At 36.6% G+C, this 57,671-nt stretch carries 48 protein-coding genes (1 of these 48 running past the window's edge); 27 read left to right on the top strand and 21 right to left on the bottom strand.

Annotated features, from left to right (window positions below; translation table 11 throughout):
- Both BM084_RS10305 and BM084_RS10300 read right to left on the bottom strand, forming a co-directional pair.
- Positions 1-3,187 carry the 5' portion of a BamA/TamA family outer membrane protein gene (locus BM084_RS10305; protein ID WP_232228883.1) on the bottom strand. It extends 437 nt beyond the left edge of the window, so only the first 3,187 of its 3,624 coding nucleotides appear in the window; the start codon lies at positions 3,185-3,187; its stop codon lies off the left edge, out of view.
- Between the two features lie 89 nt (positions 3,188-3,276).
- On the bottom strand, positions 3,277-3,726 hold the full coding sequence (locus BM084_RS10300; protein WP_093304617.1) for a nucleoside deaminase: 450 nt from the start codon (positions 3,724-3,726) through the stop codon (positions 3,277-3,279).
- 97 nt (positions 3,727-3,823) lie between these two features.
- Here BM084_RS10300 and dxs point away from each other — a divergent pair, with 97 nt between their 5' ends.
- Together dxs and BM084_RS10290 are read left to right on the top strand one after the other, a co-directional pair.
- Complete coding sequence (gene dxs, locus BM084_RS10295) at positions 3,824-5,602, top strand: 1-deoxy-D-xylulose-5-phosphate synthase (RefSeq protein ID WP_075325242.1); 1,779 nt, start codon at positions 3,824-3,826, stop codon at positions 5,600-5,602.
- 31 nt (positions 5,603-5,633) lie between these two features.
- Positions 5,634-6,656 carry a DUF3078 domain-containing protein gene (locus BM084_RS10290; protein ID WP_075325241.1) on the top strand — a complete coding sequence of 341 codons (1,023 nt, stop codon included), beginning with the start codon at positions 5,634-5,636 and terminating at the stop codon, positions 6,654-6,656.
- Positions 6,657-6,685: 29 nt separating this feature from the next.
- On the opposite strand, the gene BM084_RS10285 is transcribed toward BM084_RS10290, so the two are convergent.
- From BM084_RS10285 to BM084_RS10255, 7 genes are all read right to left on the bottom strand, one after another.
- Positions 6,686-8,032, bottom strand: coding sequence for a deoxyguanosinetriphosphate triphosphohydrolase (locus tag BM084_RS10285; protein ID WP_075325240.1), 1,347 nt, complete (start codon positions 8,030-8,032; stop codon positions 6,686-6,688).
- A 223-nt stretch (positions 8,033-8,255) separates the two neighbouring features.
- Entirely contained in the window at positions 8,256-9,188 is a 933-nt protein-coding gene (locus tag BM084_RS10280) for a ribonucleotide-diphosphate reductase subunit beta (protein WP_075325239.1), read from the bottom strand.
- Positions 9,189-9,443: 255 nt separating this feature from the next.
- Positions 9,444-10,175, bottom strand: coding sequence for a hypothetical protein (locus BM084_RS10275; protein ID WP_075325238.1), 732 nt, complete (start codon positions 10,173-10,175; stop codon positions 9,444-9,446).
- Positions 10,176-10,178: 3 nt separating this feature from the next.
- Positions 10,179-10,535 (bottom strand): DUF4870 domain-containing protein, encoded by a 357-nt coding sequence (locus BM084_RS10270; protein ID WP_093304615.1) that lies wholly within the window; start codon positions 10,533-10,535, stop codon positions 10,179-10,181.
- Between the two features lie 11 nt (positions 10,536-10,546).
- Positions 10,547-11,368 (bottom strand): DUF4412 domain-containing protein, encoded by an 822-nt coding sequence (locus BM084_RS10265; protein WP_093304613.1) that lies wholly within the window; start codon positions 11,366-11,368, stop codon positions 10,547-10,549.
- Positions 11,369-11,670: 302 nt separating this feature from the next.
- Complete coding sequence (locus tag BM084_RS10260) at positions 11,671-12,234, bottom strand: DUF3109 family protein (protein ID WP_075325235.1); 564 nt, start codon at positions 12,232-12,234, stop codon at positions 11,671-11,673.
- 152 nt (positions 12,235-12,386) lie between these two features.
- The gene (locus BM084_RS10255) at positions 12,387-13,043 is read right to left on the bottom strand and encodes a hypothetical protein (RefSeq protein WP_093304611.1); all 657 of its coding nucleotides are present in this window, start codon (positions 13,041-13,043) and stop codon (positions 12,387-12,389) included.
- A 320-nt stretch (positions 13,044-13,363) separates the two neighbouring features.
- Here BM084_RS10255 and BM084_RS10250 point away from each other — a divergent pair, with 320 nt between their 5' ends.
- From BM084_RS10250 to BM084_RS10240, 3 genes are read left to right on the top strand one after another with little or no spacing between them, the layout of a single operon-like run.
- Complete coding sequence (locus tag BM084_RS10250; RefSeq protein ID WP_075325233.1) at positions 13,364-13,945, top strand: MarC family protein; 582 nt, start codon at positions 13,364-13,366, stop codon at positions 13,943-13,945.
- Positions 13,942-14,139: a hypothetical protein gene (locus BM084_RS10245; RefSeq protein WP_075325232.1), complete on the top strand. Its 198-nt coding sequence runs from the start codon at positions 13,942-13,944 to the stop codon at positions 14,137-14,139. The genes BM084_RS10250 and BM084_RS10245 overlap by 4 nt, the downstream gene beginning before the upstream one ends.
- A gap of 1 nt (position 14,140) precedes the next feature.
- On the top strand, positions 14,141-14,746 hold the full coding sequence (locus tag BM084_RS10240) for an FAD-dependent oxidoreductase (protein ID WP_075325231.1): 606 nt from the start codon (positions 14,141-14,143) through the stop codon (positions 14,744-14,746).
- Here BM084_RS10240 and BM084_RS10235 read toward each other — a convergent pair.
- The 4 genes from BM084_RS10235 to BM084_RS10220 all read right to left on the bottom strand — a co-directional run bounded on the left by BM084_RS10235 (position 14,741) and on the right by BM084_RS10220 (position 17,722).
- Positions 14,741-15,043, bottom strand: coding sequence for a hypothetical protein (locus tag BM084_RS10235; RefSeq protein ID WP_075325230.1), 303 nt, complete (start codon positions 15,041-15,043; stop codon positions 14,741-14,743). The two genes, BM084_RS10240 and BM084_RS10235, sit on opposite strands and share 6 nt — an antisense overlap.
- A gap of 12 nt (positions 15,044-15,055) precedes the next feature.
- Positions 15,056-16,642, bottom strand: a complete 1,587-nt coding sequence (locus BM084_RS10230) for a S41 family peptidase (RefSeq protein ID WP_093304609.1) — start codon at positions 16,640-16,642, stop codon at positions 15,056-15,058.
- The gene (locus BM084_RS10225; protein ID WP_075325228.1) at positions 16,639-17,070 is read right to left on the bottom strand and encodes a deoxycytidylate deaminase; all 432 of its coding nucleotides are present in this window, start codon (positions 17,068-17,070) and stop codon (positions 16,639-16,641) included. Before BM084_RS10225 ends, BM084_RS10230 begins: the two co-directional genes overlap by 4 nt.
- 64 nt (positions 17,071-17,134) lie before the next feature.
- Positions 17,135-17,722, bottom strand: a complete 588-nt coding sequence (locus tag BM084_RS10220) for a HupE/UreJ family protein (protein ID WP_075325227.1) — start codon at positions 17,720-17,722, stop codon at positions 17,135-17,137.
- A gap of 322 nt (positions 17,723-18,044) precedes the next feature.
- Here BM084_RS10220 and BM084_RS10215 point away from each other — a divergent pair, with 322 nt between their 5' ends.
- Genes BM084_RS10215 through pncA form a run of 4 tightly spaced genes read left to right on the top strand, consistent with a single transcriptional unit; the run spans position 18,045 to position 21,218 of the window.
- On the top strand, positions 18,045-18,608 hold the full coding sequence (locus BM084_RS10215; protein WP_083634126.1) for a PAS domain-containing protein: 564 nt from the start codon (positions 18,045-18,047) through the stop codon (positions 18,606-18,608).
- A gap of 52 nt (positions 18,609-18,660) precedes the next feature.
- The gene (locus BM084_RS10210) at positions 18,661-19,188 is read left to right on the top strand and encodes a macro domain-containing protein (protein ID WP_075325226.1); all 528 of its coding nucleotides are present in this window, start codon (positions 18,661-18,663) and stop codon (positions 19,186-19,188) included.
- 12 nt (positions 19,189-19,200) lie between these two features.
- The gene (locus BM084_RS10205; RefSeq protein ID WP_075325225.1) at positions 19,201-20,604 is read left to right on the top strand and encodes a nicotinate phosphoribosyltransferase; all 1,404 of its coding nucleotides are present in this window, start codon (positions 19,201-19,203) and stop codon (positions 20,602-20,604) included.
- Positions 20,605-20,606: 2 nt separating this feature from the next.
- Positions 20,607-21,218, top strand: a complete 612-nt coding sequence (gene pncA, locus BM084_RS10200; protein ID WP_075325224.1) for a bifunctional nicotinamidase/pyrazinamidase — start codon at positions 20,607-20,609, stop codon at positions 21,216-21,218.
- Here pncA and BM084_RS10195 read toward each other — a convergent pair.
- Complete coding sequence (locus BM084_RS10195; RefSeq protein ID WP_075325223.1) at positions 21,205-21,984, bottom strand: THC0290_0291 family protein; 780 nt, start codon at positions 21,982-21,984, stop codon at positions 21,205-21,207. The genes pncA and BM084_RS10195 overlap by 14 nt on opposite strands.
- A gap of 203 nt (positions 21,985-22,187) precedes the next feature.
- Between BM084_RS10195 and gdhA the strand changes: the two genes are divergently transcribed.
- From gdhA to BM084_RS10165, 6 genes are all read left to right on the top strand, one after another.
- Complete coding sequence (gdhA, locus tag BM084_RS10190; RefSeq protein ID WP_075325222.1) at positions 22,188-23,531, top strand: NADP-specific glutamate dehydrogenase; 1,344 nt, start codon at positions 22,188-22,190, stop codon at positions 23,529-23,531.
- Positions 23,532-23,614: 83 nt separating this feature from the next.
- On the top strand, positions 23,615-24,334 hold the full coding sequence (gene recO / locus BM084_RS10185) for a DNA repair protein RecO (protein ID WP_093304607.1): 720 nt from the start codon (positions 23,615-23,617) through the stop codon (positions 24,332-24,334).
- Entirely contained in the window at positions 24,335-26,740 is a 2,406-nt protein-coding gene (locus tag BM084_RS10180; RefSeq protein WP_093304605.1) for a TonB-dependent receptor, read from the top strand. It begins immediately after the preceding gene.
- Positions 26,741-26,885: 145 nt separating this feature from the next.
- Positions 26,886-30,287, top strand: a complete 3,402-nt coding sequence (gene ileS, locus BM084_RS10175) for an isoleucine--tRNA ligase (protein WP_093304603.1) — start codon at positions 26,886-26,888, stop codon at positions 30,285-30,287.
- Positions 30,288-30,292: 5 nt separating this feature from the next.
- Positions 30,293-30,676, top strand: a complete 384-nt coding sequence (locus tag BM084_RS10170) for a TraR/DksA family transcriptional regulator (protein ID WP_075325218.1) — start codon at positions 30,293-30,295, stop codon at positions 30,674-30,676.
- A gap of 166 nt (positions 30,677-30,842) precedes the next feature.
- Positions 30,843-31,466, top strand: coding sequence for a lipoprotein signal peptidase (locus BM084_RS10165; RefSeq protein WP_075325217.1), 624 nt, complete (start codon positions 30,843-30,845; stop codon positions 31,464-31,466).
- On the opposite strand, the gene BM084_RS10160 is transcribed toward BM084_RS10165, so the two are convergent.
- The 6 genes from BM084_RS10160 to BM084_RS10135 are packed head-to-tail and all read right to left on the bottom strand — an operon-like array spanning position 31,467 to position 36,245.
- Positions 31,467-31,889, bottom strand: coding sequence for a response regulator (locus tag BM084_RS10160; RefSeq protein ID WP_075325216.1), 423 nt, complete (start codon positions 31,887-31,889; stop codon positions 31,467-31,469).
- 18 nt (positions 31,890-31,907) lie between these two features.
- Positions 31,908-33,356 (bottom strand): PAS domain-containing sensor histidine kinase, encoded by a 1,449-nt coding sequence (locus BM084_RS10155; protein WP_093304601.1) that lies wholly within the window; start codon positions 33,354-33,356, stop codon positions 31,908-31,910.
- 48 nt (positions 33,357-33,404) lie between these two features.
- On the bottom strand, positions 33,405-33,974 hold the full coding sequence (locus BM084_RS10150; protein ID WP_093304599.1) for a 5-formyltetrahydrofolate cyclo-ligase: 570 nt from the start codon (positions 33,972-33,974) through the stop codon (positions 33,405-33,407).
- Positions 33,967-34,947, bottom strand: coding sequence for a succinylglutamate desuccinylase/aspartoacylase family protein (locus BM084_RS10145; RefSeq protein WP_075325213.1), 981 nt, complete (start codon positions 34,945-34,947; stop codon positions 33,967-33,969). Before BM084_RS10145 ends, BM084_RS10150 begins: the two co-directional genes overlap by 8 nt.
- 3 nt (positions 34,948-34,950) lie before the next feature.
- Complete coding sequence (gene rimK, locus BM084_RS10140) at positions 34,951-35,823, bottom strand: 30S ribosomal protein S6--L-glutamate ligase (protein WP_075325212.1); 873 nt, start codon at positions 35,821-35,823, stop codon at positions 34,951-34,953.
- Entirely contained in the window at positions 35,820-36,245 is a 426-nt protein-coding gene (locus BM084_RS10135; RefSeq protein WP_075325211.1) for an ATP-dependent zinc protease family protein, read from the bottom strand. The genes rimK and BM084_RS10135 overlap by 4 nt, the downstream gene beginning before the upstream one ends.
- Positions 36,246-36,423: 178 nt before the next feature.
- On the opposite strand from BM084_RS10135, the gene uvrC reads away from it, so the two are divergent.
- The 12 genes from uvrC (at position 36,424) to BM084_RS10075 (ending at position 57,310) form a co-directional block, all read left to right on the top strand.
- Positions 36,424-38,220 carry an excinuclease ABC subunit UvrC gene (uvrC, locus tag BM084_RS10130; protein WP_093304597.1) on the top strand — a complete coding sequence of 599 codons (1,797 nt, stop codon included), beginning with the start codon at positions 36,424-36,426 and terminating at the stop codon, positions 38,218-38,220.
- Positions 38,221-38,249: 29 nt separating this feature from the next.
- Positions 38,250-40,478, top strand: a complete 2,229-nt coding sequence (locus tag BM084_RS10125; RefSeq protein ID WP_075325209.1) for a patatin-like phospholipase family protein — start codon at positions 38,250-38,252, stop codon at positions 40,476-40,478.
- 220 nt (positions 40,479-40,698) lie between these two features.
- Positions 40,699-41,865 (top strand): homogentisate 1,2-dioxygenase, encoded by a 1,167-nt coding sequence (locus BM084_RS10120; protein ID WP_093304595.1) that lies wholly within the window; start codon positions 40,699-40,701, stop codon positions 41,863-41,865.
- Between the two features lie 39 nt (positions 41,866-41,904).
- Complete coding sequence (gene hppD / locus BM084_RS10115) at positions 41,905-43,047, top strand: 4-hydroxyphenylpyruvate dioxygenase (RefSeq protein WP_093304593.1); 1,143 nt, start codon at positions 41,905-41,907, stop codon at positions 43,045-43,047.
- 299 nt (positions 43,048-43,346) lie between these two features.
- Positions 43,347-44,126 carry a DUF3108 domain-containing protein gene (locus BM084_RS10110; protein WP_093304591.1) on the top strand — a complete coding sequence of 260 codons (780 nt, stop codon included), beginning with the start codon at positions 43,347-43,349 and terminating at the stop codon, positions 44,124-44,126.
- A gap of 3 nt (positions 44,127-44,129) precedes the next feature.
- Positions 44,130-45,098 carry a tryptophan 2,3-dioxygenase family protein gene (locus BM084_RS10105; RefSeq protein WP_075325205.1) on the top strand — a complete coding sequence of 323 codons (969 nt, stop codon included), beginning with the start codon at positions 44,130-44,132 and terminating at the stop codon, positions 45,096-45,098.
- A 4-nt stretch (positions 45,099-45,102) separates the two neighbouring features.
- Positions 45,103-46,347 (top strand): M23 family metallopeptidase, encoded by a 1,245-nt coding sequence (locus BM084_RS10100; protein WP_177195691.1) that lies wholly within the window; start codon positions 45,103-45,105, stop codon positions 46,345-46,347.
- Positions 46,348-46,461: 114 nt separating this feature from the next.
- The gene (pgi, locus tag BM084_RS10095; RefSeq protein WP_093304587.1) at positions 46,462-48,093 is read left to right on the top strand and encodes a glucose-6-phosphate isomerase; all 1,632 of its coding nucleotides are present in this window, start codon (positions 46,462-46,464) and stop codon (positions 48,091-48,093) included.
- Between the two features lie 189 nt (positions 48,094-48,282).
- Positions 48,283-50,829, top strand: a complete 2,547-nt coding sequence (locus tag BM084_RS10090; RefSeq protein WP_075325202.1) for a TonB-dependent receptor — start codon at positions 48,283-48,285, stop codon at positions 50,827-50,829.
- A 10-nt stretch (positions 50,830-50,839) separates the two neighbouring features.
- Positions 50,840-52,552, top strand: coding sequence for a hypothetical protein (locus BM084_RS10085; RefSeq protein ID WP_093304585.1), 1,713 nt, complete (start codon positions 50,840-50,842; stop codon positions 52,550-52,552).
- 102 nt (positions 52,553-52,654) lie between these two features.
- Positions 52,655-54,292, top strand: coding sequence for an Ig-like domain-containing protein (locus BM084_RS10080; RefSeq protein WP_075325200.1), 1,638 nt, complete (start codon positions 52,655-52,657; stop codon positions 54,290-54,292).
- A gap of 270 nt (positions 54,293-54,562) precedes the next feature.
- The gene (locus BM084_RS10075) at positions 54,563-57,310 is read left to right on the top strand and encodes a TonB-dependent receptor (RefSeq protein WP_093304583.1); all 2,748 of its coding nucleotides are present in this window, start codon (positions 54,563-54,565) and stop codon (positions 57,308-57,310) included.
- Positions 57,311-57,454: 144 nt separating this feature from the next.
- Here the strand turns inward: BM084_RS10075 and BM084_RS19615 are convergent.
- On the bottom strand, positions 57,455-57,671 hold a 217-nt coding region (locus BM084_RS19615), incomplete at its 5' end, for a transposase (RefSeq protein ID WP_143083646.1).

Below are 57,671 nucleotides of genomic sequence, written 5' to 3'. Positions count from 1 at the left end.
CAAATTCGTTGTTGTGACCGTCAATATTGGTTTTATAACCTGTGGTGATATCAGCTTCAAATCCGCGGGATGGATATGCAGGGTTATCCCGATTTTCATAATGATAATTTAATTCCCCTCCGGCATAAAGTTGTTGGTCAAAAAGATCATTTTCTTCAGGAAAGGCATCTGCTATAAATCGTTCTTCATCATAAGATACTTCTCTAGATTGTAGCATTGGCTTTGCATAAAAGCTTCCACCTGAATTTCCACGCCAAATTAGGGAAGGGGCAATTTCCCATTGCTCAATACGAACCCGGTTGTAATCTCTTCCAAAGGTATCACGTTGATTTTCGGAATTTATACCTTCTCCAAAATAATTCACAGCAAAATTAGGACTGGTATAACTAGCTAATATTCCCAGGTTCCAGTTGTAGAAAATATGTGCAAATTCTCCCTGATATCCTACTTCAAAACCGTTAGTGGCAAAATAATAAGCAGCATCAAAAGTATGTTGTGTATTAAATGGATTATTGGTGAGCCCGTATGTGGTGTAAGTATCTTTAATGCCTAAAGAAAGCCCTTCGTCGCCATTATAATCTACTTGCGGCATAATTTTATTTTCACTTCTTTTTCGTTTATCGGGGTTAAAAGTGTTTATCTCGTAATCGTCTACCAACCATTTTCTGGAAGCAGAATTGATGATTGTGTTTTCTTTGCTTTTATGATCGAATAATTTGATTTTTCTTGTATTCTGAAAATCGTAGATATCGTTTTCTTCTCCACCAACTACTTTTATTTCTACAGGATTATTTCCTTTTCCTAAAGTTTTAAAGGTATCGTCACCATCAAATCCATAGATCCAAATTTCATCGGTAGTTTCTGAATTATAAGTGTTTCTAAAGACTTCTTTTCCGTCTTCATTAATCATTATAATCTCGGTAAGACCATGGTCTTTTCTTTCAATACTAAAAGTATCATCTTCTTCGGTTCCTGTGAGGATTTGAAACTCCTGCAAATAATTATAATAGCGTTTGGCGATATCTTCTAAATTATCTCTTCTCGCTTTTAGGCTACTTTTAATATTTTCAATAGTTTCATCCTGAGCTTCTTCTGGTAAAGCTTTAAAAGCAGTCTCAATTTCATTATCGCTAAGTCGGGATTGAATAAACTCTACCTGTTCTTCCCAGTCTTCCCAGGTTAAGGTTTTTAATAAACGCTGGTCTAAAGGGTAACCCGATAAATTAAACCATTTTACATTATCTACATTCGCATCGTAAGTTTCCATTTTTCTAACCAGTGGCAATCCTAATTTTACCAGATCTGGAATAAAGCCATCATAATTTGGAAAGGCAAAATCACGGTCACGGGGTATGGGTTGGTAGAGTTTCGTGCTATCTTTCTGGGTGTGTAATGCCCATCGCCATTGATCGAAGTGTCTGTCCCAGTCGCCAATTAACATATCTACCAGCCTGTTTTTAATAAATTCTTTCTCATCTGTCCTGATGTTTTTAGATTTTCTCATTTCCTCAAGAAGATCGCGAGTACTTATAATATCTTCGGGCGAACCAAATCTTTCAAATTCTTTATTTTCATCTCCTACGTGGGCTTCAAACATATAAAGTTCATCGCCATATTCATCATTATTAAGTCCTAAGGCTTTTTGCTTTGGCACATAATATATCTGAGGTTTACCCGCGTAAATATCGAGTAGATCATTAATGTGTTTTAAAGAGTAACGGGCATAGGGGTGTGCACTGGTAAAAAGATCCATCGCATAGCGTTGGGCCACGGTATTTTCAATATAATCTTTAATATAATGGTCTTTAATAGTGGTGGCCTGTAAAAACCGGGTAGCGCTTTTTCTTAATGCACGAATAGTAAATTCATTTTTATCATCGGCAATAAACCTAAGGGAGCGGGATTGCATACCACCGCCTTCTTTTAAAGGTTGCAGGTTCCCTTCCAGGGTGTCCAGGAACAGCACGGGCGCTTTTATTTCTTTACTATACACTTCTCTATAAAAATCACCAATTAGGCTTTTATAGAGGCCAGATTTATCGGTTTCTTCTTCGGTATATATAGAAGCATTTACGGAGTCACCAATTTGTTCTTTAGTTTTAAAATCAATCTCGCTCCAATTTGGTTCGTCGCTTTTAAGCGTTTTGCTAAAAATGGGCTGATCTGAATTTTCAATGCTGAAAAATTCAATAAGCGTTTCATTATTTTTATAAGCTTTTATTCTAGCATAACCGCTTTTGTTGCTTCCAAAATGCTCGTTTTCTTTTCTAATACTAAGTTTTTGGGATTTTCCCGTGCTTCCGCTTATTATTTGCGGAATGCCGTCATCTTCTAAATATTGAAGATTTCTGTCCAGGCCTGAAAGAAAAATTACATTATCAAACTGGCTGGCAAGGGTCTCCAGGCGGCCTCTTAAATAACTTTGTTCTTTGCTTTGATAATCCTGTACTGAAAAACCTCCAATTTTTTCAAAGAAGGATCTTTTTGAATTACTCATTACCGGATGCTGTAGAGACACCAAAATGGTCTTACCGTGGGCATCTTTTATATCATCTTTAAATTCAGCAAAAAAGCGTTCTCTTGTTTTTATATCGCATTTAGAATTCATATTGGGATGGTCGTCCCAATCTTCTAAATACCACTGGGTATCTACGGTAATAAGAATTAGATCATCGGTAATATCTTCCTGTTCAATTGGGCAACCATCATCTGGCCAAACTTCTATGTTAGATTGGTTATCCTGAAGAAAAGACTCCAGATCATCTATTCTATTTTGTCCACCTTTGGTCCATTCATTACGGCCTGGAGTAAATATCACTTTACCGTTAAATTCCTGAACCGCATCTAATAGATTCTTTTTTAAAAATTCCTGTTGGTTCTCTCGTTCCCCTTCTTTTTCATATCCTTTCTGTGGAAGAAAATTTCCAGGAATTAATAAGGAAGCATTATCATCATTTTTTGAAGCCTCTACAATAGTATTTAGAATTTTTAGACCATCACCTGTAAGATCATTTCCAATATTACCGGCAACATAAAAAGTATGTTCCAGGGTTTTAGGCTCTTCGGCACCTGGAGAAACCTGTGCGGTAGTCGAGATAACTGAAGCTATAAATAAAAAGACGAATTTATAAATGGTATTAATATTCCCCATAGATGCGTTAACAATTTTAATTTGAACAAGCTTCAAATTTTTGGAAAAAAAGCCACTTAACAATAGCTTTTAACGCATTATAACACTTGTCTTTAGCAAGTCTTTAACTTTGGTTAAGCAGGGAATTAATTCAAATTTCGTTTCTCAATAAAAAAACGCTTTAATAATGCCGAAGCTTCATCTGCAAGAATACCAGATTTTACCTGGGTTTTAGGATGCAGCTTTACCCCGGTTTTTCGGTAGCCACGTTGTTCATCTTCCGCAGCGAAAATAAGTTTTGAAATTTGGCTCCAATATAGAGCACCAGCGCACATTTGGCAGGGTTCCAGGCTTACGTACATAGTGCAATCTTTTAAATATTTTCCGCCCAAAAAACTTGCAGCAGCGGTTATTGCCTGCATTTCGGCATGCGCGGTAACATCGTTGAGGGTTTCGGTTAAATTATGTCCGCGAGCTATAATCTGGTTATTTATTACAACTACAACCCCAACAGGAATTTCGCCCCTTTCAAAAGCTTTTTGGGCTTCTTCCAGGGCTTTTTTCATAAAATATTCATCGTTAAAAGGCTGCAACATTTAAATAATCTTTTCTGCGGAAAGATAAAAATTATAAAATTAGCTTCTGAAGAAATCCTTGTAAGAAATAACTTTTCATAGCTTAACTTTGCGTACTATGAATCTTAATATTTTAGAAGATATAAACTCACCTGAAGACCTGAGGAAGCTCCCGGCTGAAAAGTTACGGGAAGTTTCAGCAGCGCTCAGGAAATTTATAATAGATATAGTGGCAACTAAAGAAGGCCACCTTGGTGCCAGCCTTGGAGTGGTAGAATTAACGCTTGCCCTGCATTATGTGTTTAATACTCCTAAAGATTTATTGGTTTGGGATGTTGGTCACCAGGCTTACGGGCATAAAATTTTAACGGGTAGACGTGAGATTTTTCATACTAACAGACGATTAAACGGTATTAGCGGATTTCCAAAGCGGGAAGAAAGCGAATATGATACTTTTGGGGTTGGGCATTCTTCTACCGCGATCTCTGCTGCCCTGGGAATGGCTATAGCTTCAAACCTTAAAGGTGAATTTAAAAAACACCATATCGCTGTTGTGGGAGATGCTTCTATTGCTAGCGGGATGGCTTTTGAAGGTTTAAATCATGCGGGAGTAACAAAAGCAAATTTACTGGTGGTGCTCAACGATAACGCTATTGGAATAGACCCCAGCGTTGGAGCTTTAAAACAATACTTAACAAAAGCGCGGGTAGGTTACAAACCTAAACAAAGTAATATTATTGAAGCGCTTAATTTTAAATATTTTGGGCCGGTAGATGGCCACGATATTGCTGGATTGCTTGAAGTTTTTAAACAAATGAAACAAATTGAAGGTCCCAAATTCCTTCACGTAATTACTACTAAGGGTAAAGGTTTAAAAAAGGCTGAAGAAGACCAGGTAAAATATCACGCACCCGGGAAATTTAGACCAGATACCGGGGAGCTTTTGCCATACGATACGGCAGGGCTTCCTTTAAAATACCAGGATGTTTTTGGTCTCACCTTGGTAGAATTAGCAAAAAAGAACGATAAAATTATAGGAATTACTCCTGCCATGCCTACAGGAAGTTCTTTAAAATTCATGATGCAGGCTTTTCCAGAAAGGGCCTTTGATGTTGGCATAGCCGAACAACACGCAGTAACACTCTCTGCAGGGATGGCTACCCAGGGTTTTAAAGTTTTTTGCGCTATTTACTCTACTTTTTTACAGCGCGCCTACGACCAGGTTATTCACGATGTGGCCATTCAGAAACTGCCGGTAGTTTTTTGCCTGGATAGGGCAGGACTGGTTGGGGAGGATGGGGCAACACATCACGGCGTTTTTGATATCGCTTATCTAAGATGTATTCCAAATATTATAATTGCCGCGCCCAGCGATGAAACAGAGCTTAGAAACCTGCTTTACACCGCCCAGCTAGATTTAAAACTTCCAATGGCCATAAGATACCCAAGAGGTAGGGGCGTTAAAACAAACTGGGAAACTCCTTTTGAGGAAATAACAATTGGAAAAGCCAAGAGCCTGAAAGAAGGTGATAAAATTGCGGTTTTAAGTATTGGAAATATGGCACAGAATGCAGCCAAAGCCATAGAAAGTATTAAAACAGAAAAAATTGGGCATGTTGATATGCGCTTTGTAAAACCGCTAGATGAAGAATTATTGCACGTTCTTTTTAGGAAATACGAAGCCTTTATTACTATTGAAGATGGAACTGTGGTGGGCGGCTTTGGTAGTGCTATTTTAGAATTTGCAGCAAAACACGATTATAAAGCTAAAATTAGGAATTTAGGTTTGCCAGATAATTTTATTGAGCAAGGAAATATAAATGAATTACAAGAAATTGCGAAAATTAGCGTTGAATATATTAGGGAAGAAGTAGTGTCTCTTCTTCAAAATCTTTAATTTTGCCATTCCGAAAAATCTAAATTAACTAATGAAAACCAAAGTCTTATGTCTTGTAGCATGCTTCGTTTACTTAACCACCACCGCCAACAATTCAATTTCAGATTATTATTTTGACATTTATAACGATACTATAAAACCTTCAGATTCTATTAAAGTGGTACAGGATACTACGAAAGTAGATTCTGTTATAGTAACGTTTTGGACAGAAAAGAATGAAGTTGGGGTAAATTTAAACGAGGTTGCTTTTATTAACTGGAATGCCGGTGGAAATAATTCAATTTCGGCTCTGGTTCACGGTAATGTAGAGCGCAATTATAAAAAAGATGATCTTAATTGGCGAAACCGGGCTACAGTGCGCTATGGTATAAACTCCCAGGAGGGCCAGAAACTTCGAAAAACAGAAGATGAGTTACGTTTAAATTCATCTTTTGGTTATAGAAAAGATTCGGTTTCCAATTGGTTCTATTCGGCAAAATTCAACTTTAATACGCAGTTTACCAATGGATATAAATATCCTGATACCGATAGTCCTATTTCGAAATTTATGGCTCCGGGTTATTTATTTCTGGGTATTGGTACAGAGTATTCAGATCCGGTAGAAGATCTTAAAGTATATATTTCACCGGTAACGCAAAAATCTACTTTTGTTCTTGACCAAAGATTGGCTAACGAAGGGATGTTTGGTGTTACGGGGGCAGTGAGAGATACGTTGGGCAATATTGTTGAAAAAGGAGAAAATGTAAGAACTGAATTTGGTTTTTTGGTTACCAGTGATTTTTCTAAAGAAGTTTTTGAAAATGTTGAACTGGATAATCAATTAAGCCTGTATTCAGATTATCTCAATAAATTTGGGAATATTGATGTGGAGTGGCAGTTAAACGTGAATTTAAAAGTAAACGATTTTATAAAAGCCAATGTGGGTTCCCATTTACGCTACGATGACGATGTAAAATTTAAAGAAGATATTAATGGCGATGGGGAGCTTGAAACTACCGGGCCCAGGGTGCAGTTTAAGCAAATGCTGGGCGTAGGCCTCGTCTACGAATTTTAAAGATGCCGGCTGTCTAAGCCGGCATTTTCTTATAATTTAATTCCTTTATATTTTTCAAAAGAAGCTACGGTAAACCCATCAGTCAACGAAGCGGTATGCGAACAAATTTCTAATAAACGCCTATAAACCGAATTCTCCTCCTGGAGATAAGCTAAATTTGGAACCGATTTTAAAACCAGTTTATTAAAATTAGAATATTCTTCGGCTTTCAACGGAAGTAAGGCTTCGGTATAAGTATCTAAAAGGTGCGAAAGCATTTTATACCCTGCAATTTCTTTACTTATTACCTCTTCACTCTGGTAGATTTTTTCAATACTAATTTTAATAATATCGTCTATTTGCGCTTCGTATTTACTCTTATCTAACAATCCCTGATGAAAACTTCCTGAAAGAATTGCATCTTCATTTTTTAAGAAGGTTTCTACCGCTTCGGTAATTAAGGTATTTATAGCCAGGGCTCTTAGGTAACTTAACCTATCTGCAGTATTTGTAAGGCTATTGTATTTGCCGGTATTTATATTGTCTTTTACTAGTTTTATAAGATATTCCAACGCATAATCTTCATCAATTAGACCAAGGTTTATCCCGTCTTCAAAATCTATAATGGTATAGCAAATATCATCGGCTGCTTCCACCAGGAACGCGAGAGGATGGCGGTAGTAACTTATATCGCCGTCTTTTCCTGTTTTAATTAAGCCTAATTCGCTTGCAACCTCTTCAAAAATCTCTTTTTCTGTCTGGAAAAACCCAAACTTCTTGTCGGCTATATTTTGTGAGGGTTTATGAGGTAAAGATTCTTTAGGATATTTTATAAAAGCTCCCAAAGTAGCGTAAGAAAGTCGGAGACCACCAGAGATTCCCGGTTTATTTTGTGTAAGGATTTTAAAACCGTTGGCGTTCCCTTCAAATTTTATAAGATCCTGGTATTCTTTTGGAGAAAGTTCATCTTTAAAACGTTTTCCATGACCGTGGCTAAAATATTCCCCAATAGCTTTTTCTCCTGAATGCCCAAAAGGGGGATTCCCAATATCGTGAGCCAGGGCAGCAGCGGCCACAATGGCACCAAAATCGTTCATTTTGTAAGCATGGGTTTTTTCCAGTTGAGGATGTTTCTCCAGAATTTTTTGCCCTGCCAGTCTACCTAAAGATCGCCCAACTACCGAAACTTCTAAACTATGCGTAAGCCGGGTATGTACAAAATCGGTTTTGGAAAGCGGAATTACCTGGGTTTTATCCTGCAAACTTCTAAAAGCCGAAGAAAAAATAATTCGGTCGTAATCTACCTCAAAACCAAGACGGGTTTCGTTTTGCTCTTTTCTTAAGCGTTTATTGGTATCTCCAAAACGTTTTAAGGAAAGAAGTTGCTCCCAGTTCATCATAATTTAGTGCTGTTTAGAATTGAATTTATAATCCAGGTTCAAAAATAGAAAAAGCTTATGAATATTGGCCGGTTGAGCGTGATTTGCTGAAAGGTATTAGCCTGAATCATTTAATTGAACTTGTGCATTTGAAATTTGGAAAGAAAAATAAACCGGGGGGCGGTAGTTTAAAAAAACTGAAACAGCGTCATATTGGGGAGCATGGCGCCAGTTCCAGTTTTTACAAATCAGTTTTTTTACTGATTTTATTAAACTCTTTATCTGTTTTGTTAATTTGAGAGTAATCTTGTGCTCTCTTATTTACTAAATTTTCTTTAGCAATGTTTTCCTCTTTTAAGTTTCTATTCAGTATTAAATCGGTAAACAATCTTTTGCTTTCGTACTCAAGATATTCGGTTAAAGATTTAATTTTGAGGTCAATTAAATCTAAAGGAAGAAAGTCAGCAATAAATTCTTTTTCTATAGCTACAGCTTCACCAATAATTTGCTGTATTTTTTTGTCTGAAATTTCTTCTAAAAGGTGATCTCTAAAAAGTTGAACTGCAAAATCCCTGTGTAAGGCTTTATCGCGGTAAATAAGCTCATAGGTAAAGCAAAGCCCAGGTATTAAACCGCAATTTTTTATCCAGAAAATAGTAGCAAAACTACTATAAGAAAAAATACTTTTTGCAGTAGCTAGAGCTACTAATTTTTCGGCAAAAGAGTTGCTATTAGTCCATTTTTTTATCCATTCTTCCCTGGCTGATGTAGCAGGTATTTTTTGAATGTCTTTAAAAACATTTTCTTGTTGAGTTGTATTAAAAAAGGAATTTAAACACATACTATAGGCTTCGGTATGTGTATTTTCCATAACCAGTTGTAAATCCAGAAAGGATCTAGCCTCAGGAAGATTAATCTTGTTGCTAATTTTTTTGGTTAAACTGCTCAGGTTTCTTTCTGCAGAAAGAATTAAACCAAGAACTTTATTAAGAAACAGGCGTTTCTCTCCATTTAATTCTTCCCAGGATAATAAATCTTTTTGAATATCTATTTGTCCCGCAGTCCAAAAATTAGCTTCAATAGCTTTATAGGCATCCCAAATATCGTTGTGTTTCACAGGAAATATTACAAATCTGTCTTTGTTATCCCGTAGCAAGGGCTCCTGTTTACTCATTTAAGTGGGGGTGTTACCGTTTATTTATTGGATTGGCAACAAATATTAAAAAAAATTCTTATTCCGCTAATATGCTTTGTTTAATATTTTTATAAAGTTTTCAACACAAAAAACTAATAATTAGTAGTTTGTATAGCCTGATATGGCTAATATCGTAAGAAATATGATTTATATATGTTGAAAAGTACGAAATAAAACAAACGTTAAAACCCCCTAATAGATTACTATTGAGGGCGTAAATTTACAATCTTACTTTTATGAAGAAAAATACCAGTTAATTTCTGAAGGGGTATTTTCAACTTGTTGTATCTCTGTAGTTTTAGGATAAATTTTTCCTGAAGAATCTTCAAAAACTTCAGTAATATGGTATTCAATAAGATTCCATCCTTTTTTTAGCTCTAAAGAATAATTTTCTGAAGCTTTAAAACTTTCATTTTGAGCCTGGGTGAAAGTTGTATTAATGCAGGTGCCTTTTACAGTAGCCGGTTCGTCAAGATAAGTCCATTCTATGTACTTCCCGGTACCGCTATTTTCTTCACCGTAAGTAAAGAAATAATCGGCAATAGCTTTTTTGGAGGCGGGCATAAGTAAACCCAAAATTTCTTTCTCTCCTTTAAACACCACAAGCTGTTTTGGTAAACTGCTTAAGTTGGTTTCTCCATTATTATATGATAAACCTCCAGATAGGCAAGAGAAAGTTCCGGAAACGGTTTTTAAAGATGCCTGCCAACCTTCAGGAGATTTTTCCTGTTCTTTCTCCATTTGTGCTTTCATTTTCTGAAGAAAATTTGGTTGCAATTCAATAGTTAGATTTCCATTGTTGTCTATACCACCAAATTCCTGGACACTACCTGAAATAAAATCCAGCACTCCGATTTTGGCACTACCATATTCCCAGTTTTCTACTTTAGTTTCAATTAGATTTTGAGAAAGCGCATTAAAACTAAACAGAAAACAGACTATTAAGTTTATAATTAAAGTTTTCATTTTTTAAATATTAGCAAACCATTTCTCAAACTGATGCCCAAGCATAGGTACCGGTTTTGTTTTATGATTAATAGCATTTATAAGCCCCATTATCCATAAATACAACAGGAATATTGAACCGAGAAAACTTAGAATCCATCCCAATATTGGGATCATTCCAATAATAAAAAGCCCTAAACTAAGTATTACCAATCCCAGGGATTGTTTAATATGAAATGCTGCAAATTCGTCTTTTTTATCGTTATTTAAAACAAAGGCTACCACGAGCCCAATAATGGTTAAATAGGCAATAATAGCTATGGTTTTAGGGTCAAAAGTATTTTTCGCTTCGTTAGATTGGTGTGTGTTTGAATTCTCCATAATCTTATATATTATTTAGATGCGCCCAGGGCAGCATAATTTTCTTTATTTATTGAAAAAGACTTTTTCTCAAGGCTGGTGCAGCGCATAGTGGTGTTGTGATCTGGATTATTTTTATCCAGCATTTGCATTTCCATCATTAAGGCATCGCCGTCTTCCAGCCAGTCTGCATTCCATCCTTTTGGAATATTGCTTTTTTCGTCACTATACATGTTGGCAAAACTAATAGGAGCTTCCCGGGTGAGGTAGAAGGTAAACTTGTGTTCTTTTGTTTCGGTTTCATAGCCCTGGCATTCATAACCCAGAATATTTTTTGTGCCAATTTTCTTTAATTCTGAATTTTCGTAAGGATTAGTTTCTTCTTCAGTATTGTCAAGGTTTATTTTACTGGCGGTAATAAAGTTAGTGTCATCTGAAGAGAGATACATAACGGTAAGTTTCCTATCCATATCCAGCACCATAAACATACCTTCGGCTTGCGGCACCCGCATTCCAAAATAGGGTGCATCTTCTTTAAGAAGATAGGTCATATCTACATTGCCATCTTTAGTTTCCATATTTAACTGGTACTCCCAGTTAAAATCGTAAGATTGCGGAACTTCACTAACATCTACCCGGTTAGCACCCATTGGGATAGGGCTATTTTTAAGATCGGTTTCCCACATTTTGTTGAGAGACTTGTTAGCTTCATTTGCAGCTTTATTAGAAATATTTTCAGTCACTGCATGTTCAACTTTTTTTTCTACTTTTTCTTTTAATTTCTTTAAAAATTGGGCCTCTGTAGTAGAAACACATAATAAAAGAGAGCACCCTAATAGAATAAGTTTTTTCATAATATAAATTTTAGGTTATCAATAAATTGTAACTAAACTACCTTGAACCATGCCCAAGGCATTCATTCAAACCATTGTTTAATTTTCGAGGCAGGCCTCGGAGCATTTAAATCCCGATTATCGAGTAAATGCTTAGGGTTAGGGGCGTAAATTTAAAAATGTAGGGGAATAAATAAATACCGGTTTAGAGGGTGAGCACCGGATAAATTAGGGGTGAAATTCAAAAAATGAATATACGAAATCTTTTAGAATATTTAAAATAATATTCTGCCAATCAAATGGATAAGAAATAATTCCAGTATTTAAAGGTCTTTAGCGGCTGCTTCGAGTTGATTGTACCAATCTTCGCCAAATTTTCTAATAAGTGCGTCTTTGGTGAATTTATAAACCGGTACCTGAAGTTCGGCACCCAAACTGCAGGCATCATCACAAATTTGCCATTTATGATAATTTACCGCAGAAAATTCTGAGTATTCCTGTATCCTAATTGGGTATAAGTGGCAGGAAATAGGTTTTTTAAAATCAATATCCCCCTGGTTGTAGGCTTCTTCAATTCCGCAGAGTGCAATACCGTTATCATCAAAAGTAACGTAGGCACAATCGGCGCCATCTATTAACGGAGTTTCAATTTCGTCAAGATCGGTAGTGATGTAGGTACCTTGTTTTTCTATGGCATCTATCCCTTTTTGTCTCAAATAAGGTTTTACTTTGGGATAAATTTCGTCTAGAATTTGACGTTCTTCTGGTGTTACCGGTGCCCCGGCATCGCCGTCTACACAGCAAGCACCTTTGCAAGCCGAAAGGTTACACACAAAATCTTTGGTTAAGATCTCTTCTGAAACTATGGTTTTTCCTATTTGAAACATAGCCGCAAATATAAATTTAACTTGTTTGATTTAGAAAGTTTTACCTAAAATTTCTATTATGATTTTTTCAACCTGAAATTTTCAGCGATAATTTCAAAAAATAGATAATCAAAATTAAAAAATTCGGTTTTATGAATGAAAAGTCAAAATTTTTAGAAGGCAAAACCTATCCCTATGTTGGCCATGAGCCCAGAAAATAGTAAGTTATAGGGTTTCACTTCAGAATCAAATTCAAAATTTATAGTTTCCCTGCTGCCATCGTTATACACCTTTATGGCTTCTACATGGTCTGGTAAAGAGGAGAAAGAGTAACCCACTTTAGGTCTAAAATAGGATAAACCACCTAGTTTTGCTCCCAACTTAATATTCAATGAACCGTGAGAAGCATCTAAAATATCCCTGGAATCTTCATAGTGAACAGTTCCTTTAATATTAATATTGCCATAGCTTAAGCCTCCATATAAACCTCTCCCGGGTTTAAAAAAATAATAATTTAATCCGCCTTCTATATAGGTGTAATTAAGTTCGTCGTTATTAGATGCGTCCACTTGCTCTTCTCCAACGAGCCAATCAGACTTTATATTAGAATAATCTACACTAACCGCCAATTTTTGATTAAGAAGTGGCGATACATATTCAAGGTTTCCACCTATAATAATGGGAAAGCCAATTTTGGCGCCAATTCTTATTGGTCTAAGCTTTTTTTCTTTTGCTGAATTTTCATTTATAGAAATAGCTTCCTGTGCGTGGAGATTTGCAAAACCGAACAAAACTGCACATACAATTAGAATATTTAAACTTCTTTTCATCTTTAAAATTCGTGGATTTAAAAATTCACATAAAATATCTAGAAGAATATCTTCTTATTTCTTAAAAAAAGTACTTGAATTAAGAAAATGGGGTGTGGGGAAGGATAAAAGTATTTTAATTTGAATATGCTTCAAATACCTGATTATGGGTATTTTTTGGCAAATGTTATCTAAAATATTTAGCGCTTTAAGTTGAAATTAATCTTCGTTGAAATCACTATAAAAGAACACCTCAATTTTAATAAAAATTTTACCTGTTAATTCCTTGATGCTGTGTTTTTAAAAATTAATTTTGCGCAAAATTTTTCAAAAAGTGAGTTATGTGGAAATTACTCGATGCAAAACAAATTTTTACCGCCGGAATGATTCTTTTTGCGGTAATTGATATTATTGGAAGTATCCCTATTATTATAGACCTGAGAAGAAAAGTAGGTCATATTCAAAGTGAAAAAGCTTCGGTGGTCGCAGGTATTATTATGATTGTTTTCCTGTTTGTGGGAAAGGAGATTTTGAATTTAATTGGGATAGATGTAAACTCATTTGCCGTGGCAGGGGCGTTTATCTTGTTCTTCCTGGCTCTGGAAATGATTTTAGGAATTACACTTTATAAGGACGATGAACCCGAAACCGCTTCTGTAGTTCCGCTTGCGTTTCCCTTAATTGCCGGTGCAGGTACACTTACTACCCTGGTTTCACTTCAGGCAGAATATGAAACGGTAAATATCATTGTAGCTATACTTATCAATATTATCTTTGTATACGTGGTACTAAAATCTTCTACCAAAATGGAGAAAGTTTTAGGTAGCCAGGGAATTAGTGTAATTAGAAAAGTATTCGGCGTAATTTTGCTGGCTATTGCCGTAAAATTATTCGCCACAAACATTCAGAGTTTATTTTCATGAAGTTATTTATTTATACCGTAATTTTTTTAGCTGTAGTCATAATTGGTTACAGCGCAACTGTTTTAAATTTTGATGATCTTTTAAAAGGCGATAGCGCAACCGCTGTACTGGTTATTGTTGGAAGCCTTTGCGTAATTATTCTTATGGGGATTTTATTAACCTCCAGAAGTATTGCGAAAAAGCATAATTCTTAATATGAAATTTGATGTTCTTATTATTGGCGGTGGCGCGGCAGGAATGTCTTGCGCACTTATCTTAGGATCTGCACTGCAGAATAATATTATTACCAATAAAAAGGTAGGCTTGCTTACTCACCAAAAAGCTTCGCATTTAAATTCGGCGCTCTTAAATAATATTTTGGGAGTTGTGCCGGGAACTTCAGGACAACAAATTCTAAAAGATGGAATTCTACATTTGGAAGAACAATATCCTGAAATTGAACAATTAGCGAAAGAAAAAGTAAAAGAGATTATTCCTATAGCTGAAGGTTTCAGTGTAATTACCAACAAAAATACATACGAAGCCGAAAATGTAGTGCTGGCAACAGGTTACACCAGTCCTTTTAGAATTAAAGGTTTGGAAGAGGAAGTTATTCCGCATAAAAAAGCTAAAGTTTCTAAAGACCGTATTCAGTTAAAAAATGAAGATCATTTAGTGAAACCGGGATTGTATGTAGCCGGTAGTCTCGCTGGTTGGCGCAGTCAATTTTCTATAGCCTGTGGTAGTGGTGCAAGTGTAGCTACAGATATTTTAAGTTTCTGGAAAGGAGAGCATACGAAAGTACACGATAAGCTTTTATAGCATAAAATAGCCGGTAACCATCAAAGGAATAGAAAGTAGCATTAGAATTAAACAGGTACGGTGCAATCTTCTATAAAGAAGGGCAAGCCTTAATTTCTCTTTGAATTCTTTATCCTGAGTTTTTTTAATCTGATTTTTAATAGAAGTAACCGAAACATTTGCAGAAGTAACCAAAATATCCTTTTGTAAAAAGAGTAATGCGCTATTATCTAAAAGCCGGAAACTCACCGCAATTATGAAGAAAAATAGCGGGGAAACGGTTAAAAAAATTATAAAGTTTTCATGATTCGCACTCACGCATGCAAGCTATTAATTTTTTTGCGATAATTCAAGAATTTTCTCAATGGCAGGATCATTTTCATTAATTAGTTTTTCAAAAGCCGTGGTGCCGTAGAGCTGTTGGGCAATTACCGCTTTTAGATATTGCTTTAATAAAGTGGTATGGTTATTTACATTAAGCCTAATATTTCCATTTCCAACAAATCTTACAAAATCCTGCACCATTTCGTTAGAGATTGTAACTTTTTCATCAAACTCTTCCCGCTTTACATTATTGTAAAAAGTACGGTTTTCTTCGAGGACATTAAATATAAACCGACTCATATACCCGCCGTGTAAAAGAAGCTTTATATTGTTTCTTTCATTATCACTGTCTTGCGGAATAAACACATCGGGAATTATCCCTCCGCCGCCATAAACCACTTTTCCTTTAGGTGTTTCGTACCTAAGTGAATCATCTACATTTATGCTGTCGGCGCTATTGAGCTCCCCATTTTTATAGCGTCGCATATAATCTTTAAAATAGCTCTCATTACCGTTATCATATGGCTTTTGTATAGAACGGCCCGTTGGGGTGTAATATCGTGCAATGGTTAATCTTACCGCGCTACCATCGCCCAAATCCATTTCACGTTGCACAAGGCCTTTACCGTAAGATCTACGACCTACAATGGTACCGCGGTCGTTATCCTGTAGTGCGCCGGCCACGACTTCACTTGCCGAAGCTGAATTTTCATTAATAAGAACAAAAAGATCTCCATTCTCTAAAAGACCTTTTCTTCGGGAAAAAGTTTCTTCAACCGAGCCGCTTTTATTTTTGGTGTAAAGAATTAATTTATCGTCTTCCAGGAATTCGTCTACAATCTTAATCGCTTCTGAAAGATAACCGCCAGGATTGTCTCTAAGGTCCAAGGCTATTTGATTAGCGCCTTCTTTCTTGAGCTTTTTCAAGGCGTTTTGAAATTCTTTATAGGTAGTTTCAGAAAACCTGTTCACTTTAATATAACCTAAATCTGGCGATAACATATAAGCGGCATCTACACTTTTTAGCGGTACACGGCCCCGCTTCACTTTAAAGGTGAGTAAATCCTTGATTCCTTTTCTTTTAACTTTAAGTGTTACGCGAGAATCTTCTTCTCCTTTTAGGTGTTTTGTAAGCGAATCGTTAGTAATATCTTTATTAAAAAGGGGAGTGCCATCGGCATATAAAATACGGTCGCCACCGCGAATTCCTATTTTTTCACTGGGGCCGCCTTCCAAAGCCTGTATTACCACTACGGTATCGTTAACGTTATAAAAACTAACCCCAATGCCTACAAAATCGCCCTGCATATTTTCTACTACGCCGGCATATTCTTCTTTTGGAATATATACCGAATGCGGATCAAGATTTTCAAGAATTCTATTAACCGTAATATCTACAATACTATCGGTATTTACATCGTCTACATACTCATAGTCAATGTAGTCTATAAGTCGGTTGAGTTTTTGTTTTTTGGGATTTGAAGAAAAAAGGGCATCAGAAGAAGAAAAATCCAGTTTTCCGCCCAGCAAAACGCCGGCGGCGCAAGCTGTAGCAAGAAGAATAGGAATTAATATTTTTTGCCTGGTATTCAATCTTCTAAATCGTTAATTTGTTCAAGGGTGACCCCTGCTTTTTCAAGAAAATCCAGTCCGGAATTATCTTTATAATCTATATGATAAACCAACCTGGTAATTCCTGCCTGGTGAATTAATTTACTGCATTCTTTACAGGGAGACATTGTGATATAAAGTGTTGCGCCATTACAGGATTGCGTAGATCCTGCAACTTTTAAAATAGCATTGGCTTCAGCGTGCAGCACGTACCATTTTGTGTAACCTTCGTCATCTTCACAATAATTTTCAAATCCTGTTGGAGTGCCGTTGTAACCATCAGAAATTATCATTCTATCTTTTACAATAACTGCGCCAACCTGCTTTCTTTTACAATGCGATAATTTACTCCATTCGCGGGCAATTCTCAAATATGCCTTATCGTACTTTAATTGTTTTTTCTTATCCATATTAGCGCTATAATGCGGCTTTTTTAGACGAAATTTTTCGTCTTATTTTTAATTCACTAATTTATTAAATAGCCTGAAAATTTTCCTGGAGAATTGGTAAAATAATACCAATTACTATGGCTGAAGTTACTAAGATCCAGTCCCTTTTGGAAACCGAGAAGATATTTTGGGCAATAAAACCAAGAATTATTACAGCAATAACTACAATAACCTGCGCAGCTTCTATACCAAGTGCGAATTCTAAAAGTGGTAGAAATTTGCTTTCTGTATTTGAAGCCACCATTTTAAAATATGAAGAAAATCCAAGTCCATGAATTAAGCCGAAGAAAACCGTTGTAAAATATAACGGATTATGATTTTTATTACGTTCTTTTTTACTTGCTGTGATAATATTGTAAAGAGCTGTGAGAATAATTGTAATAGGAATTAACAATTCTACCCAGGCTGAATCTACTTTTACAATTTCATAAACCGAAAGAAATAAAGCTAAGGTGTGGCCAATTGTAAATAGGGTTACCAGCCATAGAATTCGTTTCCAGCTGCTAAAGGTGTAAGCGGCAACAAGTACAATAAGAAATAAAATATGGTCGTAAGCCTGCCAGTCAAGAACGTGTTCCAGACCTAATCTAAAGTACAGCCAGAATTGGGACATATCAAAAATATTAGAAAAATCCGAAAGTACAACTTATTCAGAATATTGCAAAAGCTTTTGCGGCTCTTAGTTTTAAGCCCAAATGCGTTATAAAATGACATTTTATGAGCCGTTTTTTGAGAAGATTTTTTTAGAAAATTAACACTTCTTGTGGTTTCACATGAAATAATGATAATAGACGTTTGTTAATTGTTGAGGTATTTCTTCTAAAAACTCAACATTAACGTTGATTTAAAGAGTGTTGAATAAGATTTTAGGTAGTTTTGTTTGTTAAATAGATTGCGAAATAAAACCTGAATTTGTTCACCGCTAAAAAAAGACTATGAAGAAGAATCTAATGAATATGCAGTGTCTTGATATTTATCTTTCCTCTTTAAGCCAGGAAGAATATGAAGAAATTGAAGACGAAATTACTGTTTCTGATATTAAGGTGATGCCTCTTCGCAGCTGGGATATTTATAACGAGCATTTTGCAGAGCAATTATTGAATTTAAAACAGGAAAAAGCAATTAAGTCATTTAAAAAATTAGCCAAAAAATTCGATTGGAAAAACAACTGGAAAGAAGTGTTTCAAAACAAATCTTTTGATGCTTTGGTTTTAACAAATCAGGAAGCTAAAATCCAGTGGGTGAGTGAAGGTTTTACTGATATGACTGGTTATAGCAGCAAATTTGCGATAAATAAAACACCTCATTTTTTACAAGGAAAAGAAACCGATAGGGCTGTTTTAAACCGAATTAAACACAAATTGTCACGTGACGAACCTTTTACTGAAGTTTTGGTAAACTATAAAAAAGATAAAACTCCTTATAAGTGCGAGATTAGCGTTATTCCCTTGATAAATGACAGAACCACTCATTATTTAGCCCTGGAGCGGCAGGCCTAAACCTTTCGTCTTTTATTAAATTTTTGTAATTTCTGAATAAGAAATCAGAGTTATGAAAAAAACCATCCAGAATATTGAAATTGAAGTTTTTCAAGGAGATATAGCTAATCTACCCAATGTGGAAGCTGTGGTAAATGCTGCCAATGCACAACTCACCACTGGAGGTGGCGTTGCAGGGGCAATTCATCGTGCTGCCGGTCCAAAACTTTATGAAGAATGCAAACCTCTTGCACCTATCGCTCCCGGCGAAGCAGTAATTACCGTCGCTTATAATTTACCCAATAAGTATGTAATTCATAGTTTAGGGCCGGTTTACGGTAAAGATAAGCCTGAAAATAAGCTGCTGGAAAACTGCTATAAAAATGTTTTAAAACGAGCAGAAGAGAAGAAAGTAAAGTCTGTTGCCTTTCCTGCAATTTCTACCGGCGCTTTTGGTTACCCTATAAAAGAAGCGACAAAGATCAGTTTTAATACAATTTTAGCCGAAATCCCTAAACTTAAACACTTGCAAAAGCTTAAATTTGTGCTATTCAGTGAAGCAGATCTCGAGATTTACGAAACTATGCTTGCTGAAATGTAAACCAACCAAGCTATGCTAGATTTCTCCGCTACTTATACCGATCAGTATCAACTGGCGATGTCGCAGGTGTATTTTAAAAAGGGCCAAAAAGACCATACCGCAATTTTTGATTATTATTTCAGAAAACTTCCTTATAACGGTGGGTACGCGATTTTTGCCGGACTTCAGGATTTACTGAAGATCATTGAAAATTTAAAATTCAACGATAAAGACCTGGAGTACCTTAAAAAACAGGATTTTGATGATGATTTCCTGCAGTATCTCAAAGATTTTAAATTCCACGGAAATATTTATTCGGTTCAGGAAGGGGACGTGGTGTTTCCCACACGGCCTATTTTGCAGGTAGAAGCCAATATTATTGAAGCGCAAATTATTGAAACCATACTACTTAATTTACTCAATTTTCAAACTTTAATAGCTACTAAAGCCAGCCGAATTAAACTGGTTTCTGGAGAAAGAACTTTACTGGATTTCGGTTTAAGAAGAGCGCAGGGACCCGGAGGGTATTACGCCACCCGTGCCGCAATTATTGGGGGTTTTAACGGGACCAGTAATGTAATTGCCGGTAGAGATTTTAATATTCCGGTTTCGGGAACCATGGCCCATTCTTTTATTCAGAGTTATGATGATGAAATCACCGCATTTAGGGATTTTGCTGAGGGTAGGCCAAAAGATTGTGTTCTGCTGGTAGATACTTACGATACGCTTAAAAGCGGTGTACCCAACGCGATTACAGTTGCAAAGGAAATGGAAGATCGCGGCGAAAAATTGATGGCTATTAGGCTAGATAGTGGAGATTTAGCTTATCTCTCTAAGCAAAGCAGAAAAATGCTGGACGAAGCCGGACTCGATTACGTTAAAATTGCAGCTTCCAATCAATTAGAAGAAAATGTAATTAAAAGTTTGCTGGAACAAGGCGCCAGGATAGATGTTTTTGGTGTGGGAACCAATCTTGTTATTGGAAGTCCTGATGCTGCTTTAGACGGAGTTTACAAACTGGCTTATTCCAACGGAAAACCAAGAATCAAAATTTCAGAAAGTATTGTAAAGGTTACGCTTCCGCATAAAAAACAGGTATATCGTTTAAGAGATACTGAAGGCAACTGCGTGGGCGGAGATTTGGTGGCTCTTTTTGAAGAAGATAATATTAAAAATATGATTCATCCTTTTGAGCCTTATAAACAAATGAAAGTTGATGGTTTAGAAAAAGAAGCATTGTTGAAACCGGTTATGGAAAACGGGAAGAATAAACTGGAAAAGAAATCGCTTCAGGAAATCGCGGAATATAGTAAAAACCGTCTGGCTGAACTTTCTATAGAATATAAGCGTTTTAACAATCCGCATATATATAAAGTGGGAATTAGTGAAGCATTAAAAGCCGAACGTGATAAATTAATAGCATCTTTTAAAAATTAGTTATGAAAACTTTGATTATTATAGATCCTCAAAACGATTTTATGCCAGGTGGCTCGCTTGCTGTACCTAATGGAGATGAAATTATCCCGGTGATCAATAAAATTCAGGAAAGCTTTGATTTAATAATTGCTTCCCAGGATTGGCATCCAAACGGCCACGCCAGTTTTGCCAGTAGCCACAAAGGAAAAAAGGAGTTTGAAACTATTGATCTTAAAGGAATAGAGCAGGTAATGTGGCCAGAGCATTGTGTGCAAAATACCGATGGCGCCGAGTTTCATAAGGATTTAAAAACTTCAAAAATTGAAGCCATTTTTAGAAAAGGCACCAATCCAGAAATAGACAGCTACAGTGCTTTTTACGATAATCAGCATTTAAAATCCACCGGGCTTTCTGGGTATTTAAAAGAAAAAAATGCAAAAGACCTTTATTTTTGCGGACTTGCTGCTGAAATTTGTGTGCATTTTACCGCTAAAGATGCAATTAAAGAAGGTTTTAAAGCGACCATAATAGAGGATGCTACACGCGCGCTAAACGCGGGAGATTTTAAAAAAGCTAAAGTAGAATTAAAAGAATTGGGTGGTAGAATTATTTCTTCAAATGCTATTGAAAGTTGATATAATAAACATAGCCAACATTCACCCAAAATATATAATCGTTGAATTTATTTTGAGGCGCGTCAATATTTAATCCGTCAAGCCAGTCGCTACCGTAATATTGTCCCCGGGCTTCAATTAAAAGATCGTGTCTAAATCCCAGGCGGTAGCGTAAACCAAGTCCGCCAATTATAGAATAAGTGCTGCCACGGTCAAAATCCATTCCGCCAATAAAAGTTGGGAAAACATTTTTAGGATTTTGCAAAGAACCTAAATCAGAATAGGCATCAGCTTTATAAGAAACAAAATGCCCGCCCAGGCTTATATAAGGAGAAAACATATAACCCGAATGCGTAAAATCCCGAATGCGAAAAGGGTGATATTCCAAATGAATTCCCCCTTCAATAATTTCACTTTCCCCGTGCATAGCGCGTAATAATTGTCCGCCCAGGGTTGGTTTGCTGGCTACAGGACCATAATGTTCTAATTTAGAGTAAAAATAATCCAGTTCATTTCTTATTCTAAAATGATTGGTAAAAAAAGAAGCCGCCTGTGAGTAGTGACAGTCGGTTTTATAGGCAAAGTTCATATAATGGGAAATCCCAATGCCATAGCCCGCGTTATTAAGGTTATTTCTAACATTCCAGCGTTCCCCATAATCGGTAAAAAATGAAGCTGGACCGGCCTTAACGCCAATTTCGTGTGCAATACCAAACTGGGCATAACTCTTTCCCTGAAAGAATAATGTAAAAACTAAAAGAGCTATAAATATCTTGCAATTATGCATAGTACCAGCTTGGGAGGATGCAACAAATATATAAAAACTACTTTAACAAAAAATTAGATAAAATATTCGCTCTATAAAACGCTGAAAGTAAGACGTTAATTTTATATGAAAAGATAAAAATTTGAGGTCGTTTTTTATAGAACTCATATATTTGCAGTACAAAACACAGCTTTTTTTATAAACTATTTGAAGTATCACATAATATGGAACAAAATATTCAGGATTTCCTCGATAAAGTATCAAAAAGGAATCAAAATGAACCCGAATTCATGCAGGCCGTGCACGAAGTTGCTGAGACTATTATTCCCTTTATAGAAGAGAATAAAAAGTACCAGAATATGCAACTTTTAGAGCGTATGGTAGAGCCGGAACGTGTTATTATGTTCAGGGTTTCCTGGTTAGATGATGAAGGTAATATTCAGGTGAATCGCGGGTTTAGAATTCAAATGAATTCAGCCATTGGACCTTACAAAGGTGGTTTGCGTTTTCACCCTTCCGTAAACCTTAGTATCCTTAAATTTCTTGCTTTTGAGCAGGTATTTAAAAACAGCCTTACCACTTTACCAATGGGTGGTGGAAAAGGAGGATCTGATTTTGATCCAAAAGGAAAATCAGATAATGAAGTAATGAGTTTTTGCCAGAGTTTTATGACAGAACTTTATCGCCATATAGGTGCAAATACCGATGTTCCTGCGGGAGATATAGGCGTTGGCGCTCGTGAAGTTGGTTATATGTTTGGCCAGTATAAAAGATTACAAAACGAATTTACCGGCATTTTAACCGGGAAAGGACTCTCTTACGGTGGGTCTCTTATTCGTCCTGAAGCTACCGGTTACGGGAATGTATATTTTGCACAAAATATGCTTAAAACACGCAATGAATCTCTTGAAGGTAAAACGGTAGTGGTTTCAGGATCTGGAAATGTGGCGCAATATGCTGCAGAAAAAGCCCTGGAATTTAAAGCGAAGATTTTAACAATGAGTGATTCTGGAGGTTATATTTATGATGAAGCCGGAATTGATTCAGAAAAGCTTCAGTTTATCATGGATCTTAAAAATGTTAGACGTGGTAGAATAAGTGAATATGTAGATCAATATCCTTCAGCTAAATATTATGAAGGAGAAACACCATGGAGTGTGAAATGTGATGTAGCGCTTCCTTGTGCTACGCAAAACGAACTTCAAAAAGCTGATGCTGAGAAGTTAATTGAAAATGGTTGTATGTGCGTGGGCGAAGGTGCGAATATGCCGTGTACCCCAGATGCTGTAGAGGTGTTTAAGGAAGCAAGAATTTTATTCTCGCCTGGTAAAGCTTCTAATGCTGGTGGTGTTGCCACTTCTGGTTTAGAAATGAGCCAAAATTCTATGCGATATAACTGGACTTCACAAGAAGTAGACCAAAAATTACACGCGATTATGAACGATATTCACGATCGTTGTGTTGAGTTTGGAAAGGAAGAAGATGGTTATATAGATTACGTGAAAGGAGCAAATATTGCCGGTTTCGTGAAAGTTGCCGATGCTATGCTTGCACAGGGAGTAGTTTAATTACTTTCTAAATAGAATTAAATTAAGGTCGCTTTTTGGGCGGCCTTTTTTAATTATCTTCGGGAAGAAATAATTGTTAAGGAATGCTTGTTACCACTCCGGCCATTGTAATTAGTGCTTTAAAATACGGCGAGGCCGATTTGATTGTGAAAGCCTATACTTATAGTGATGGCTTAAAAACCTATATGCTTAAGGGAGTGCTTAAATCTAAAAAAGGAAAGTTCAAAGCTTCCCAGTTTCAGCTGCTTACCCAGTTAGAAATTGTTGCAAACCACCGCAACCAGGGAAAAATGGAATACCTTAAAGATGCAAAGGTATTACACACTTATACCAGCCTTCATACCAACATGGTAAAAGGCGCGATGCTTATGTTTTTGGCTGAAGTTTTAAAAAACGCTATTAGGGAAGAAGAAACCAATCCACAGTTATTTAATTATCTTGAAAATTCACTAATGTGGTTAGATTTGCACGATAAAATCGCCAATTTTCATCTTTTATTTTTACTAAACTTAACGCGCTATTTGGGATTTTATCCTGATTCGGCATCTAAAGAGCTTCCTTACTTTAATCTTTTAGATGGCGTTTTTGAAATGAACAGTATCAATAATTATTGTATAGAAGGCCAAAATATCACTATTCTACGCCAGTTATTAGGCATAAATTTTGATGCTCTCAACGAAGTAAAGTTGAATCAGCAAAGTCGGTCTAATTTTTTAAATATGTTGCTTTTGTATTACGAGTTGCATATTGAAGGTTTTAAAAAACCAAAATCACTCGCCGTACTTAACGAAATTTTTAGCTAAATGCGAAGTCTCACAGGAGTAATACTCCTTTTTTTTATGGTTAATAGTATCTACGCCCAGCAGATACAGGTTTTAGATGAAGAAAGCCATGAGCCACTTGCCAGCGTGGCTATTTACAATGCGAATAAATCTAAAAGTGAGCTTACCAATTTTGATGGGGAAGCCGATATTTCAGCATTCGAAATGGAGGAAATTATACATTTTTCTCACGTAAACTATTCCAATAAAAGTTTAAAGAAATCCCAGATTATCCAAAACCAGAATACAGTTTATCTAAATGGGAATGATAACGAGTTGGAGCAGGTGGTGCTTTCAGTGGCAAAATTTGAAATGAATAAAGATGAAATTCCGCAGAAAATAGTCAGTTTTTCAGCTAAAGATATTATTATGGCGAGCCCGCAAACTTCAGCCGATCTTTTAGAAAGCAGCGGGCAGGTTTTTGTTCAAAAAAGCCAGTTAGGTGGCGGAAGCCCTATGATTCGTGGTTTTTCAACAAACAGATTGTTAATTACGGTAGATGGCGTGAGAATGAATACTGCGATTTTTAGAAGCGGAAATCTTCAAAATATCATCTCAATAGATCCCTTGGCGGTAGAAAATACCGAGGTAATTCTTGGTCCGGGATCGGTGGTTTATGGAAGTGATGCCGTTGGCGGGGTGATGAATTTCTATACTTTGAAACCAAAATTTTCATTTACTAATGAAACTTCGGTTTCCGGGAGCGCTTATTCCCGTTACGCTTCTGCCAATAATGAAAAAACCGTACACGCCGATGTTAATATAGGCCTGGAGAACTGGGCTTTTTTAAGCAGTATTAGCTTTTCAGATTTCGATGATTTAAGAATGGGATCTCATGGACCTGATGAATATTTGCGAAATGAATATGCCGTGCGAAGAAATGGGGAAGATCTAATTGTTTCTAATGATAACCCACAGGTGCAAAAACCAACCGGCTATAATCAAATAAATTTACTGCAGAAGGTTAAATTTATGCCGCATAAAGACTGGGATCTTAACCTCGGACTTATCTATTCTACCACATCAGATTTTCCAAGATTTGACAGGCTTTATAGAAAGCGCGATGCTGAATTGCGATCAGCAGAATGGTATTATGGACCTCAGGAGTGGTTTATGGGTAATTTTAAGATCAATAAAAAAGGCCACGGATCTTTGTATGATAAAGCCCAGATGACCACCGCTTACCAATTTTTTGAAGAAAGCAGGCATAACCGTGATTTTGGGGAGGATTGGTTATACAACACCAAAGAAAATGTAGATGCATATTCGGTGAATTTTGATTTTGAAAAGACTTTTGAAGAAAGCCGGTTATTTTATGGCGCCGAGTATGTTTTTAATAAAGTAAATTCTACAGGATTTACAGAAAATATTTTAACTGAAGAAGAAAATATCACTGCGTCACGATATCCAGATGCTTCCACCTGGCAGTCAATCGCCGCTTATACCACTTATCAATGGAAAATCCAGAAAGATCTTTCTTTTCAATCTGGACTTCGGTATAATCATATTCTGGTGAATGCTGATTTTGATGAGAATTTATATGATTTTCCATTTCAGAAAGCCAATATTAATACCGGTGCCTTAACCGGGAGCGCGGGAATTAACTGGCAGCAAAACAGGTTTATTGGGTGGCGATTAAATCTTTCAACTGCATTTAGAGCTCCTAATATAGATGATATGGGTAAAATTTTCGATTCTGAACCGGGCGCTGTTGTAGTGCCAAATCCAGATTTAAAACCGGAATATGCCTACAGCAGTGAACTTGGTTTTGACTGGAAACCTGCCGAAAATATCAGTTTTATCGCGACCGCATTTTATACGTATTTGAATGACGCTATGGTACGCAGGGATTTCAACTTAAATGGAGAAACCGAAATAGATTACCAGGGAGAGCCAAGCCGTGTGCAGGCGATTCAGAACACAGCGAAAGCGCATGTTTATGGTTTTGAGAGTGGGATAGAAATTGATTTATCTGTCGCGCTAAGATTCAGTTCCCAAATAAGTATTACTGAAGGAAAAGAAGAGCAGGAAGATGGTTCTACCGCGGCATTACGCCACGCAGCTCCTGTATTTGGAAATACACATTTAATATGGCACAAAAAAAGACTGAAATTCGATCTTTTTGCTGAATATAATGGGCAATTCGATTATGAAGATCTTGCGCCTTCAGAACAGGGCAAAGCCTATTTATACGCCATAGACGATAATGGAAATCCATATTCACCTTCCTGGTATAGCCTAAATTTAACAGGACAATACGAGTTTAGCAAAAACTTGCTGACAACCGCTTCCTTAGAAAATATTACCGACCAGCGTTACCGAACTTATTCCTCGGGAATCGCCGCTGCAGGTAGAAATTTAATTTTAGCGCTGAGGTATAGTTTTTAATCCTTTTTCGTAATTCTCAAGGCTTTTAAAAATCTTTCTGGGTTTATTTCATTTCAATTTCTTTTGGGTTAGCTTTTTCCGTTTTTCTATCGCACTCTTTTCTTAAATTTGATTATTTTCGCGACTCATTGGAAATTTTGAAAAAATGAGCAATAAGTTCCCTGAATATAAAGGACTTGACTTACCAAAAGTAGCTGAGGAAATCTTAAGTTACTGGAAGGAGAACGATATTTTTGAAAAAAGCGTTTCTACACGGGAAGGCAAAGAACCGTTTGTGTTTTTTGAAGGGCCACCTTCTGCGAATGGGCTTCCGGGAATTCACCACGTAATGGCGCGAGCTATTAAGGATATTTTTTGTCGTTATAAAACCCAAAAAGGATATCAGGTAAAACGTAAAGCAGGTTGGGATACGCACGGTCTCCCGGTAGAACTTGGTGTAGAAAAAGAACTTGGGATTACCAAAGAAGATATTGGGACCAAAATTTCCGTAGAAAAATATAACGAAGCCTGTAAAAATGCGGTAATGCGTTACACCGATGTGTGGAACGACCTTACCGAAAAAATAGGTTATTGGGTAGATATGGAAGATCCATACGTTACCTATAAATCAAAATATATGGAAACAGTTTGGTGGCTGCTTTCTGAAATTTATAAAAAAGACCTTATTTACAAAGGTTACACCATTCAGCCATATTCTCCAAAAGCAGGAACGGGACTAAGTTCTCACGAACTCAACCAACCTGGGACTTACCAGGATGTGACCGATACCACTGTTACGGCAATGTTTAAAATTACTGATGCTTCAGCAGCTTCGGTTGAAAAGGATTTGGAAGGCGCATTTTTAATCGCCTGGACCACTACCCCGTGGACTTTGCCTTCTAATACTGCATTAACCGTAGGGCCAAAAATTGAATATGTTTCAGTAAAAACTTATAATCAGTATACTTTTGAGCCAATCACTATTTTGGTTGCGAAGGCGCTGGTTAAGGCTCAGTTTGATAAAAAGTTTACAGAAGTTGAAACCGAAGAGGAACTTAAAGCTTATAACGAAGGTGATAAAAAGATCCCATTTTTAATCGGGGAAACTTTCACAGGAAAGGATCTGGTTGGGATAAAATTCGAGCAGTTGTTGCCGTATGCATTACCTGCAGAAAATCCTGAAAATGCTTTCCGTGTAATTGCTGGAGATTTTGTTACTACAGAAGACGGTACCGGAATTGTGCATACTTCGCCAACTTTTGGTGCAGACGATGCGTTGGTAGCGAAACAGGCTACACCTCAAGTTCCGCCATTATTGGTGAAAGATGAAAATGGGAACCTTGTTCCGCTGGTAGATCTACAGGGTAAATTTAGACCAGAGATGGGTGAATTTGCCGGGAAGTATGTGAAGAACGAATATTATGACGAAGGTCAGGCGCCAGAGAAATCTGTAGACGTTGAACTTGCTATAAAACTAAAAGAAGAAAATCGTGCTTTTAAAGTAGAAAAATATGTTCACAGCTATCCAAATTGCTGGAGAACCGATAAACCTATTTTATACTATCCGTTGGATTCCTGGTTCATAAAAGTAACCGAATTCAAGGAGCGCATGCACGAATTGAATAAAGGCATTAACTGGAAACCAAAATCTACTGGCGAAGGCCGTTTTGGAAATTGGCTGGCCAATGCGAATGACTGGAATTTATCCAGAAGTCGTTATTGGGGAATTCCCTTGCCAATTTGGAGAACCGAAGAAGGGAAAGAGGAAAAGCTTATTGGTTCTATTGCAGAATTGAAAGAAGAAATGGCGAAGTCGGTTAAAGCCGGCTTGATGGATAAAGATATTTTTGAAGGTTTTGAACCCGGAAATATGAGTGAAGAAAACTACGATCTGGTAGATCTTCATAAAAATGTGGTAGATGAAATCACGTTAGTTTCAGATTCCGGCAAGCCAATGAAACGTGAAGACGATCTTATAGATGTATGGTTCGATTCTGGTTCTATGCCTTATGCGCAGTGGCATTATCCCTTTGAAAATAAGGAAAAAGTAGAAGAAGGAGAACGTCAGGCCGATTTCATAGCCGAAGGTGTTGACCAAACCAGAGGCTGGTTTTATACCCTGCACGCTATCGCTACAATGATTTTTGATGATGTAGCTTATAAAAACGTAGTTTCTAACGGACTTGTTTTAGATAAAAACGGACAAAAAATGTCTAAACGTCTTGGAAACGCGGTAGATCCTTTTGAAACATTGGCGGCTTTCGGCCCAGATGCTACGCGTTGGTATATGATCTCTAACGCCAATCCATGGGATAACTTAAAATTTGATATTGAAGGAATTGCTGAGGTGCGTCGTAAATTTTTCGGTACGCTTTATAACACTTATTCTTTCTTCACTTTATATGCGAATATTGATAATTTCACCTATAAAGAGGATGATATTCCTTTGGAAGAAAGACCCGAGATAGATCGTTGGATCCTTTCAGAATTACATACTTTAATTGAGAAAGTAGATAAATTTTATGCCGATTATGAACCCACCAGGGCAACCCGGGCAATTTCAGAATTTGTTCAGGAAAACCTTAGTAACTGGTTTGTGCGTTTAAGTAGAAGAAGATTCTGGAAAGGCGATTACCAGCAAGATAAAATTTCAGCATATCAAACGCTTTATACCTGTTTAGTTGAAGTGGCCAAACTGGGTGCACCGGTGGCGCCGTTCTTTATGGATAGGCTTTACAAAGACTTAAACAAGAGTACACAAAAAGAAAACTTTGAATCGGTACATTTGGCTGAATTTTCAAAGTATGATGATAAGTTTGTTGATAAATCTTTAGAGCGAAAAATGGAGAAGGCTCAAACTATTTCTTCATTGGTATTATCGCTTAGAAAAAAGGAGATGATAAAAGTAAGACAACCGTTGCAGAGAGTAATGATTCCGGTGCTTGACGAGCAGCAACGTGAAGAAATTCAGGCGGTTGAGGACTTGATAAAATCTGAAGTAAACGTAAAAGAACTTCAGCTTATAGATGATGCTTCAGGCTTACTTGTAAAGCAAATAAAACCAAACTTTAAGGTTCTTGGCCCAAGATTTGGAAAGGATATGAAGCTGGTAGTCAACGAGATAAATAAATTAACTCCTGAAGATATTTCAAAGATAGAGCGAGAAGGCAATATTGCGATAAATCTTAACGGAGAAATGGTTAAATTAGCTTCTGAAGAAGTAGAAATTATTTCCCAGGATATTGAAGGCTGGCTAGTGGCAAGTAGTGGTAATATTACCGTAGCTTTAGACGTTAGTATCTCTGAAGAATTAAAAAAGGAAGGAATTGCCAGGGAATTGGTAAACAGGATACAGAATATGAGAAAAGATTCTGGCTTTGAAGTTACCGATACTATTGATGTGACCCTACAAAAGGACGGTATTGTCGAGGATGCCGTTAACCAAAATATAACCTATATTAAAAATGAAACATTAACTGCAAGTCTCGAATTTGCAGAGGTGGTAACTGAAGGAGCCGAGGTTGCTTTTGACGATATTACTACCAAAATGTTTATTAAAAAACATTAGAAATTATGGCAACTGAAGTAAAAGAACGGTATAGCGATGCCGAATTAGCTGAGTTTAAGGCCCTGATTAAAGGCAAAATCGCGAAGGCACAGGAGCAATTGGAAATTTACGAAAATGCTTATAAAAATGATGGAAACAACGGTACAGATGATACTGCTCCTACATTTAAAGCTTTTGAAGAAGGAAGCGAAACTATGAGTAAGGAAGCCAATTCTCAATTAGCTATTAGGCAGGAAAAATTTATCCGCGACCTAAAAAATGCTTTAACAAGGATTGAAAACAAAACATACGGAATATGCCGTGTAACCGGAAAATTAATCGCTAAAGAGCGTTTAAAATTGGTGCCACACGCTACTTTAAGTATTGAGGCTAAAAACATGCAGAAATAAATATTTTCTGTTACTCAAAATTTATAGCGCCCCTTTGCTTGTGCCTGGGGGCGCTTTTATTTTAAGATTATAAAATTTAAAAAATGCTTCCCAGAAGCTGATTTTTAGCCGGGTAAAAACTAAATAATATTAGTATTTTAGCGGCGTTTTAAATTCCACAGAGTTCATGTCCTTAAAAAAAGCGGGTATTATTATCGTTTTGGTTCTTTTAATAGACCAAATTTCAAAATTTTATATCAAAACAAATTTTTCGCTTGGCGAAGAAGTACCGGTTTTTGATTGGTTCAGAATTTTATTTGTAGAAAATGAAGGAATGGCCTGGGGAACCAAGATCCCGGGAGAATACGGAAAACTTTTCCTTACGCTTTTTAGATTGGTGGCCATTGTCGGTATTGGTTACTGGTTGTGGGATTCGGTTAGAAAAAATGGTTCAAGAATCTTAATCACCGCAATAGCTTTAATTTTCGCAGGAGCTTTTGGGAATATTATAGACTCTGTTTTCTACGGAATTGTTTTTAATGGCAGCTATGGGCAGGTAGCCGAATTTATGCCGGCAGAAGGTGGCTATGGTACCTTATTTCACGGTAAGGTGGTAGATATGCTTTACTTCCCATTATGGCAGGGCAATTTGCCCGAATGGATTCCTTTCTGGGGCGGAAATTACTTCACATTCTTTGAACCGGTATTCAATATAGCCGATACCGCAATTAGTGCGGGCGTAATTTTACTGCTGCTTTTTAATAAACGAGCTTTTCCAAAAGAAGAGGAAGAGGCTAAAGCAAGTAACTAACTAAGCGGCTGCGTTTCCGTTTCTATCAAAAATCTTTTCGAATTTCTTTAATTCTATTGGCTTAATTAGATAATCGGTCACCAAATTAATAGATTTTGCGCGTTCCAAATCTCGCGGATCTATTGAAGAACTTACCACATAAAGTGTGATCTTCTTCTCAAAGTTATTCTTAATTTTAATAAATTCATTTAGAAACTCCCAGCCATCCATAACAGGCATATTGATATCCAGGAAAATAATATCGGGAAGTCTATCTTCGGTAGCGTTTTCAAGAATCAACTTAAAATGATCTAAAGCTTCCATACCGTTTTTAAAAATGAGAAGATTGTTAGAAAGTTTTTTAATTTCAATAATCTTCTTAACCAGGTTAACGTATATCTTATCATCGTCAATAATACACGCCAATTCTACTTTTTGCCCCATGAGAATTAGTTTAATTTTTTAAAATTTAATTTTAAATGTAGTGCCTACATCTACAGTGCTGGTTACCGAGATTGTACCCCCAAGTGTTTCCACTTGATTTTTTGTAATAAAAAGTCCAATACCACGGGAATCCAGGTTCTCATGAAAGGTTTTATACATCCCAAACATCTTGTCACCATATTGATCCAGGTCAATGCCCAAACCATTATCACTAACCTCCAAAAAAGGAGTTTCATTCTTCAAATAGGTTTGAATATAAATTACCGGTTTTCTACCCGGATGTTTATATTTAATGGCATTTGTAATTAAATTTAGTAAAATACTTTCAAGATATTCAGGTATATAGCTAATTTCTTTTAGGGCGTGAAATTCAGCTACGATTTTTGCATTTTCCCGATTAATTAATGAAGAAGTTGAAGCCATTACCCCACTTAGGGCTTTTTCGAAAGAAACAATTCGGCGTTCTTTTCCTAAAACCGTTTGTTTATTTACAATTTCATTAAGCTCATTTATAGCTAAATCCAGATTTTCAGAAATATCGGCTACATTAGGAATTAATTCAATTTTATCTTTATCGGTTTTGGCGTCTTTTAGTAATTCAACAATTAGACACAGGTTACTGCTATGGGAGCGTAGGTGGTGGGAGACAATATGTGCAAAATTGAATAAACGGGAATTTTGGGTAGCAACAAGGTCTAGAGAATTCTGTAAATTCAATTCGTTTATTTTCTGATCGTTTATATCCTGAAAAACACCCCGAATTCCAATAATATCCTGGTCTTCGTTATAAACGGGTTTTCCGGTGGCGCGAACCCAGAAATCTTTGTTATAGAGATTCCGCATTTTTAGTTCAACCTTAAACGGAATTCCATATTTCTCACATTTATCAAATGCTGAAGTTACTTCCTGATGTTCCTCGGGCGCATAAAATCTTAAATGTTCATTGTAGGGTGGTTGATAATCCAGGGGGCATCCAATTATCTTTTTTGTCACATTATCCCAATAAATATTCTTGTTCTGGGTGTCTATATACCAACCCCCGGTATTGGTCATTTGTGCGGTTTCGTGATAATAAAAGAAGTTTTCTTCAATAGTATATTGGTCGCGTTTATTTTGATGAATGTTTACAAAAAGAAGTACTGCGGTTTCCTTATTATTTTCCTTATTCTTTAAGTTTCGGCATTCGAACCAGCGATATTTACCATTATTAAGTTTCAGTTTAAGCTCTATGCTAAAAGCTTCATTTTCTTCGGTAAGTTTATCAAAATAAAGTCTGAAATCGTAGCGATAATCCTGGTGCAGAATTTCCTTTAAAAAATATTCAAAATGAGATTCAGAAAAAATGGGATTCCCCACAAGTGTATCAAAATGTTCGGACCAGCTCACCTCTTTGTTGAGAAGATTGATCTTCCAGTAGGCGATATCAAAATCTTCAAGAATGCTGTTTAATTGAAGGTCGTTTAGCATTAAAGGGGCGAAAGTTTTGTTAAAAATAACAGAATACTTCCTAATTCCCTAATTTTTAAAGCTATATATTTTACCCGGTGTAACACAATAATCCAATGGAATATCGCTGCTAAAAACTTCTTTAAATGCCGGCTCTGCTTCGAAGAATGAAAGTCCTACCTTAATTACATCAGGCTTACATTCACTTAAAAAGTTATCGTAAAAACCTTTGCCGTAGCCTATACGGTGGCCGTTTTCGTCAAATGCGAGAAGCGGTACAAAAACCACATCTATTTGGGCTGGAGCGATTGGAATACCACCCTCGGGCTCTGGAATATTCCAGCGGTTCTTTTTTATAACGCTGCTATCGGTAAGTAAAAAATGTTCCAGTTTATGTTTTTTCACATCGGTTTTAGACAGCACTACGTTCTTGTCTTTTCCCTGGAGAATATGTAAGATATTTTCGGTATCGATTTCTTTTTGTTCCGCAATACTTAGAAAAAGATGGTAAAATTCTTTTTCCCAAACGGGTAGTTGAAGTAATTGATTGGTAATTTCAAGGCTAAGCGCTTCTATTTTTTCTTCGGAAAGCTCTAAACGTAATGCTTTGTATTTTTTTCGTAATTCGGCTTTATTCATCTTTTGGTGGTGCTGAAATATGAAAAATAGCATCTCCCTGGTAAACAATGGGAGATTCGTTAATATTAATTACATAGCCGGTATTTACCGCCTTAATTTTATGCCTGAATTTCCCATAAGGATCGGTAATAGTACCAATGTATTCCCCTTTTTCTACGTGTTTACCACAAGGAATTTTTATGTGAAGCAAACCGCTGTATTTAGCGCGCATCCAGTTGGTATTTTCAATCACTACGGTTTCGGTAATCGCATCTGGATATTCAAAATTTGGATTTAGCATTTCTAAAAAGCTCAAAATTCGCATGGCGCCTTCTACCCCGTGTTTGGCGATATCTTTATTGCTGTCCTGAGATTTTCCGCCTTCAAAAAGTAACACCGGAATTCCTTTCTTAGCACAGGTTTCACGATAAGATTTTGTAATGGTTTTTGAATGTATAGTAAAAGGAGCGCTAAAAATACGTGCGTATTTAAGACTTTGTTCATCGCCTCGTTTCACCCTTATTTGTGGGGCATTAAACCTGCTGGCGCCACCAGTGTGAAAGTCTAAACAGAAATTTGCAAGTGGTAATATTTTCTTTACAAACTGAAATGCAAACCTGCTGGCCAATGAACCGTGTTTGGTTCCCGGAAACATTCGGTTGAGGTCACGACCATCGGGAAATTCCCGGCGTAAGTTCAGAAATCCAAAAATATTCACCACGGGAATACAAATAACGGTTCCTTTTTGAGGCCTATTGATTCCTTTGGAGATAATTTGCCGAACAATTTCTACCCCGTTAATTTCATCGCCGTGAATTCCTGCAGTTATTAAAACAACGGGACCAGGCTTTTTAGAACGTTCAATAATTACCGGTACCTCCACCGAGGTAGTGGTGTAAAGTTTGGCCATATTAAAATTAATAGTGGCGCTTTTTCCCGGCTTTACCTTTTCTCCCAGGATTTCCAGAACATTGTCACTGGTTATTTTTGCCATAGGCTAAACGTTCCTTTCAATATATCTTATTATGGATTTGGCAATATCTTTACCGGTAGCTTTCTCAATACCTTCTAAGCCCGGAGAAGAATTTACCTCAAGAATTAGAGGCCCGCGGGCACTTTGTAGCATATCTACCCCGGCAACCCCAAGCCCCATTGCTTTGGTGGCTTTAACGGCTGCAATTTCTTCTTCGTCGGTAAGTTCAACAACTTCTGCGCTGCCGCCGCGGTGAAGATTAGATCTAAATTCTCCTTCTTTACCCTGTCTTTTCATGGCGCCAACTACGTGACCGTCTACCACAAAAGCCCTAATGTCTCCACCTTTAGCTTCTTCAATAAATTCCTGAACAATTACCCTGGCTTGTAAACCGTTAAAAGCTTCAATTACCGATTCTGCGGCGTTATTAGTTTCAGCTAAAACAACACCAACGCCCTGGGTTCCTTCTAATAGTTTTATAACTAAAGGTGTGCCGCCAACTTGTTTTATAACACCAGATACATCCCTGGAATAGTTAGTGAAAACTGTTTTTGGCAGTCCAATTTTTGCACGGGAAAGTACTTGTAAACTTCTCAGTTTATCACGGCTTCTTACCAAAGATTCAGATTCTGTAGTGGTGAACGCGCCCATCATCTCAAACTGTCTTACCACCGCGGTACCATAAAATGTTACCGAAGCTCCAATTCTTGGAATTACTGCATCTACACCTTCTATATAGCCACCTTTGTAGTAAATATTAGGTTTACGCTTCTCAATAACAATGTCACACTTTAGAGGATCTATAACTTCTACTTCGTGCTTGCGTTTTGTAGCAGCTTCTACAAGACGTTTTGTAGAATATAAATGGCTATTACGCGAAAGAATTTTTATTTTCATTTTTGTTTAAAATTGTAAGAAACGTCAGTTAATTCGGTGTCCACGATAAATTTTTTGGTAAGGAATTTTCGGCCAATTAGCACCGGAAACCTCATTTCCTGTCGGGAGGACAAAGAAAGGGAAATTTTATAGACCTTATTAAAAATTTTAATAGTGGATATTACCTGATATCTTTTTTGAATAATTCCGTTACTGCTGCGCACAAAAACGATATCATAATCTGTAAAAGTAAATTTTTTTCCGTTGTACAAAGGATGTTCTTCATCCAGAAAAGTGCATTCTAAAACCCCATCTTTTTCAACAATATTTTCACAGTGTATAGATGAAGTATAAGCACCGGTATCAATTTTAATAGCTATATCATTTAAATGCAGTGCAGGGAAATCTGCTTTATCAAAACGCCCAATTACTGTTTTCTCCATACCGCAAGGTAGTAAAATACACATCTAATTTTTTTATAGAAATTATAAAATTTAATGAACGTCAAGCCCATAGCTAAGCTGAGGAACGGAATTTTGACCTTCAAATTAATATAAATTTAACATTTACTGGCGCTATCAATTTTTACTGCTACGCATAATAAATTCTACCTTTGGGGAAATGGAAACGCCAGCTTTAGAAGTACAATTAAAAACTCTTCCCAATAGTCCCGGGGTGTACCAGTATTACGATAAAAACGGGAAAATTTTATATGTAGGGAAAGCCAAAAACCTTAAAAAAAGGGTGACTTCCTATTTTACCAAACGCCACGACAGTCATAGAATTGGCGTGATGGTAAAAAAGATAAAGGAGATAAAGCACATTGTTGTAGAATCTGAAACCGATGCTTTACTTTTAGAAAATAATCTTATAAAAAAGCATCAGCCGCGGTTTAACGTGATGCTTAAAGATGATAAAACCTATCCGTGGATTTGCATCAAAAATGAACGTTTTCCAAGAGTTTTTCCTACCCGGAAATTAATAAAAGACGGTAGCGAATATTATGGGCCTTTTACAAGTTTTAAAACGGTAAATACGCTGCTTGATCTAATAAAAGGGCTTTACAAGCTTAGAACCTGTAATTATGATCTTTCAGAAGAAAAAATAAGGAACGGGAAATACAAGGTTTGCCTGGAATATCATTTAGGAAACTGTAAAGGCCCTTGTGAAGCAAAACAGCCTGAGGCAGAATACAACAGTAATATTGAAGCGATTCGGCAAATTGTAAAAGGAAATTTTAAAGATTCTTTACAGCAATTTAGAGAGCAAATGAAGTTGCACGCTGAGAAAATGGAGTTTGAAGATGCACAGCGTATAAAAAATAAGATTGATGTACTGGAAAATTACCAGTCTAAATCTACAGTGGTTAATCCAAAAATTACCAATGTTGATGTGTTTTCTATAGTTTCAGATGAAGGCTATGGATATGTAAATTTTCTCCAGCTTTCCCACGGTGCGATTATTAGGTCGCATACCATAGAAATGAAGAAAAAGCTGGATGAAACCGATGAAGAATTACTGGAACTGGCAATTACCGAAATTCGGCAGCGCTTTAGTTCAAATTCTAAAGAAATATATGTGCCCTTTAAGGTTGATGCCGGCGAAGAAGTGAAAGTAACTATTCCAAAACTAGGCGATAAAAAGAAGATTGTAGATTTATCGCTTAGAAATGCCAAATATTACCGCCAGGAACGTTTTAAGCAAATGAAAATTGTAGATCCAGACCGCCACGTAAAACGAATTATGGCGCAAATGAAAGAAGATCTTCGGTTAAATGTAGAACCAAGACATATAGAGTGTTTTGATAATTCTAATATCCAGGGAACAAATCCCGTGGCGGCTTGTGTGGTTTTTAAAAACGGCAAACCCAGCAAAAAAGATTATCGTAAATTTAATATCAAAACCGTGGAAGGCCCAGATGATTTCGCTTCTATGGAAGAAGTGGTTTTTAGGCGCTACAAACGTTTGCTTAATGAGGGTGAAGATTTGCCGCAACTCATCATTGTAGATGGGGGAAAAGGCCAGCTTTCTTCAGGTGTAAAAGCATTGGAAGCTTTGGATTTACGAGGAAAAATAGCCATTATAGGAATTGCAAAACGCCTGGAAGAGATTTTTTATCCGGGAGATACCATTCCTCTTTATTTAGATAAAAAGTCTGAAACTTTAAAAATTATTCAGCAGCTTAGGAATGAGGCGCATAGGTTTGGAATTACTTTTCATCGTAACAAAAGGAGTAAAACTGCGTTAAATACAGAGTTGGAAGAGATTACCGGCATTGGAGAAAAAACCGTGGTAGAATTATTAAAACAATTTAGATCGGTAAAACGAATAAAAGAAGCTTCAGAAAAAGAACTCGCCGAGGTTATTGGAGTTTCTAAAGCGGGAATAATTTTCAATCATTATCATGAGAAAAAATAAAACAGCATTTTGCGCAATATAAATTACAAATGAAAAAACTACTGCTTTTACTTTTTCTGTTTGTAATGCTTCCGGGAATTTCCCAGGAGCAGGAAGATTTAAAAGTTGGGCTGGTTTTAAGTGGTGGTGGTGCAAAAGGCCTGGCTCACATTGGTGCGCTAAAAGTGATTGAAGAAGCCGGGATTAGAATAGATTATATTGGGGGCAGCAGTATGGGCGCAATTATTGGCGGTTTGTATGCTTCAGGTTATACGGCACACGAGTTAGATTCAATTTTTCACGAGACTAATTTTAATATTTTAATTCAGGATAATATTCCGCGTAGCGCAAAATCTTTTTACGAAAAGGAAGATGCCGAAAAATATGCCATTAGCCTGCCTTTTGATGATTTTAAAATAGGTTTTCCCGCAGGACTTTCCAGGGGGCAAAATATCTATAATTTAATGTCCCAGCTTACCATGCATTTGGGAAATGTAGATGATTTTGAAGAATTACCTATTCCGTTTTTTTGTGTTGCTGCCGATGTGGAAACCGGGGAAGAAGTGATATTAGACGAAGGCTCTTTTGCGCAGGCGGTTTCTGCCAGTGGCGCAATCCCTTCTATTTTTAGTCCTGTAAGTTTAAATGGACGGTTGCTAACCGATGGTGGGGTTGCCAATAATTATCCCGTAGAAGAACTTAGAAAAAGGGGTGCTGAAGTGATTATTGGCGTAGATGTGCAGGATAGCCTGGTAAATAAAGACGATTTGCGCAATGTTTTTGATATTCTTGCTCAAATAAGCAATTTCCGGACAATTAGTGATATGAAGGAAAAAATTCCTAAAACCGATATTTATATCAAACCAGATATTAGTCCATTTTCAGTATTGTCTTTTGAGAAAGGAGAGGCAATTATAGATTCGGGAAGGGTGGCTTCGCTAAAAAGAAAAGATGATCTGGAAAAGCTGGCTGCACGCCAAAGCACGGGTCCGCGCAATATTGTAATTCCAGAGATGGATACTTTGCAAATAAGTACGCTTACTTTAGAGGGTAATAATAATTATCCGCGGTCTTATATTCTGGGAAAATTAAGATTGAATTACTTTACAGATTTCACCTTTAAAGAGCTCAACGAAGGGATAAATAACCTATCTGCTACCGGGAATTTTAACCGAATTAATTATAGGTTAATTCCTAATAACGACGACCAACTTTACACTTTAAGTCTGCAAATAGAGGAAAGTAAAAATAAGAGCCTGCTAAGATTGGGAGTGCATTATGATGAACTTTACCAAATTGGTGCCCTTATTAATTTTACTCATAAAAGTTTGTTATTTACTAACGATGTAACTTCTTTAGATGTGGTGGTGGGAGATCAATTTAGGTATAATTTTGACTATTATATAGACAAAGGTTTTTACTGGAGTATTGGTGTTAAATCACGATATAATAATTTTGATTATCCGGTTTCTTTTGATTTTGCCAGTGAAAATGCCGAATTGCAGGATATTGGGGTAAACAGGATAGATATAGATTACCGCGATTTTACCAACCAATTTTATGCGGAAACTTTATTTAAGCAGGTTTTTTCATTCGGACTGGGAGCCGAACATAAATTTTTAAAAATTGCTTCTGAAACTTTAAATAATCCCAATCCTGAAATAAGCGATACCCGCCTTTTTGAAAACAGCCATTATTACAGTGCTTTTGGTTATTTAAAATACGATTCTTACGATAACAAATACTTCCCTTCGCGCGGTGTTTATTTTGATGGGAATTTTCATCTTTACTTGTTTTCTTCAGATTTTAATAATGATTTTTCTGAATTTTCTATTGCAAAAGGAACTTTGGGTTATGCTTTTTCTCCCATCAATAGATTTTCTACCCGAATTGTCACTGAAGCAGGATTCAAAATAGGAAACGACGGTGTAAACACGCTGGATTTCTTCCTTGGAGGATATGGAAATAACCTAATCAATAATTTTGTTCCGTTTTATGGGTATGATTTTATAAGCCTGTCGGGAGATAGTTACATAAAAGGACTCGTGGAATTTGATTATGAAATTTTCAGAAAAAATCATGTGATTGCAAGTGCGAATATTGCCAATGTGGGCAATAAATTATATTCTTCTGGAGATTGGTTTACCATGCCAGATTTTACCGGCTATGCCCTTGGTTACGGCATAGATACTTTTATAGGTCCTTTAGAGGTAAAATATACCTATTCTCCCGAAATCAAGTCCAGCCAATGGTTTTTTAGCCTTGGTTTTTGGTTTTGAGGTATTCAGAAAAAATTCTATTTTTCAAATAATCACCTACATTTTCTGATGCTAATTTATCTACAGAAGTTTGCTTTTTTGCTACAGGTTTTTAGAGATGTTTTAAGAATGTTTCCTTAAAAATTCCCGATATTTGTTTTAAAGTAAAATAACACTGAAAAAAATAACAAATTCTCAATATTCTTTTAGAAATTGGGGGTTGAATTAAAAATATCAGATTATGCCTTTTTATCATAAACTCGGTAAAATTCCTCATAAACGCCATACGGTTTTTAAAAAACCAGATGGCAGCCTTTATTACGAACAGCTTTTTGGAACTATTGGTTTTGACGGGATGTCATCTAATCTCTATCACGAACACCGGCCAACGCAGGTAAAAGAAGTTAAAGGAAGTTATAGTGTAAAACCAAAAATTGCTTCAGAAAACAATATAAAATCTTATCGTTTTAAAGGTTTTCAGATAAAACCGAATCCCGATTATCTTGAAAGCCGAAAAGTGGTTTTAACCAATAGTGATGTAGATATCACGCTGGCTTCTCCACAAGGTTCTACAGATGATTATTTCTATAAGAATTCAGATTCAGATGAATTGCTTTTTATCCATAAAGGAAGCGGAAAATTAAGAACACATCTTGGAAATCTTGATTTTAAATACGGCGATTATTTATTAATTCCGCGAGGAACTATTTATAAAATTGATTTTGACGATGAAGACAATCGCTTATTTATTGTAGAATCCAGAAGGCCAATTTATACGCCTAAACGTTACAGAAACTGGTTTGGGCAATTGCTAGAGCATTCTCCATTTTGCGAGCGGGATCTAAGACAACCGCACGAATTAGAAACCAATGACGAAAAAGGAGATTTTTTAATTAAAATTAAAAAGCAGGGAGAAATATTCGATATGGTTTACGCTACGCATCCATTTGATGTAGTAGGTTATGATGGCTATAACTATCCGTATGCTTTTTCAATTCACGATTTTGAGCCAATAACGGGAAGAATTCACCAACCGCCACCGGTGCATCAAACTTTTGAGACCGATGCTTTTGTGGTGTGCAGTTTTTGTCCGCGTAAATACGATTATCATCCAGAAAGTATTCCGGCGCCATATAGCCACAGTAATATAGATAGCGATGAGGTGTTATATTACGTAGATGGTGATTTTATGAGTAGAAACGATATTGAAGCCGGCCATATTTCGTTGCACCCGGCGGGAATTCCGCACGGGCCGCACCCGGGAGCCGTAGAACGAAGCATTGGCCAGGTAGAAACCGAGGAATTAGCGGTTATGGTAGATACTTTTAAGCCCTTAATGCTTACCGAAGATGCAATGGAAATTGCCGATGAAACCTACCATAAATCCTGGTTGGATGAAAATCATTAAGACTTATAATTAGAAATATTAGCAATAAAAAATATAAAAATGAGTACTGATAATACATCACTTAAATTAGAAAAGGTAATGCAGGATGCTGAAGATTTTCTTCCAATCCTGGGAACCGATTTTGTTGAACTTTACGTAGGTAACGCAAAGCAGGCAGCTTATTACTATCAACATGCCTGGGGTTTCCAGCCTGTGGCTTATTCAGGTTTGGAAACAGGTAGAAAAGACAGCGTTTCTTATGTGCTTCAACAGGGAAAAATAAGAATTGTACTTACTTCGCCGCTTCAGCCGGAAGGCGATATTAATGCACACATTAATAAGCACGGAGATGGTGTGAAAATGGTGGCACTTTGGGTAGACGATGCCAGGAAAAGTTATGAAGAAACCACCAAAAGAGGTGCTAAATCTTATGTGGCACCTTATGAAATGGAAGACGAACACGGGAAAGCTGTGATTTCAGGAATTCATACTTACGGGGAAACCATTCACTTGTTCGTAGAACGAAAAGATTATGAAGGTCCATTTCTTCCCGGGTATAAAACCTATGCTACAAAAGTGCAGGCAGAAGATACAGGCCTAAAATACATAGACCATATGGTGGGAAATGTAGGCTGGAACGAGATGAACAAATGGGTAGATTTCTATGCTAAAGTAATGGGCTTTGCACAAATGGTGTCTTTTGATGATAAAGATATTTCTACAGATTATACGGCCCTAATGAGTAAGGTAATGAGTAACGGAAATGGTAGAATTAAATTCCCTATTAACGAACCTGCAGAAGGAAAGAAAAAATCTCAGATAGAAGAATATATAGATTTTTATAATGGAGCAGGAGTGCAGCATATTGCGCTGGCTACAGATAATATTATTGAAACCGTCACTCAACTTAGGGATCGTGGGGTAGAATTCCTGTATGTTCCCGAGACTTATTATGACACTTTATTAGATAGAGTGGGGAAAATAGATGAAGATCTAGAACCATTAAAAGAACTTGGGGTATTGGTAGATCGTGACGATGAAGGTTATCTTTTGCAGATATTTACCAAACCGGTTTTAGACCGTCCAACAATGTTTTTCGAGATAATTCAGCGAAAAGGAGCCCAATCTTTTGGAAAAGGGAACTTTAAAGCACTTTTTGAAGCTATTGAGAGAGAGCAGGATTTGCGAGGAACCTTGCAATAAATTTTAAAATAACTTAATTAACTAAAGTTTATAGTTAAAAAATTAAATTACTGAAAATTTTTGTGTTAAACTCAACTTTATGGTTGCTATAACTCTATTAAATACGGACTTTTGCGCTCGCATTTTTGGAGTGGTTACCAATAATGTATTTAATTTTTCATAATTTAAGTTTTAGTTGGTTAATAAGACAAAAACCCCGTCATTAATTTGATGGGGTTTTTTGTTTTAATACATTTGGAATAGAAATTGTAAATATCCATAGCCCAAGCACTCTGTAAATCAGTATTCAAAAATTTGGTATGAAAAAAAGTATATTTACAATATTCCTTCTACTTTTAACAGGCTTCGCACTTCAGGCTCAATCTCAAAAGGCATTTGGCGCGGGCGAATGGTTTAAATTCCGCATACATTATGGCCCTTTTAATGCAAGTTTCGCCACTTTAGAGGTAGATGAAACCAATATAAAAGGCAAACCGGTTTATCATATTGAAGGGAAAGGGAAATCTACCGGATTACTGCACTGGTTTTTTAAGGTAGATGATAATTATCAAACTTATATAGATAAACAAGACGGGAAACCTTATAAATTTATTAGAAAAATAGATGAAGGGGGTTATACCAAAGACCTGGAAATAGACTTTGATCATAGCGATAATAAGGCATTCGTTTTTGATAAAAAACACAACGAAAATCATACCTATACGACCAAGCCGAATGTTCACGATATGTTATCGGCATTTTATTATATTCGCAACAATATTAAAAACGACGAACTTCGCCCTGGAGATGAAATGCGCCTCAATCTATTTATAGATGATGAGAACATGGATTTTAAACTAAAATTTTTAGGCCGGGAGGTTATAAAAACCAAGTTTGGTAAGGTGGCTACTTTAAAATTCAGGCCGTATGTTATGGCCGGCAGGGTTTTTAAAGAAAAAGAAAGTCTTACTTTTTGGGTTAGTGACGATGCTAATAAACTGCCTATTAAAATTGAAGCAAATCTCGCAGTTGGATCTTTAGATGCCGATTTAGATGAATATAAAGGCCTAAAGCATCCGTTTAAAATAATTATGGAATAATACATGGAAATTAAGCCGGAAATTGCAGAACGTATTTTTGCATTAGAGGAAAAGTTTAAAAATTCAGGTCAGGATTTGGCTTCCTATTTAGATGGACTTTTATATGATAGGTACCTTACGTATTGGGATTATTTAAGTATAGACACTTTGTTAAGTCTGCAAAAAACCTTAACCCATTTTCCAGACGAAAAAATCTTTATTTCTTACCATCAAATTACCGAACTTTATTTTAAGCTCATTATCCATGAGCAGAAGCAAATAATTGAGGCTGAAGCTCCAGATGCCGGTTTTTTAATTGAAAAATACAATCGTTTAAATCGTTATTTCAGGATTCTAACCGATTCTTTTGATGTGATGATTAAAGGAATGGAAAGAGAGCAGTTTCTTAAATTTAGAATGTCTTTGTTGCCTGCCAGCGGATTTCAATCTGCACAGTTTAGAATGATAGAGCTCTATTCTACTCCTTTAGAGAATTTGGTTTCATTTAAAATTAGAGAACAATTTTCTAAAGAAAGTAGTTTAGAAGATTTGTACGAAAATATTTACTGGAAAAAAGGTGGTATCGATTTAAAAACGGGGGAGAAAACCTTAACCTTAAAACAGTTTGAGAAACGCTATACTGCGCGTTTTCTTAGAATAGCTTCAGAATATAAGGGGAGAACCCTTTACCATAAATATCAACAACTTCCAGATTCGGTTAAAAATAATAAGGGATTAAAAGAAGCATTACGTAATTTTGACGCCAATGTAAATATAAATTGGCCCCTTATGCATATGGGTGCTGCTTACAGATATTTAAATAAGGATAAAGAAACTATTGCTGCTACCGGAGGCACAAATTGGAAAGAATTTTTGCCGTCGGGATTTCAGAGAGTTAGTTTTTTTCCTTATTTATGGAGTGAAGAAGAATTAGAAGATTGGGGCAAAGAATGGGTGAACCATATGTTTAACACACAGAAAGAAAATTGCTAAAAAATTGAAGAAAATAAGTTTCCTACTGGTATTGATGTTGGCTTTCACAGCCTGTGAAGATGACGCAAAAGAAACCGCCCTTAATGAAGAAAAGGTAGAAAAGAAAGTGCCTAAACCTGTTGAGAAAGAATTCGGGTTTATCCTGGATAATTTCGAAGTTGTAAATGGCACTGTGGAATCTGGAGATAGTTTTGGCTATATTCTAGATCAACACGGGGTAGATCGCGGCAGGATTTACCAGATTTCAGAAAAAGTAAAGGACACCTTTAATTCCGCTAGAATTACTGCCGGGAAAAAATATAAAATTCTTAAAGCCAAAGATTCTGCTAATACCCCACAATTTTTCATTTATCAACATGACAGGGTTAATTATACAGTGCTGGGAATTGGTGATAGCATTAGTGTAGAGCGAAAAAAGAAGCCGGTAAGTGTAAAGAGAAGAGAAGTGTCTGGAGTAATTACATCTTCCCTTTCAGAAGCCGTTCAGGCGCAGGGTTTAAGTAATCTATTGGTTTATGAACTTTCAGATATTTACCAGTGGAGTATAGACTTTTTTAAACTTCAGAAAGGCGATCAGTTTAAAATGATTTATTCTGAAAAATATATTGATGATACCATTTTTGTGGGGATTGAAAATGTTAAAGCCGCAGTTTTTAAACACGGTGATAAACCTTTTTATGCATTTGAATACGAAACCGATTCACTAACCGGGCAACCCAGTTTTTATGATGAAGAAGCAAAGGCACTACAAAGCTTCTTTTTAAAAGCACCATTAAATTATAGCCGAATTTCTTCCAGATATACTAAAAGAAGATTTCACCCGGTTCAAAAACGATGGAAAGCGCACCTGGGAACAGATTATGCTGCGGCCCATGGAACGCCAATTGTAAGCACTGCCGATGGAACGGTAATCGCTTCCAGTTATACTTCCGGAAACGGGAATTATGTAAAAGTGAGGCATAACGATAAGTATACCACGCAGTATTTGCATATGAGTAAACGAAATGTGCGTAGTGGCCAAAGAGTAAAACAAGGCGATGTTATTGGTTATGTGGGGAGTACCGGTCTTGCTACAGGTCCGCATGTGTGCTATCGCTTCTGGGTTCACGGGAAACAGGTAGATCCTTATCGCCAAAATTTACCCACTGCAAAACATATAGAGCCCGAGCATAAGGAACAGTATTTTGCCGCCATAGAAGATTTAAAAACTTCGCTGGATAAAATTCCTTATAAAGAATATAAAAAATAGGTTCCAATAGGAACATCCTTAATATTAGAGTGAAAAGATTGGTTCAATCTTAAATCACTCATTTTAAATAAAAATTAAAAGTTTTAGGCCAAGGCCAGGAAAAGAAAAATTTAAATGAAAAATATAAATCCAACCCAAACAACAGCCTGGAAAAAATTAGAAAAGCATTTTAACGAAGTGCAGCAACTGCAGTTAAAAGAGCTATTTGAAAAGGATACTGAAAGGGCTTCTGCATTTACCATTGCCTGGGAGGATTTTTACCTGGATTACAGCAAAAACCGAATAACTAACGAAACTCGCGATTTACTTCTTGAGCTGGCTAAAGAATGTGAGCTGCAATCGGCAATAGACTCATATTTTAATGGAGATGCGATTAACAAAACCGAAAATCGCGCAGTCTTACACACGGCATTAAGAGCTCCTGCTGGGTCTGAAATTACCCTGGATGGTGAAAACGTAGTGCCTGAAGTGCAGGAAGTAAAAGAAAAGATCAGGAAATTTTCTGAAAAAATTATTAGCGGCGAGAAAAAAGGTTTTACCGGGAAAGCATTTACCGATGTTGTAAATATTGGGATTGGAGGTTCAGACCTTGGTCCGGTGATGATCACAGAATCGCTTCAGTTTTATCAAAACCATCTTAAAGTTCATTATGTTTCTAATGTAGATGGGGATCACGTAAACGAAATCTTAAAAAATTTAAATCCTGAAACTACTTTATTTCTTGTAGTTTCAAAAACCTTTACTACCCAGGAAACTCTTTCTAATGCTACCACAATTAGAAATTGGTTTAGAAAAACTGCTCCGCAGGAAGCAGTTGCTGAACATTTTGCGGCAGTTTCCAGCAATTTAAAAAATGTTGAAGAATTTGGGATCGCTATAGAAAATGTATTTCCTATGTGGGATTGGGTTGGCGGTCGTTTTTCTTTATGGAGTGCGGTTGGACTTTCTATAAGCCTGGCAGTAGGTTATAATAACTTTGAAGCTTTATTGAATGGTGCCCATATGATGGACCAACATTTTAAAACTTCAGATTTTAAAGAAAATATTCCTGTACAATTAGCTATGCTAAGCATTTGGTACAACAATTTTTATGAAGCAGAAAGTGAAGCGGTAATTCCTTATACACAATATTTACACAGGCTTCCCGCATATTTGCAGCAGGCAATTATGGAGAGTAATGGTAAAAGTGTAGACAGAAACGGTAAAAAAGTTGATTACCAAACTGGAACTCTAATTTGGGGTGAGCCAGGAACCAACTCCCAGCATGCTTTCTTTCAATTAATTCACCAGGGCACTAAACTGATTCCTGCAGATTTTATAGGATTTAAAAAATCCCTGCACCAAAATGAAGATCACCACAATAAATTAATGGCTAATTTCTTTGCACAAACCGAGGCCTTACTTCAGGGGAAATCTAAAGTCGAAGTAAAACAGGAACTCGAAGCCCAGGGATTATCCAAAGATGCGGTAGAAAAGTTATTACCATTTAAAGAATTTGATGGGAATAAACCAACCAACACATTGCTTATAGATAAACTTACTCCTGAAAGTTTAGGAAAACTTATCGCGATGTACGAGCATAAGATCTTTGTGCAGGGTGTAATTTGGAATATTTTTAGCTATGACCAGTGGGGTGTGGAATTAGGAAAGCAACTTGCAAGTAAAATTCTTGCGGAAATCGAAAGCAAATCTCCAGATTCTCATGATTCTTCTACTAAAAATCTATTAACCTTCTTTTTAAAGTAATAATTCTAATTTTGTTAACAAAATGTTGAGATCAATAGGCCTCAACAAATCAATTAGTTAAAATTTTGTTTTAGTTTTGCGGCGGAACAGATGTTAAAGTTAATTTCTTAACATTCCAGTGATACTGGCCTGTGAGTATTTAGCTTTTTTTGCATCGAAATTTAAACTCAAAACAAACAAATTTTAAGCATGAGGAAATTATTACTCCTGGCCTTGGTTTTAACTTCGGCCACAATTTTTGCTCAAGGAACTCTTACCGGAACGGTAATCGATTCTGAAATGGATGGTCCCCTGCCCGGTGCAACCGTAATGGTAGAGGGAACAAACAATGGAACTACCACCGACTTTGATGGAAATTTTTCTTTGAATGTAGATTCAAATTCAGGAAAAGTAAAAGTTAGCTTCGTTGGGTACACTACAAAAACTTTAGATTTTAACCTTACCAATGGTACGCAGAATTTAGGTGAAATAATCCTTAATGCTGATGCAGGTGCTTTGGAAGAAATTGTAATAACAAGTTTTTCTCTGGCGATAGATAGAAAAACACCGGTTGCGGTTTCTACTATTAAAGCAGAGGAAATTGAATTAAAATTAAGTAACAAAGAATTCCCTGAGATCTTACAATCTACACCCGGTATTTTTGTTCACAAACAAGGTGGTGGATTTGGAGATGCAGAACTTAGATTAAGAGGTTTTGATTCTGAAAACGTTGCGGTAATGATTAACGGTGTTCCGGTAAACGACATGGAAAACGGGAATGTTTACTGGAGTAACTGGGCCGGACTTTCAGATGTTACTCAAACTATGCAGGTGCAAAGAGGTCTTGGAGCTTCTAAAGTAGCTGTACCTTCTATTGGTGGAACTATAAACATTGTTACAAAATCTACTGATGCCGAAGAGGGAGGAAGTATTTTTGCAACAACCGGTAATGACGGTTATCAAAAATATGGCGGAACAGTTTCTACAGGGTTGTTAGATAATGGTTTTGCCGCTACAGTTTCTTTATCTAAAACTACTGGTAACGGGTACGTAGATGGAACTGAGTTTGAAGGTTACTCTTATTTTGTAAACCTTGCAAAGAAATTTAATGAAGATCATGAATTATCTTTTACAGCTTTTGGAGCACCCCAAGAACATGGGCAAAGAGAAACTTCTCATTTAATTGAAACTTTTCGCCAAAGTGAAAGAGGAAGAAAATTTAACGGAGATTGGGGTTATTTAAACGGTGAGGTTACTCACGTACAAGATAACTTTTACCACAAGCCTCAAATGTCTTTAAACCACTACTGGGATATTTCAGATAAAACTGAATTATCTACAGCTTTGTACGCATCTTTCGGTACAGGTGGTGGCGGTGGCTACGATGGGGCTGCTAACCTAAGAAGTATCGATTCTCCATATAGAAATGGATATCTACAGCCTTTTAATTTAGATTTAGTAGTAGATGAAAACGTGGCAAACGGCGCGCTTGGTTCTGAAACTATTCTGTATAACTCAAGAAACGACCATAACTGGTATGGTGCACTTTCTACCTTAACTACAGAAATTACTGAAGATATAGATTTATTAGCCGGTATAGATCTTAGGTATTACAAAGGAGAACATTTCCAGGAAGTAAAGAATCTTCTGGGTGGTACTTACTGGTTAGACGATAGTAATGCTAACAACCCGGTAAATGTTGCGCAGGTAGGAGATAAAATTAACTATCATAATGATGGCTTGGTACATTGGGAAGGTGGATTCCTTCAGGCAGAGTACTCTAAAGACGATCTTTCTGCATTTATCTCGGGAGCTGCTTCAAATACTTCATATAAAAGAATTGATTATTTCAATTACCTGGATTCTGATAACCTTCAGGAAACAGATTGGGTAAGCTTTTTTGCACCAAGTATAAAAGGTGGAGCAAACTATAACATTAACGACACACACAATGTTTTTGCAAATATTGGTTATTTTGAAAGAGCACCTTTCTTTGACCAGGTTTTTCTAAACTTTGTTAATGATGTGAATGATGAAGCTGAAAATCAAAAGATATTCAGTACCGAAATTGGGTATGGGATTAGAAGCTCAAAATTTAGAGCTAACTTAAATATTTATAGAACGAGTTGGCAGGATAAACCTTTCACACAAACTATTTTCGATACTGAATCGGGTGAGAATTATACGGCTAATATCCTTGGGGTAAATGCTTTGCACCAGGGTATTGAATTCGACTTTAGTTTTAAACCTATAGATAATCTTACTATTAACGGTATGGCTTCTATTGGAGACTGGAAATGGGATAGTAACGTGCAGGATGTAATGATCTTTGATGAAGAACAAAACCCAATTCTTGAAGAAGGAATAGATCTTTATCTTAAAGATATTCCTGTAGGAGGTAGTGCGCAAAATACCTTTGCACTTGGTGGAGACTACGAAGTACTTCCTGGAACGATTATTCGTGCTAATTGGAATTATGTAGATAAGCTTTATACTCAATTCGATATACTTGGCGTGAGCTCGGGAGATGATTATGAGCCCTGGGAAATTCCATCCTACGGACTGTTAGATGCTGGCCTTACTCATAAATTTGAGTTTGGAGGTTTTGAAGCTACTTTAAATGGTAACGTAAATAACATACTGGATACCGAGTATGTAAGTTTTGGTTTTGATGGCTCTAACTCTAATGCAGAAACTGCATCGGTATGGTACGGGTTTGGTCGTACATATACCGTAGGAATGAAAATAAATTTTTAAAAACATAGAGATGAAAAATACTTTTTACCTTTTAATGCTTTTCATAGGGGTCGCCATCACGGGTTGCGAGCCTATGGAAGACATCCATAATGACATTGATGAGAAAATCAGCAATGTTGAGGGGTCTATGGACTATACCCTGCAAGAAGAAGACTATACCGATAATCTTGGTTTAAGTTTTACTAGCTTTGACTCTGAAGACGATGCACGCGAATTAATTCCTGCACTATTATCAGATCTTTATCCTGCTTTGGGAAAAAATTCTTCAGTAAATGTAACTTTTAACGTTTATGACCCAATTAGGGTAGAAGAATATGTGGTTACAGCAACAGATTATGAAGCTGTTGGATTAACTGAAAATTATTTTTCAGGAATGGTAGATATTGTAGATTTTCTTGAATTTCAATTTACTCAGGCAGAAGAGGGAGATTATGTAGAATTAACTTATAACACTCTTGCCGATGAGGAAGTTTATATGCTTACTGATGCAGATTTCAGTTTAATTGGAGATGAGTTTGAAGATGATTATCCTAATCCGGCATCAAGTGTTAAGGAGCATGGAAACTTTGAAAGAAGAGAAACCAATGATGCGTACTGGAGTAGCGAGATGATTCTTGAAGCGATTAATGAGGTGCTTTTAGAAAATATAGACGGCGTAGAGGGTCAAAAATATAACGTATCCTACGATATATATAATGGAAGTGCAGGGACCGAAAGTATGACGGTTCAGTTCAATGGAAATGCCTATGTAGCTGTAGGAGGAACTCCTTATGAACTAACAACCGATGATTATGACCTGGCTGGTGCAGAATTAGCTGAAGCATATCCCGATCCTGCAGGAAATGCAGCGCAATATCACAGTTTTGCTAAAGATGAGGATAGTGATGACTACTGGAGTATGGATATGATTTTAGAAGCTTTTAATATTGTTTTAAAAGAAAATTTTCCTGATGCAGTAGATGGAGATAAATTTGAAGTAAGTTATGATGTATATAGCGGCGGTGTTTCTACCAAATTACAGGCTGTTATTTTACAAGATGGCACTTATGTAATAGATGAAAGTGCTGCAGTATCTACTATTGAAGAAACAAAGGTATTTGCTTTTACTAACAATAGTTGGAATACTCCGCTTATACTGGAAGAGGAAGATTATACCGAAATGGGGCAGAGTTATCCAAACTTTGACGATGAGGATGAAGCTATTTATAAACTGGCTATTTTCTTAGAAAACCGATTTCCTTATGCTCAGGATGGTGATTTTGTAGCCCTTGGTTACGATTTCTACTCTGGCGAAACTACTAGAGAATATGCTAATTTCGTTTTTGAAGATGGTGAGTTTAATTATATTCCAAGTGTAGTAGAAAGTAGCCTTCAGTTTGGAAATGATGGTACACAATGGGTTCCAGACAATACAATTAGATATTCTCTTAGCGGGGCAGACTATGGAATTATAGCTTCTGCTTTAGAAGACGATTACGGAAATCCGGTAGAAAGTATGGAGAATTACTCTAACTTTGATAGAAGAGAAGGTAATTCGGCTTACTGGAGTGATGAAATGTTATTGGAAGCTATGCAGGCACTGCTTAACGAAATTGCACCAAATGCAGAAGTAGGTCAGCAGTATGTGTTAACTTTCGATATTTATAACGGTACAAATACTACCGAGTCTTTAAGCCTAATTAAAGATGAATCTGGAACCTGGGTTCTTAATAATGAAGAGTAAATTTCAGATTTCATAAAAGTATAAACCTCTTATCGGTCAATGCCGGTAAGAGGTTTTTGTTTATAGAATAATTATCAAATTTCAATTTTTTAAAATTTTTAAATGAAAAAGTTTCTTTTTTTAGCTTCAACGATCCTCTTTTTTGCAGGATGTAGTAGTGACGACGATGTTAGCCCGGTAGTAAATCCGGAAACTAAAAATCCTGTTGCGACAGCCGATGCGGTGTCAACTTCAGAAAATGAAGAATTAAAAATAGCAAAAGATTTTTTGCTTGAAAATGATGAAATTGTAGATCTATCCCGAATCAGTGATTTTGATTCTGAAACTACCGAAGGTGGTGAGGTTGTAGATAATCGTGACGGAACCTTTTCATATTTCCCACCAGAAGATTTTCAGGGAGAAGACAGTTTTTCCTATGATTTGTGTGTGCCTGGAAGCCAGGATCGTTGTGCTTCGGCAGTAGTTACTATTGCTGTTGGAGATGCCGGTTCTCCTGTTGCCGAAGATGATTCCTATGAGACCAATGAAGGAAGTGAACTTCGCATTAACAATCATTTATCTAACGATAATTTGATAGATAATGCCGAATTAAGTTCTGTTAACAGCGACGATACCGCTGGTACGGTAGTATTAGAAGATGATGGCAGTATAACTTATACTCCTGCTGAAGGTTTCTCAGGAGAGGATACTTTTACTTATACTATTTGCGATAATGATGAGGAAGCCGAGTGTTCTACAGCTACGGTTACTATTAATGTGATAGATGAAGGTTCACCTGTTGCTGCAGATGATACTGTAGTAATTGATATGAATACATCAGAATTTACTATTAATAGTTTACTAAATAATGATGAGGTTGTAGATGACGCCGAAATCACTTCTATAGACGATACAGACACTCGCGGAGCGTTAACTTTAAATGATGACGGAAGTATATCTTATATTCCTGAAGTTGGATACCTTGGTGAAGATACTTTTACCTATACACTTTGCGATGACGACGAAGAGGCAACCTGTTCTACCGCTACAGTAACCCTAACCCTTGTAGACCCTGTTAGTTTCAATATACCTTCAGAACTGGAAGATTATTATGATGGTCTTGCGATTTCTCAAAACGAAGATCTTAATTATAAGGTAATTTCAGAACTTACCAATGAGATGCATACTACCATTCTTTCTTATGGTCAGCGCCACGATTATCTCTATAATGCCGATGAAGATTTGGAAAATGAAGATAATGTAATTCTAATTTATTCTGGTGAAAGTAGGTATTGGGAAGAATATTCTTCAGGAAATAACTCATACTCTCCCCAAACTTTTAATACAGAACACGTTTTTCCACAATCACTTTTGGTTAGTGAGATAGCTCGTACAGATCTACATCATTTAAGAGCTGCAGATGCAGATGTTAACGAATTACGTTCAAATAATCCATATACAGAGGGTGGTGGAGATTACGATTCTGTAGATGATACTGCTTTCTTTCCAGGTGATGAATGGAAAGGAGATGTAGCACGTATGATTCTTTATTTAAATGTGCGTTATAATGAAGATATTAGTAAGGTTGGAAACCTGGAACTTTTCCTTAAATGGAACAGGGAAGACCCGGTTTCGGCTTTTGAAATACAAAGAAATAATGTTATAGAAGGAGCCCAGGGTAACCGTAATCCATTTATAGACAATCCATACCTGGTGACCCTTATTTGGGGTGGCGATGCAGCTGAAAATACCTGGGAATAATTTAATTTATTTCTTATTCTTAAAAACCAGCCTATAGAGGCTGGTTTTTTGTTTTAACTAAACTTAACTTTTTTAACAGAAAATGGTTTATTCTCTATCATTTCTAATTTTTTTATCTCACTAAAATTTAAGTTGTTAAGAGATAAATTGTTTCTATTGTATAAAAGTTAAAGTTAAAAACCTTAACAATCAGATAAACTTAGCAGACGATAATTTGAGTTCTTTTGCAGTGATTTTAAACTCAAAAAACAAACAACTTAAAACTCAAAAATGAGGAAATTACTCGCATTAGCGTTGTTTCTAACATCAGCTACAATTTTTGCTCAGGGAACTCTTACCGGAACGGTGATTGATTCTGAAATGGACGGTCCCCTTCCGGGTGCAACCGTTATGGTAGTTGGTACTAACAATGGTACTACTACAGACTTTGATGGAAATTTTTCTTTAGATGTAAAAGCTGCTTCGGGGAGAATAAGCGTAACCTTTATTGGTTATGAAAGACAAACCATTAACTTTAATATAACTGGTGGTGCTACACAAAATTTAGGGACAATTACTTTAGGTCCAGATGCCGATGCATTGGCCGAGGTGGTAATTACCGGTATTGCCGATTTAGCTAAAGATCGTGAAACTCCTGTGGCTGTTTCTACCATTAGAGCTGCCGAAATTCAGGAGAAATTAGGTTCGCAGGAATTTCCTGAAATTTTGAACAACACGCCTTCTATCTACGCCACCAAACAAGGAGGTGGATTTGGAGATGCCCGTATTAATATTAGAGGGTTTGACACTAATAACTCTGCGGTAATGATAAACGGTGTGCCAATTAACGATATGGAAAATGGTTCGGTTTATTGGAGTAACTGGGCTGGTTTAAGCGATGTAGCTTCGGCTATTCAGGTTCAAAGAGGATTAGGTTCTTCTAAATTAGCGGTATCTTCTGTAGGTGGAACCATCAACGTGGTAACAAGAGCCGCAGATAGATCTGAAGGTGGATTTGTAACAGTTATGACGGGTAATGATTCTTACTTAAAGACTGTTGCTTCTTATAACACGGGTCTAATGGAAAGTGGTTTTTCTACAACTGTATTATTAAGTCAAACTCAAGGAGACGGCTATGTTGACGGAACCGAATTTCAGGGGTACAACTATTATTTAGGTTTTGGATACAGACCTAATGATACTCACGATTTTCAGTTTACAGTAACTGGTGCACCACAATGGCACAACCAACGTAGCAGAAGTAGCTCGATTGATGTTTATCAACAATATAGTGATAATGAAGATCCAAATATAAAATATAATGAAAACTGGGGTTATAGAAATGGAGAAGAGTTTTCTTTTACCAGAAACTTCTACCACAAGCCAATTATGTCTTTAAACTGGGATTTCGATATTAATTCTGCCACTAAACTTTCTACTTCAGCTTACGCTTCTTTTGGACGTGGAGGTGGAACCGGAGAAATTGGTACTATAAATGGAAGAAGACAATTTGCGCTTCCAAGAACCGATAATGGCTTAATAAGAGTAGACGATATTTTTGCTTACAATAGTGGGCAGGCCGTTCCAGACTTTGGAAATGACGCTAACCCAGAAGGACAGAGAACACTTACCGATGGTATTTACCTTAACCAGGGTAATGGAGATAGGTCTTCTGCTAACGGAATTACAAGAAGAGCTTCTATAAACTCTCACAACTGGTTTGGTGTGTTATCTAACCTAAGTAACCAGTTAACAGATGAGCTTACTTTAGATGTAGGTGTTGATTTAAGAACTTACAAAGGTATTCACTATAGAAGAGTTAATAATTTAATGGGAGGTGACGCTTATTTACAAACCGATAACGTTAATAATGATCCCAATCCTGTACAACGTCAAACGTACGATGCAGATCCTAACTTCTGGGTATTCTCTGATATTGATTCAGAAAAAAAAATAGATTATTATAACGATGGTTTAGTAAGATGGGCCGGTACTTTTGGACAGTTGGAATATACAAATGATATAATTTCAGCATTCGTTCAGGGATCTATCTCTAACCAGGGCTTTAAAAGAGTTGAGTATTTTGGAGAACTTGAAGGTAGTCAGGAAACCGATTGGGAAAATATAATTGGTGGAAATATTAAAGGTGGTTTAAACTGGAATATTGACGAAAGACATAACATTTATGCAAATGCAGGTTACTATTCTAAACAACCTCTTTTTGATGCAGTGTTCATTAACTTCGGAAATAATTTAAACCCAGATCTTCAAAACGAACAGGTAATTGGTACCGAAATTGGGTACGGTTTTAGATCCAGTTTCTTTAGTGCGAACGTGAACCTTTACAGAACTTCGTGGGCAGATAGATTTGAAAGTACAGGAGCTGTATTTAATGCAGAAACGCCGCAGGAAGTTAGAGGTACTGCAAATCTTTATGGAATTACCCAGGTGCATACTGGTTTTGAATTAGACTTCACCGGTAGAATTTCAGATAAATTAAGATACAATGGGATGATGTCTATTGGTAACTGGGAATATCAGGATGATGTTGAAACAGCATATTTTGATAATGATCAAAGCCCTATCTTAGATGAAAACGGAAATCCACAAACTGCAACTTTAGCTTTAGATGGTGTAAAAGTTGGAGATGCTGCACAATTTACTGCCAGTCTTGGAGCAGATTATACCATTATAGAAGGTTTAAGAGTAGATGCGAATTACAGGTATGTAGATAATCTTTATGCTGACTTTGATGCTACTGATGCTTTAGGTGAGGAGAATTTTGAAGCTTTAAAATTACCTTCGTTTGGATTGGTTGATGCAGGTGCTTCGTTTAGATTGCCAATTGGGCAAAATAACAATAACCTGAACTTTAGAGTTAATGTAAATAACGTATTTGATACAATGTACATTTCTGAAGCTGATACCAATCTTTTAGCGGGTGCTGGTGATGAAACGTACCAGGGAATTAATGTTAATAACAGGGTGTATTTCGGATTCGGAAGAACCTGGAATGCGGGAGTTACTTTTAACTTCTAAATAAAAGAGATTAATTTTCGATAAAAAGAGGCCGTCTAAAAAGTATTTAGATGGCCTTTTTTATTGATAAAAGTTTTTGTGAGAGAAGTGCTTCTTCTTTTGTAGATATTCTTAATGATAAAAAAAGGCAAGGAAGCCCCCTTCCTATGCTATACTGAATTTTCTTAAGTTGTGCGCCATAGCAATTAACCCTATTTCAGTAGTTACTTTCTCCATTCCCCGAAGCATAAATCGCTTGAAGCCCATATTTTGCTTGATATTCCCAAAGACGGCTTCCACATCCCAGCACCGACGTTTACGATGTGCTATTCCCGCTTCACTTAATAGTAGGTTCCTGGCTTTTTCCTTGAGACGGATCAGG

The organism is Salegentibacter agarivorans (assembly GCF_900113135.1).
GTDB lineage: Bacteria > Bacteroidota > Bacteroidia > Flavobacteriales > Flavobacteriaceae > Salegentibacter > Salegentibacter agarivorans.
This window is presented reverse-complemented; position numbering and strand designations above follow the sequence as displayed.

Excerpts from the sequence above, each read along its gene's own strand:
- gdhA (WP_075325222.1), top strand. The coding sequence starts at position 22,188 with ATGGAACAAAATATTCAGGATTTCCTCGATAAAGTATCAAAAAGGAAT.
- BM084_RS10105 (WP_075325205.1), top strand. The coding sequence starts at position 44,130 with ATGGAAATTAAGCCGGAAATTGCAGAACGTATTTTTGCATTAGAGGAA.
- BM084_RS10255 (WP_093304611.1), bottom strand. The coding sequence starts at position 13,043 with ATGAAAAGAAGTTTAAATATTCTAATTGTATGTGCAGTTTTGTTCGGT.
- BM084_RS10170 (WP_075325218.1), top strand. The coding sequence starts at position 30,293 with ATGGCAACTGAAGTAAAAGAACGGTATAGCGATGCCGAATTAGCTGAG.
- BM084_RS10220 (WP_075325227.1), bottom strand. The coding sequence starts at position 17,722 with ATGTCCCAATTCTGGCTGTACTTTAGATTAGGTCTGGAACACGTTCTT.
- BM084_RS10135 (WP_075325211.1), bottom strand. The coding sequence starts at position 36,245 with ATGGAGAAAACAGTAATTGGGCGTTTTGATAAAGCAGATTTCCCTGCA.
- BM084_RS10250 (WP_075325233.1), top strand. The coding sequence starts at position 13,364 with ATGTGGAAATTACTCGATGCAAAACAAATTTTTACCGCCGGAATGATT.
- ileS (WP_093304603.1), top strand. The coding sequence starts at position 26,886 with ATGAGCAATAAGTTCCCTGAATATAAAGGACTTGACTTACCAAAAGTA.
- BM084_RS10165 (WP_075325217.1), top strand. The coding sequence starts at position 30,843 with ATGTCCTTAAAAAAAGCGGGTATTATTATCGTTTTGGTTCTTTTAATA.
- BM084_RS10275 (WP_075325238.1), bottom strand. The coding sequence starts at position 10,175 with ATGAAAACTTTAATTATAAACTTAATAGTCTGTTTTCTGTTTAGTTTT.
- BM084_RS10225 (WP_075325228.1), bottom strand. The coding sequence starts at position 17,070 with ATGGATAAGAAAAAACAATTAAAGTACGATAAGGCATATTTGAGAATT.
- BM084_RS10085 (WP_093304585.1), top strand. The coding sequence starts at position 50,840 with ATGAAAAATACTTTTTACCTTTTAATGCTTTTCATAGGGGTCGCCATC.
- BM084_RS10290 (WP_075325241.1), top strand. The coding sequence starts at position 5,634 with ATGAAAACCAAAGTCTTATGTCTTGTAGCATGCTTCGTTTACTTAACC.
- BM084_RS10280 (WP_075325239.1), bottom strand. The coding sequence starts at position 9,188 with ATGAGTAAACAGGAGCCCTTGCTACGGGATAACAAAGACAGATTTGTA.
- BM084_RS10285 (WP_075325240.1), bottom strand. The coding sequence starts at position 8,032 with ATGAACTGGGAGCAACTTCTTTCCTTAAAACGTTTTGGAGATACCAAT.
- BM084_RS10160 (WP_075325216.1), bottom strand. The coding sequence starts at position 31,889 with ATGGGGCAAAAAGTAGAATTGGCGTGTATTATTGACGATGATAAGATA.
- BM084_RS10150 (WP_093304599.1), bottom strand. The coding sequence starts at position 33,974 with ATGAATAAAGCCGAATTACGAAAAAAATACAAAGCATTACGTTTAGAG.
- dxs (WP_075325242.1), top strand. The coding sequence starts at position 3,824 with ATGAATCTTAATATTTTAGAAGATATAAACTCACCTGAAGACCTGAGG.
- hppD (WP_093304593.1), top strand. The coding sequence starts at position 41,905 with ATGAGTACTGATAATACATCACTTAAATTAGAAAAGGTAATGCAGGAT.
- BM084_RS10205 (WP_075325225.1), top strand. The coding sequence starts at position 19,201 with ATGCTAGATTTCTCCGCTACTTATACCGATCAGTATCAACTGGCGATG.
- BM084_RS10215 (WP_083634126.1), top strand. The coding sequence starts at position 18,045 with ATGAAGAAGAATCTAATGAATATGCAGTGTCTTGATATTTATCTTTCC.
- recO (WP_093304607.1), top strand. The coding sequence starts at position 23,615 with ATGCTTGTTACCACTCCGGCCATTGTAATTAGTGCTTTAAAATACGGC.
- BM084_RS10145 (WP_075325213.1), bottom strand. The coding sequence starts at position 34,947 with ATGGCAAAAATAACCAGTGACAATGTTCTGGAAATCCTGGGAGAAAAG.
- BM084_RS10270 (WP_093304615.1), bottom strand. The coding sequence starts at position 10,535 with ATGGAGAATTCAAACACACACCAATCTAACGAAGCGAAAAATACTTTT.
- BM084_RS10125 (WP_075325209.1), top strand. The coding sequence starts at position 38,250 with ATGAAAAAACTACTGCTTTTACTTTTTCTGTTTGTAATGCTTCCGGGA.
- BM084_RS10265 (WP_093304613.1), bottom strand. The coding sequence starts at position 11,368 with ATGAAAAAACTTATTCTATTAGGGTGCTCTCTTTTATTATGTGTTTCT.
- BM084_RS10155 (WP_093304601.1), bottom strand. The coding sequence starts at position 33,356 with ATGCTAAACGACCTTCAATTAAACAGCATTCTTGAAGATTTTGATATC.
- BM084_RS10245 (WP_075325232.1), top strand. The coding sequence starts at position 13,942 with ATGAAGTTATTTATTTATACCGTAATTTTTTTAGCTGTAGTCATAATT.
- uvrC (WP_093304597.1), top strand. The coding sequence starts at position 36,424 with ATGGAAACGCCAGCTTTAGAAGTACAATTAAAAACTCTTCCCAATAGT.
- BM084_RS10180 (WP_093304605.1), top strand. The coding sequence starts at position 24,335 with ATGCGAAGTCTCACAGGAGTAATACTCCTTTTTTTTATGGTTAATAGT.
- BM084_RS10090 (WP_075325202.1), top strand. The coding sequence starts at position 48,283 with ATGAGGAAATTATTACTCCTGGCCTTGGTTTTAACTTCGGCCACAATT.
- pgi (WP_093304587.1), top strand. The coding sequence starts at position 46,462 with ATGAAAAATATAAATCCAACCCAAACAACAGCCTGGAAAAAATTAGAA.
- BM084_RS10120 (WP_093304595.1), top strand. The coding sequence starts at position 40,699 with ATGCCTTTTTATCATAAACTCGGTAAAATTCCTCATAAACGCCATACG.
- BM084_RS10300 (WP_093304617.1), bottom strand. The coding sequence starts at position 3,726 with ATGTTGCAGCCTTTTAACGATGAATATTTTATGAAAAAAGCCCTGGAA.
- BM084_RS10195 (WP_075325223.1), bottom strand. The coding sequence starts at position 21,984 with ATGCATAATTGCAAGATATTTATAGCTCTTTTAGTTTTTACATTATTC.
- pncA (WP_075325224.1), top strand. The coding sequence starts at position 20,607 with ATGAAAACTTTGATTATTATAGATCCTCAAAACGATTTTATGCCAGGT.
- BM084_RS10080 (WP_075325200.1), top strand. The coding sequence starts at position 52,655 with ATGAAAAAGTTTCTTTTTTTAGCTTCAACGATCCTCTTTTTTGCAGGA.
- BM084_RS10075 (WP_093304583.1), top strand. The coding sequence starts at position 54,563 with ATGAGGAAATTACTCGCATTAGCGTTGTTTCTAACATCAGCTACAATT.
- BM084_RS10110 (WP_093304591.1), top strand. The coding sequence starts at position 43,347 with ATGAAAAAAAGTATATTTACAATATTCCTTCTACTTTTAACAGGCTTC.
- BM084_RS10260 (WP_075325235.1), bottom strand. The coding sequence starts at position 12,234 with ATGTTTCAAATAGGAAAAACCATAGTTTCAGAAGAGATCTTAACCAAA.
- BM084_RS10210 (WP_075325226.1), top strand. The coding sequence starts at position 18,661 with ATGAAAAAAACCATCCAGAATATTGAAATTGAAGTTTTTCAAGGAGAT.
- rimK (WP_075325212.1), bottom strand. The coding sequence starts at position 35,823 with ATGAAAATAAAAATTCTTTCGCGTAATAGCCATTTATATTCTACAAAA.
- BM084_RS10240 (WP_075325231.1), top strand. The coding sequence starts at position 14,141 with ATGAAATTTGATGTTCTTATTATTGGCGGTGGCGCGGCAGGAATGTCT.